Origin of the sequence: Planktotalea sp. (genome assembly GCF_050633725.1) — a bacterium.
In the GTDB taxonomy this organism is placed as follows: Bacteria; Pseudomonadota; Alphaproteobacteria; order Rhodobacterales; family Rhodobacteraceae; genus Planktotalea.
Window position 1 is genome coordinate 169,692 of sequence record NZ_JBOEHB010000004.1, and the last position, 56,149, is coordinate 225,840.

Here is a 56,149-nt window from a genome sequence, read left to right on the forward strand (position 1 = left end):
TTCGGAATTATCTCTGCGGCAAGTGCGCAATACACGCGAGGCCGATTTAGCGCCCTACGGCCTGCGCATGGATGTTTTCAAATTCGATGGCTCGTTCTTGTCGTTGGTTATCGACTTTCCACAAACAAGCGTCGACGGGTTGCGCCGCAAGCATCTTGTCCGTCTCGAACCAATCATCGAAATGGAAAAGCCACTCGAGATTTTCGCGCGTTTGAACATCAAGCACGGGCCGAACACTGAACAGGTTGTTCGTGAACTGCCGCTGAATGATAGCGTCCCCATGGTCGAATTTGATCTAGCCTACACCAAACTAAATGAAAAACGCGTCGATAGCATGTGGCTTGATCTGATCTTTGAGGGGCCGCAAATGAACCAGATCACCTTGCGTGATTTGACACTTAGCCGCCGTCCAAGGGCGGAATTCTAATCGATTGCCTAAGCGATCAAAACGAACAGATGGAAGAACCGTTTCATGAGTGCATTTGAGCTTAGCAAAACCCGCCTGTTTGAAGGCGTCTGGGAAGGGCTTTTGTCTGCGACGGACGAGACTGCAACCCAGCCTGACATTGGCGTCACGCATCTGGAAAAACCGCTCGGGGCCCTTGATCTAAAAGAAACCGGTGAGCCGAACCAATGGGCGCTCCGCGTCCCAATTCCAGTAGAGTTGATTGGCGATGGTGCGCAGACCTTCTTGATATTCGATAAGGACACTGGCGAAACGCTGGATAGCTTTACGATTATTGCTGGCGATGCCGTAACCGATGACATCCGCGCCGAAGTTGCCTTGCTACGCGCCGAACTGGATCTGCTAAAGCGCGCTTTCCGCCGTCATTGTGTCGAAACATCGGAAAACTAACCGACGCGCCTCCCGCCTGACCTTACTAGACGCTTACGTAAAGCAAGGTGACGCTGCGTTTAGCGTGACAGAGCGTCATGGCATGCGCACTCTGCCTCCAAATTTGGGAGATTTCGATGACACAATACCCGCATATGCTGGCCCCGCTTGATCTAGGTTTTACAACGCTGAAGAACCGCGTTCTGATGGGGTCGATGCATACCGGCCTTGAAGAAAGTAAAGACTGGAACCGCGTCGCTGAATTTTATGCAGAGCGCGCACGCGGCCAAGTGGCGCTGATTGTGACAGGCGGCATGGCCCCAAGCAAGGAAGGCGGCGTTTTCCCTGGTGCGGCGGGTCTTTTCAGCGATGAAGACATTGCCAACCATAAGATTGTCACAGATCGCGTACATGACGCTGGTGGCAAAATCGCGATGCAAATTCTGCACGCTGGGCGTTATGCCTATGGGCCTGAATGTGTATCAGCAAGTCCAGTGAAGTCCCCGATCTCTCCTTTTCCACCCAAGGAGCTGGATGAGGACGGGATTGAGAAGCAAATCAATGACTTTGTAGTAGCCTCAACCCGTGCACAAGAAGCGGGCTATGATGGCGTCGAAATCATGGGGTCAGAAGGCTATTTCATTAACCAGTTTCTAGCGCTTCACACGAACAAGCGCACCGATCGTTGGGGCGGCGCTTATGAAAATCGCATGCGCCTGCCTGTCGAGATCGTGCGCCGCGTGCGCGAAGCCGTGGGCGAAAACTTCATCATCATCTATCGCCTCTCGATGATAGATTTGGTTCCCAATGGATCGACATTTGACGAAGTTGAGCTGCTTGCAAAAGCAGTTGAAGAGGCTGGCGCGACAATCATCAATACTGGCATTGGCTGGCATGAGGCGCGAATCCCGACAATTGCAACTTCCGTTCCACGTGCGGCTTTTGCATGGGTGACCAAGAAATTGATGGGAAAAGTGGGCATTCCGATCATCACATCCAACCGCATCAATACACCAGAGGTTGCAGAAGAGGTGATCGCCGGCGGCTCGGCCGATATGGTATCGATGGCGCGTCCCTTCCTTGCTGACGCTGATTTTGTACAGAAATCAATGGATGGAAACGCCGCCCAGATTGCCCCTTGCATTGGATGCAATCAAGCCTGCCTCGATCATACGTTTGGCGGTAAGATGACGACCTGCCTTGTAAACCCACGCGCGTGCCATGAAACTGAGCTCACGATTGAAGTCGCGGCATCCGCCAAGAAAATTGCAGTTGTTGGCGCAGGTCCAGCAGGTTTGAGCAGCGCACTCACCGCAGCAGAGCGCGGACATGCGGTAACGCTGTTTGATCGCGCGCCCGAAGTGGGCGGGCAATTGAACATGGCCAAACAAGTCCCCGGCAAAGAAGAGTTCTGGGGTCTCGTCGATTGGTATCGCACCATGCTTGAGACCAGCGGCATCACTGTAAAGCTGAATACGGAAGTAAGCTCTGACGATCTAGCCGGGTTCGACGAGGTCATCATAGCGACAGGCGTTGTGCCGCGCGACCCCGCGATCGAAGGTCAAGACGCGCCCAATGTGCTCTCATATATAGATGTGCTGCGCGACAAAGCAGAGGTCGGCAAGCGCGTCGCCATTATTGGTGCGGGTGGTATTGGTTTTGATGTTGCAGAAGCGCTTGTTCATGAGGGCGTTAGCCCGACGGAAGATCTGGAGGCGTGGAAAGAGGAGTGGGGCGTCGGAGACCCATCAGAAACCGCAGGTGGCCTTGCCCCCAAAGGCCCGCAACCAGACGCCCCTGCGCGCGAGGTTACGCTCCTACAACGCAAATCCAGCAAGCATGGTAAAGGCCTTGGGAAGACGACAGGCTGGATTCATCGCGCGGCTTTGAAAATGAAGGACGTTCAGATGTTAGGCGGGCTTAACTACGAGCGTATCGAGGCTGACGGTATTTATGTTTCATTTGGAGAGACGCGGGAAAACCCTCAGTTGATCGAAGCCGACACAATTGTGATGTGTGCAGGCCAAGTCCCCGAACGCTCTCTCGCGGATGCCTTGGAAGCGAAAGGTGTTCCTTGCCATATCATTGGTGGGGCAGACGTCGCCGCAGAGCTCGACGCGAAACGTGCTATCAATCAAGGGACGCGCTTAGCGGCCTCTCTTTAAGAAGAAGGAGCGCGCCTAAGGGCGCGCACAGTATGTTTTGAGTGGGGGCGCTGCCCCCATTCCCCCGAGATATTTGTAGACCAAAGAAGTCCTTGGCTTTGTTTCCACGCCGCTAACGATCCGCGACAAAACCCTGCTATTGTCTAGCGAGCGCCCCAATCGCGCCCTGATTGAACTTCATACCTTGCGTCAGACATAGGAACGTAAAGGTAGACGAAATGGATCGCCTCACAGAAATGGAAGCCTTCGCCACGGTTGTGGATCAAGGTGGATTTACAGATGCAGCAAAGAAGATGGGGATTTCAAAATCCGCCGTTTCCAAGCACGTCTCTTCATTGGAGGCACGCCTCGGCGCGCGCCTTTTGAATCGCACAACGCGCCGGGTTAGCCCCACTGAAATCGGCCTAGCCTATTATGATCGCGCACGCCGTGTTCTGAACGATGCAGGCGAAGCAGACGCTTTGGTCACATCCATGCAATCGGCACCATCGGGATTGCTGCGCATTTCTGTGGCGACCGATTTCGGTGTTAACCACCTTAGTCCAGTACTAGGCGATTTCCTGTCCGAATTCCCTGACATCACGGTCAACATGGTTCTCAACAACCGCTATGTCGAGCTGATCTCAGAAGGCTTTGATATGGCCGTGCGCATCGGTGAGCTGGAAGACAGCACTTTGCGTGCACGCAAATTGACCGAGACCACAAAACGCATGATCGCTTCCCCCGCCTATTTTGAGAAATATGGCCGCCCCGAGAAGATCGATGACCTGAATGATCACAAGCTGTTGCATTACTCGAACCAATCGAGCGGAAACGTGTGGAAGGTGACTGCTCCATCAGGTGAAAAACGTCAAATCCGCACTGCTGGTTGGCTAAGCGTTAACGATGGTCAATCACTCCTCAACGCGGCGATCGCTGGCCTTGGCATCGCCTATTTGCCAAGCTTCTTATATTCCGAAGCAATGGAGCAAGGCTTGGTTGTGGATGCTATTCCCGAGCTTCCAACCGAGACCCAAGGCATCTACGCGGTTTACCCTCCCGGGCGCTTCACCCAGCCTAAAGTGCGCGCCTTTATAGACTTTCTTGTCCATTCTTTCGCGGCAAAGGGCCCGTCAGATTGGTAAGCGCCATCTAAGTTTCTATTGTCTCCCTCGACCAAACTGACCCCATGCGTCCCGCATTGGGGTCATTTTTTTCTGGCGTTGCTTGGCTAATGCGGCGGCTAGAGAGCAATCGACGGCGCGCGTCGCAAAAATGTAATGTTAGTCGCGCCAAACCCACGTGTTTCCAGCATTTCACATCCAGTTGGCAGTTTGATTTGAGCGCTTTCTTCCCAAAGGATTAACGCGTCATCGGCAATCCAGCCTTTTTCTAGTGCAGCGTTGAGCGCAGCTTCGCCAAGTGCCTTTCCATAAGGCGGATCAAGAAAAACCAGATCGAAAGGCGCACCAGAGTGCGCGCCCAATCTGGTCGCGTCGCGCCCAACCAGTTGCGCGCGATCGGCGCATTTACAAAGCGCAATGTTCTCACGGATCAAGCTTTGACCCTTTCGACCGCTTTCAACAAAGGTAACATCTGCTGCACCTCGTGACAGCGCCTCAAGCCCCAAGGCACCCGTTCCTGCGAACAGATCAAGCACCCGAGCCTGAGAGATCGGATCGCCGTATCGCCCCCCCATCAGAACATTAAACAGGCTTTCTCGGACACGATCTGTTGTTGGGCGCAGATGGGCCCCAGCATCGCCTTTGCCGACAGAGGCAAGAGCGCGACCGCGAAACTCTCCGCCGATAATCCTCACGCTTTCATCAGCGCTTTCATATCGGTTTGCGGATCCGCAATCGCGCTTGGCGCAGGGGATTTACCGCTTTCAATCAATCGCTTCCCGATCATGTAGTTTCTTGGGTCGTTCATTGCATCAACCGCCAAGAGTGTCTCACCTTTGTAATACCAGAAAGAGACAGCAGCCCCATTTGGATCACGCCGCGCAACGATGTTGTCATAACCGATATTCAAACCAGCGATCTGCAGTTTGACGTCATATTGATCAGACCAGAACCACGGTTTTGGCGTATACGTTTTACCTGCCCCCATCATGTTTTCCGCGACGGCCTCTGCCTGATCAATCGCGTTTTGTACGCTTTCCAATCGCCGGCGCGCGCCACGCATTTCAAACGATGCGCAATCGCCCGCAGACCAAATGTTTTCGTTGGATGTGCGCCCTTGTGCGTCTACTGCGATGCCATTGTCAATTTCTAAACCAGCCGCCTCGGCAAGCGCGATGCCTGGCGCAATGCCTACACCGACAATCACGAAATCGACCTCAAGCTCGGTCCCATCCACGAGTTTCGCGCCGCTCACGCGTGTCTCACCCGTCAAGCAATCCAGCCCGACGCCTTCGATGATATTCACTCCATGGCTTTGGTGCAGTGTGCGGAAGTAATCAGAGGTTTCAGGCGCGGCAACACGTTGTAAAATGCGGTCAGCCATTTCAACAAGAGTTACTTCAACGCCAAGCTTTCGCGCGACGGCTGCTGCTTCGAGACCGATGTAACCACCGCCGACAATAAGAGCGCGTTTGCCGCTTTTGAACTCCGCAGCCATCGCATCGACATCTGCCAAGCTGCGTACCGTATACACGCCCTGCAACGCGCCGCCAATTGAAGCAGGCAAAGTGCGCGCCGCAGATCCTGTGGTCAGCGCAAGCTGGTCATACTGGATAACTTCATTGTCCAAATGCACTTCGCGTTTAACCGGATCAATGCGGGTAACAGCAACCCCAGTCCGCAAATTGATATTCTGATCCGCATAAAAGCTTTCTGGGCGGAGAAACAAGCGCTCCAGCGCCATATCGCCAAGCAAATAAGCCTTCGACAAAGGTGGTCGCTGGTAAGGCGGCACAGCTTCGTCACCAATTAGGGTGATTTCACCATCAAAGCCAGAATTGCGCAACTTGGCTACGAGTGATGCACCTGCTTGGCCTGCTCCGATGACAACAAAATGCGCCATTTTTGCGATCCCTTCTTTTTATTGGTGGCTCTTGTCTTTGGAGACCCTATAACTTTGCAATACACAAACGCAATTCCAACAAAGGGTCCAGCAATGACAATTTCTATAGGCGATCGCCTACCTGCGTGCACATTGGTGCAACTCGGCGACAAGGGTCCAACCGCTGTTAGCTTGGCAGACAAGCTTGAGGGGCGAAAAGTTGTTTTGTTTGCGGTCCCTGGCGCATTTACACCAACGTGCCATTCCGCTCACGTCCCCAGCTTTATGCGTACAAAGGACCAGTTCGTAGCCAAGGGCGTGGACGAGATCATTTGCATTTCAGTGAACGATCCTTTTGTGATGAAAGCATGGGGTGATTCAACAGGCGCTGCGCAGGCAGGCATCACGATGCTATCCGATCCAGAAAGTGCTTTGACCAAGGCGATTGGAATGGATTTTGACGCCCCCCCAGCAGGTTTGCTCGCACGCTCCAAGCGTTACGCGATGGTGGTCGAGAACGGCGTGGTCACCCATCTCAACCTAGAAACAAGCCCAGGCGAATGTGAAATTTCAGCCGGTGAAGGTTTGCTCGACGTAATGTAAGGCCTTAGCTGACAGAAACGTGCGGCAAGCTAGAGACTATCAAACTTGCGTGCCAGTTTTACATCTAGCGCGCCTAGGCCATCCACGCTGTGGGTGGTCAAAACCACATGAACTTTGTTGTAAACGTTGAACCATTCAGGATGATGGTTCCACTTTTCCGACCAAATCGCCGCCCGTGTCATCCATCCAAAAGCATCCGCGAAATTTGCGAATTTGAAGTGTTTTTCAATTGCATCACGCCCATCAACCATAGACCAGCCATTGGCAAACAATGGCTCTAACAGCGGCGCGCGCGTCTCAACAGATAGCTTCTCGCTCATTCCTGCTCTTTCACTTGGCTTCGCTTAAATGGACCGTAGTCAGTGAGCACTTCGATGTCTTGTTCCACGGCTTCGCGCTCGGCCACCAAATAACGCGCTATGGCATCTGCAAACCCAGCGTCACCGACCCAGTGCAACGAATGCGTCGTCACCGGGAGATACCCACGCGCGAGTTTATGCTCGCCCTGAGCGCCAGCTTCGACGCGGCTGAGCCCGCGCCCAATTGCTTCATCAATTGCGCGATAATAACACAGCTCAAAATGCAGGCAGGGATGATCCTCTGTGCAGCCCCAATACCGCCCAAAAAGAGCATCGCGCCCAATGAAATTCAAAGCGCCTGCAACGGGGACACCATCGCGCTCGGCCAGATAAAGAACAACGTCATCTCGCATCGTGTCTTGCACGAGGTCGAAGAATTGACGCGTTAAGTAAGGCGTGCCCCATTTGCGCGCACCAGTGTCCTGATAGAATTGCCAAAACGCATCCCAATGTTCGGGTTTGATCTGCTCCCCTGTCAGACTTAGCACCTCACCACCAAACGAATTGGCTTTCTCGCGTTCCTTGCGAATGTTCTTTCGTTTGCGAGAAGAGAGCGACATCAGAAAATCGTCGAAACTTGTGTACCCTTTGTTGATCCAATGAAACTGCTGACTGGCGCGTGCCATCAATCCCATTTGGCTGCCTGCGCGCATTTCCTCTTCGGTGCAAAACGTGATGTGAAGAGAAGACAGCTCATTGTTCGCAGCCAGTTGCACAGCACCTTGGATCAAAGCGGCTTGGCCTGTTTCTTCAAAATCTGGCCGAACCAACAAACGCCGTCCTGTGACAGGGGTAAAGGGCACCGCGATTTGAAGCTTGGGATAATAACACCCACCCGCGTTTTCATAGGCATGCGCCCAATTGTGATCGAAAATATACTCGCCCTGAGAATTGGATTTCAGATAGAGCGGCGCAACCGCGATCAGAAGGCCATTTGCCTGAGCCAGTAGATACTGGGGTTGCCAACCTGTGCCCTGCCCGACCGATCCGCTGTTTTCTAGCGCAAGCAAAAAGCGATGCGTTGTAAATGGATCTATGGGTGCACCGCCCGCGCCCGTTTCGGGGCAAGCGCAGGCATCCCAGTCAGCGGCTTCTACTTCGTTGAGCGATCCAATGACCTTTATTTCGACTTCAACGTCGCTCATTGGTCTGGAAACTTGGCCAAATATTGCTCGAATGTAATGTTGTCGGCGACCTTGCGCGCTTCTTTTTCTTGCTGTTCGCTTTTGACCGTCCAACACAACACATCCACGCCTCGGCTCTTTAATTTGGCCACATGCTTGCTTGTGAGGTCAGCAATTCCATGTGAAATAAAGCTTGCGCCAATGTCATCGAAATCTGGGATTTTCCGCAGTCTTTTTCGCGTTTCTTTGGGTAAATAGAGCCATGACTTCGATCTAAAGTCACTCGTCACTATCCCGCGCGTTACGTCTGGCGCGTATTTGCCCATTAGCTTCACTGAATACGGGTTGAACGACATCACCGCGAGCGCACCTTTATAGCCAGCAATATCACGCGCAACAGCTTGCTCTAGCAAGCCAACATTCGGCCCCATAGCCCCGTCTTGGTCCTTAATTTCGATAAGCAACGGCACACGACCAGAAACCAGCGAAAGTATCTCAGGCAACCCCGGGATGCTTTCGTCATTGCCACGTAGACGGATTTTACCTAGCTCATCTGACGTGCGTTGACGAATTGGGCCTTTTGCTTCTGCAAGCCGCGCCAGATCATAATCATGAAAAACGATCGCCTTGTCATCCGAGGATAATTGCACATCAATTTCAACACCATAGCCAGCATCAATCGCGGCATTTATCGCCGCGCGGCTGTTCTCAGGACGCCCTTTGGACACATCGTGCAACGCGCGATGTGTCAGTGGCACCGTCAAAAACTGTGGATCTAAACGGTTCATTTGATTTGGAAAATGCCTTCGATTTCAACCGCAACACCGAATGGCAATGAGGCTGCAGACACGGCAGAGCGCGCGTGACGCCCAGCGTCGCCCAAGGCCTCAACCATAAAGTCGGATGCGCCATTGACCACTTTGGGCTGGTCACCGAAGTCCGCTGTGGAATTCACAAAGCCAACCAGCTTCACGACGCGGACGAGTCGATCCAGATCACCGCCGCATGCGGCTTTGGCTTGCGCCAACAATGAAATTGCGCAGGTACGAGCCGCCGCGGCACCTTCTTCCGCGCTCATCGTTTCGCCGAGCTTGCCTGTGATGAAACCGTCAGGACCGTTCGAGATTTGCCCCGAAACATGAACAAGATCACCGACTTGAACAAAAGGCACGTAGTTGGCGGCAGGTGCTGGCGCGTCAGGCAAAGTGACGCCCAGTTCTGCAAGTTTAGCTTCGAAGTTTCCGCTCATGGTGAGGCTCTCCTATCAGATGTTTAGCGCAGGCAATCATGCGCAGGGATAACGTGCAAGCCTCAAACAGCGCGCGCTTTGGCACGTTCGCGCAACAAGGCAAAAACGCCGGCTGAAACGATCAATGAAGCGCCAATGACAATGTTCGCGCGCAATTCTTCTGCGAAGATCACGAACCCAAGGGAGGAGGCCCAGACCAATTGAAGATAAGCAAAGGGTTGTACTGCGCTAGCCTCTGCGACCTCGTAGGTTTTGATCAGCAAAAAATGACCCCCTGCGCCTGTCATGCACAAAAGCGCCATCCAAAGCCAATCCGGCGGTGACAAAGGTTCCCAAAAAGCGAAACCTGCAAGCGTCATGAACACTGCGCCCGACGCCCCTGTCCAGAAAAAGCTGGTCGCGGCGCTGTCTTTACGCGCGACATAGCGCGTTAGAAGCCCATAAAGTGCAAACATCAATGCTGACATCAAGGGGATCAACGCCAGTGGTGAAAACACCCCTGTCCCCGGTTGCAGGATGATCAACATTCCAATGAACCCGACGCCAATTGCGCTCCAGCGGCGCCAGCCGACTTGCTCGCCAAGAACAACGCCTGACAACGCGGCGATGATCAAAGGATAAGAGGCAAAGATCGCATGGCTTTCGATTAGCCCGAGATAAACAAACCCCTGAACCGCTACACAAATTTCCGCGCAAAGCAATGCGCCCCTGAAAATCTGAAGCTTAGGTTGTTCGGTGCGCACAGCGTTGCGCAATCCCCCCTTTGCACGCGACGCAATGGCAATGACAAAGGCAGCGAAAAACCAATACCGGATCATCACGATCATCATAACGTTGTATTCGCGCGCCAGATGCTGCGAAATTCCGTCCTGCATCGCAAAGACAAAGGTCGTTGCGATCATTAGCCCGATGCCAAGGGGAGCATTGTTCTGGCTCATGGGCGTTTTCGTCCAACGCTCATGTGGCGTTTGCGGCCAAAACCAGAAATTCGCTCAACGTCAAAACCAGCGCTCTCTAATGAACGCCTTACATGACCCGCTGCAGTGTAGGTTGCGACGGTTCCTTGGGCGTTCGTATGTGCGCCAACGGCATTCAGCAGCTCAGCCCCCCAAAGCTCCGGATTTTTTGCAGGGGAAAACCCGTCCAGAAACCAAGCGTCTGCTTTTTCTTGCCAAAGAGGAAGCATATCGCGCGCATCCCCCGTGATAAGATCAAAATGAAGGTCGGCGAGCCGCGCGCCCGTCGACGTCAGGTTCTCCAAAAGCTCCGCAGATAGCGCTACAAGCGTTGGGAACGCCGCAAGAGCGGTCCGCATTTGATCAATTTCCAGAGGAAAGGCTTCGAAACTGGTGAACCGAAGCGGCCCTTCAATGCCGCTATCTCGCCAAGCCTGCCAGACCGTTAGCAAGTTCAATCCAGTGCCAAACCCAAGCTCGGCGATGCTAAATCCTGGCGCAAACCGCGCAGGCAGATCGTTGCCAGCTAAGAAAACATGACGCGTTTCAGCCAGCCCATCCTGCAATGAGAAATACGGATCATCAAAACGGGTAGAAATTGGAACACCTTCGTCCGTCCAATCCAAGCTGTCTATCTGGTCGTTCATAGTTTCATGCCTTACTAGCGTGTTTAACGCATTGGACATGAGGCAGAGCAAATGGCAATGGCAGATATCACCGTCTATGGCGCTGGCATTTTCGGGCTAGGTGTTGCTTGGGCTTGCGCTGTGCGCGGCGCTAAGGTGCAAGTGATTGATCCCTATGGTGTCGGCTCTGGCTCCAGCGGCGGCGTTGTCGGTGCCTTGGCCCCCCACACACCTGAAAATTGGAACGACAAAAAGCAGTTTCAGTTTGAAAGCCTGATGCTCGCCGAGCCCTTTTGGCGCGGCGTTGAAACTGCCGGCGGGCTTTCGACAGGGTATGCACGTTCGGGGCGGTTGCAGCCCTTGAATGACACCCGTGCATTGGAGTTTGCCGAGGCGCGCAGTGAGAATGCAAAAACGTTATGGCAGGGGCGCGCGAGGTTTGACATCGTTGCCGCTGACAGTTTTGGCGATTGGGCACCCAAAAGCGAAACAGGCCTACTTGCGTTCGATACGCTAAGCGGGCGAATGCATCCGCGAATGACCTGCGCGGCCCTTGTCGCAGCATTGCAGTCAAAGGGGTGTACTATCGCAACAGACGGTAAGCCCGAGGGCAAAGTTATCGAAGCGACAGGGTGGCGCGGACTACTGAGGCTCGCCGAGGAAATGGATCAACCCGTCGGAAACGGTGTCAAAGGGCAAGGCGCGGTTCTCGATTTCGCAGCAGGGCGAGATGCGCCGCAGCTTTTCGCAGACGCGCTGCATATTATCCCGCACTCAAATGGAACAATCGCTATCGGATCCACCACGGAGCGCGATTTTGATGATCCCGAAAGCACCGACGCGCAGCTTGAAAGCGTGATTGACCGTGCGCGCTTGGCCTTTCCCGTCTTAAAAGACGCCCCCGTGATAGAGCGTTGGGCAGGCGTGCGTCCGCGCGCCAAATCGCGCGCGCCGATGATTGGACATCATCCTACGCGCGAGGGTGCATTTATCGTAAATGGCGGGTTCAAGATCGGCTTTGGCATGGCACCGAAGCTAGCGGAAATCATGGCCGATCTTGTTCTTGATGGCATTGATCAAATCCCCGAAGGGTTCAAGCCTGAAGCGTCCATTCGCTAACGACGGGTCGCAATATCGCGTAGCGTTGCGACCACGCCATCAAGGTTTTCCTGATACCTTTCGCTTTTCAGCGTACCATCTTCATTAAATTCACCATGGGCTCCCGCAATCAGAACCGCTGGCGTTGCCAAGACCGCAGCGCCCAGCGGAGCAAGGCAATTGCGGGTCATGTAGTAAGAAGTCTCTCCGCCGGTGCGTCCTGCTGCGGCGCCAATGACCAAAGTTGGCTTGCCACGAAAAGCGTTACCTGGAACGCGGCTTACCCAATCCAGCGCATTTTTGAGAACGCCAGAAATACCTTTGTTATATTCAGGGTTCGCAATGATCACTGCATCAGCCTCGGCGATTTGCGACGCGAGCTTTGTAACCGCTTCAGGTATGCCTTTTGCTTCCAAGTCGCCATCAAACAAGGGCAGGTTCAGTTCTGCGATCTGCGCGTCTGCCTCGCCGTAAGACGTAATCGCCGCTTTGAGCAACATAGTATTGAACGAAGCGTCACGAAGCGAGCCGGACATACCGAGAATTTTGGGAATAGTCATAGAAGGTAACCTTTCAAAGCAATTTCAATGCTCAACGTGCCGTGCGCGTGGCCCAACATCAATCGCAAGTCGCGCAGAGCCAATGTGCAAAAAAGTAAAGCCCCGCTAGATAAGCGAGGCTTTTGTTCAAAATTGCCAAGGCGCGTTAGCTTGTTGGCAAAATCACGATTTCGACGCGGCGGTTCTGCGCCTTGCCTTCTTCGGTCAGGTTGCTTGCAACAGGTTGATCTTCGCCGCGGCCGATTGCCTGCAAACGTCCAGCAGGAACACCTGCACCTGACAGAACATTCGTTACAGCGTTTGCACGATCAACGGAAAGGCTTTGGTTATAGCCCGCTTCGCCAGAGCTATCTGTGTGGCCGATGACTTGAACTGTTGAATCTGGATAGGATTGAAGGTTGTTCGCAACCGCGACGAGGTCACTTTGCAACCCGCCTGTGAGCGTCGCACTGTCAGACGCAAACAGAATGTCCTGTGGCAGCGTGACGATCAAACGATCACCCGTGTTCGTGATGGTCACACGATCATTGCCAAGACTTTTTTGCAAATCAGCCGCTTGTCTGTCCAAAACATTGCCGATAGCCGCGCCGCCAGCTGCACCGATGACAGCGCCTTTAAGTGCGTTTTGCTTCTTTTCCTTGCCGTCATCGCCAGTCACCAAACCCGCCAAAACGCCAACGCCAGCACCAATAGCAGCGCCCGTTCCGGTTTTACGGAAGTCGTTGTTGTTAGACATTGTGTCTGGGTTTGAACAAGCTGTTAGGGCCAGCAAGGATGCGGCAGAAACCGCGAAAAGGGAGTTTACTCGTTTCATTTTATGCCTCGTATGCTCTCTCCGTTACTCGGAGCTGCCGCATACATAGCAGGTGCGAATCAGTTTCCCAATATAGGTTTTCGGGGAATTTCGGCGTTATTTCGCCAACGACCCCGCCAAAGTTTCGCGCTCAGCGCTCTCATAAGCCAGCATCGCGCGTTTGATCGGAGTGCCCCAGTGATACCCGCCCAGCTCTCCGGACTTACGCAGCGCGCGGTGGCACGGGATCAACCAACTGACCGGATTTTTGCCGACCGCAGTGCCGACCGCGCGTACCGCCTTGGGGCTCCCGACGGCGCGGGCGATGTCCGAGTAGGTGGTGACATGGCCGCTTGGAACTTGAAGCAAGGCTTCCCAAACTTTGATCTGGAACGGCGCGCCGATCAAATGCAAGCGCTGCTCGCCGCTCCCCCCAAAGGCCGCCTCAACCCAAGGCGTCAAAGCTGCCGCATCTTCATTGAACTCAGCCGCCGGCCAACGCGAGGCCATGTCTTGATAGCTTGTGCCTTCGCCAGTTTCTTCTGCAAAGGCCATGCCACACAATCCAATTTCAGTTCCCATAGCCAAAACGCGGCCAAAGGGACTGTCGAACCAACCTGTTTTGATAGTCAGGCCTGCGCCACCTTTGGCGTAATTTCCGGGACTCATCGCTTCCCAACGAAGAAACAGATCATGCAAACGACCGCCCCCAGAGAGCCCCGTTTCCACCGCCGTTTCCAAGGTGGAATGATGCGAGCGAAGCAGTGTTTTCGCGTGATCCAGCGCGAGGAACTGCTGATACCGTTTCGGCGACACGCCCACCCATTTGGAAAAAAGCCGCTGTAAATAGGCAGGGCTCAGGTGCATTTCTTCAGCAAGCGCTTCGAGCGAGACAGGCTCTTCGCTGTTGTCCAAGCGATCAATCGCGCGGCGCATAAGCTTGTAATGATAGCTGGCCTCTTGGCCATGAGATACATGTGTGTTCATTGGTGTAACATAGGCAAAAGGCACCTTTCGAGCGATCCGTTTTTTGCTCAAACACGCCCGTTATGCGATTTCCCAGCGCACCCCTTGCCGCACGCCGGTACAAAAGGCATACCCCTGCCCCATGACAAAACCTGCAAAACAGCTTTCTTACCACACGATCCGCGAGATATTTACGCGCTTTCAGGCCTCCGAACCCGAACCAAAGGGCGAGTTGGATCACGTGAACGCCTACACGTTGGTAGTGGCTGTGGCGCTATCTGCACAATCTACCGACGTAGGTGTAAACAAAGCGACAGCCGAGTTATTCAAAATAGCCGATACTCCGCAAAAGATGCTCGATCTTGGGTTGGATGGCGTGATCGAACATATCAAGACCATCGGCCTTTATCGCAACAAAGCCAAGAACGTCATTAAGCTGAGCCAAATTCTGGTCGATGACTACGGCGGCGAAGTGCCCAATAGCCGCGCTGCGCTGATCTCGCTACCCGGCGTGGGTCGCAAAACCGCCAACGTGGTTCTGAACATGTGGTGGCAATATCCGAGCCAAGCGGTCGACACCCATATCTTTCGCATCGGCAATCGCACGGGCATTTGTCCTGGCAAAGATGTTGATGCCGTTGAAAGAGCCATTGAGGATCACATTCCTGTCGATTTTCAACAGCATGCCCATCATTGGCTCATTTTGCATGGCCGCTACATCTGTAAAGCACGCAAACCCGTGTGCACAAACTGTATCATAAATGATCTCTGCCCATTCGAGGACAAAACAAAATGAAGACTTACAAAGTTGTTGGCATCGGTAACGCCGTTGTGGACGTTATCACCCAAAGCGATGACAGCTTTCTGGCCAATATGGGCATTGAAAAAGGCATTATGCAGCTGATCGAAAAGGATCGCGCAGAGGTGCTTTATGGCTCTATGTCGGATCGCACGCAGGCGGCGGGTGGCTCTGTTGCAAACACCGTCGCTGGCATTGGCTCGCTCGGGCTGCGCACGGCATTTGTTGGCCGCGTCAGCGATGACGCGCTTGGCAAGTTCTACGCCAAAGCGATGACCGATGAGGGAACCGATTTCGTAAACGCGCCTGTTGAGGGCGGCGAGCTGCCGACGTCGCGTTCGATGATCTTTGTTTCCCCTGATGGTGAGCGTTCGATGAACACCTACCTTGGAATTTCTGCGGAACTCGGTCCCGAAGATGTCTCCGAAGCGGTTGGTGCAGATGCGGAGATTGTTTTCCTTGAGGGGTATCTGTTCGACAAGGACAAGGGCAAAGAAGCCTTCATCAAACTAGCGCGCGCTTGCCGTGCTGCGGGTGGTAAAGCGGGCATTGCGATCTCTGACCCCTTCTGCGTCGAACGTCATCGCGCCGATTTCCTTAGCCTGATTGAGAATGAACTCGATTACGTGATCGGCAACGAGGAAGAGGTGAAATCGCTCTTTGAAACTGACGATCTGGAAGAAGCACTGAGCAAACTTGCCGCGATTTGCCCAATGGCGGTTTGCACACGCTCTGGCGACGGTGTTTCCATCCTGTCCGGCGAGCAACGCATCAACGTTCCTGTCGATAAGATCGTTCCAATTGACGCAACTGGTGCTGGCGATCAATTCGCGGCTGGATTCATTTTTGGTTTGGCAACTGGGCGCGATTTGGAAACCTGCGGTACCATGGGTTGCATTTGCGCGCGCGAAGTCATTGGCCATGTAGGACCGCGTCCCAAGGCAAATATTTCGGCATTGTTCCGCGAAGCGGGATTGCTTTCCTAAGCGCTTGAAATACTTATACAATTGGCCCTAGGCTGAAACACTGCGTTAGGTTAACCTTAACGCAGTTTTTTAGTTTTTTAGGACAATTAAATGGCAGATATTTTCGTAACGAGCGTATTGACCACTACGCAAACCCCATAGGTGAGCAACGATCTTGTTCAGGTGACCCGAAGCGGAAGCATTCTCGTCAGCGGAGACGACGGCATTTATTTCGATATTGGCCAAGTCCAAGTTGTGATCGATTCATATGTAACTGGCGACGACGGCATAGACATCGGAAGCAACGGCGACCAAAGTTCTGTGGTTATTAGCCAGTTCGGCGTCGTCACTGGTTCGGGTGCCGGCGGCTACGGGATTCGATCCTATGGCGACGACTTAAGCTTGACGAACAATGGTATCATCTCTGGTGCCGCAGGACTTCATTTACGCGGCGACAGCGCTCACGTTGTTAACAACGGCACGATCAGCGGTACGGAGTCGAATGGCGCCTATGGAATTGGAATTTTGTTCGACGATCCTTACAATTTCGTCGAAAATCACGGAACGATTTCTGGTTGGCGCTACGGTATCCAAACGAGTTCCTTTGGGGACATAGGTAATATCGTGAATTATGGCTCCATCGCTGGCGGATCCGTTGGGATCGACATTACCAGCGCTAGTTCAGATCAAAACGAGATCTATAACTACGGGAGTATTTCAGGCGGCAAACAGAATATCATCGGCCATTTTGGTATTAGCAACAATGGAAACAACACGGTCATCCATAACGAAGGCATAATCACACAAGGCATTGAATCTGACGGCAACGGTGCCATGATTAGAAACCTTGGCTCGATCTCCGATGGTATCAATGTGAATGGAGCCAACAGCACGCTAAACAATTCCGGCACTATAACTGGCGATGTCAGCATTACCGACATAGAAACGATTGTCCGCAATTCGGGTACGATTGATGGCGATTTAACCATAGATGCTTTTGGCACACTTTACCGTGGGCAAGGGGACGGCGTGGTCACAGGTGTTATTCAGGGCGGCACGGGCGAAGACAGTCTTTATGGCGCGTCAATGGACGACGAAATCAGCGGTGGCGATTCTGCAGACATTATCCATGGACGCCAGGGCAATGACAGTCTGTTCGGCGAAGAAGGTGACGATACGATAAAGGGCCATCTCGACGACGATACGATCGAGGGAAACAAAGGCGTTGATTTCCTTGTTGGTGGAAAAGGCGATGATACGTTGAGCGGCGGCAAGGGCGATGACACGATCATTGGCGGGCGCGATGATGACGTGCTGACTGGAGACGGCGGCGACGATGTCTTCGTGTTTAAAAACAATTCTGGCTATGATGAAATTACCGATTTCACCAACGGCACGGACAAGATCGATCTGAGCCGCTTCGCCGTGAACGTCACCGCGGACCTAACCGCTGCAAATGCCATTCTGGAAAACGGCGCAGGTTCAATGATTGACCTGTTTGCAATTGGCGGTAATGGCATCATTTACGTCGAAGACATGACAGTCGCGCAATGGAACAACGCTGACTTCATATTCTAAATGCAACGCTTCCGAGGCTAGGTAGATTCCTTCAGCATCACAAGAAAGCTATGCTCTTCTAGTATCTGAATATCATGCCCAGTCTCGGCGAGTTCTTCCGCCTTGCGATGTTTGGCGCTTTTCTTGCGCCCTAACGGCAAAACGAGATCATAGCCGCCAACGACAACAACGTCGGTTTTCCGCGAAACACTGGATTTCACCGCAAACCCGTGTGCAGCAGCGTTATCCGCAATATGTGGACGCGGTGTTTCCAATTGCCCAGTAAATACAACGGATTGCCCGAAAAACGCTCCGTTTTCGTCCCCTGTGCGGGTCTCGCTTTTGGGGTAGTTTTTAGGCGATGGCAGGCTCAATTCTTGAAAGCTTAATCCTGTGCGTTCTTCGGCAAGAAGCACAACTTCTGCGGCGGCGAGCGCATCTTCACCTGCGTCGTGGTGGTTGAAATTCAACCCAAGTTCGACTTTCAAATTGCCAAGCCCATGCCCACCGTTACCGCGAAATTCAGGCCAAGCGCGACGCGCAATTTTGACGCTATCGATCCAGTTTAGATCAGGCTCGGCCAGGCCATAAGCTGCGCAGGCAGCGCCAATCGCGCGTTTGTCGAAACTGCTATGTTGCACGATCGTGTGCCGCGCAAGCAGTGGGAGAACCGCCTCAAAAAACGTCGGAAAGATTGGCGCGCCCTGCACGCGCGCGGCATCGATCCCGTGCAGTTGAACATTAAACGCCGAAAAAGGCGCTTGAGGGTCAATATATTCGCATATGGTGACACTCGGCCCGGTCTCAGGGATACAGGCGATACCGATTTGGCAGATGCTGGAGCTATCCCCATTCGCCGTTTCCACGTCGAGCGCGACAAAGCGAAAATCGCGCTCGAGTATTTCGCCGACATCTTTCACGTGCGTTTAGTCACCCAGCTTGGCGTGGACCTCATCCAGATCAATTTCCGCAATTGGCATCTTGTTGCTTGGGTCGTTGAAATCATACTTGAACAGTTCGAAATCGCGTTTGTAGATTTCATAAACCAGATGCATCGACAGATCGTCGAAGTAATCCTCAACGGGATGCGCGCGTTTGGGGCCGTGCCCTTCGCTCTCGTTGAAACGTGGGATAGCCGTAAGATCGACCGAGTTGGGTACATTGATTTTATCGAGAACCTGTTGCATTCCATCGTTGAATTGCTCGGTCCAGAAAATCTTGTCATAGCGCCCACCGTTTACGATGAACGTTGAGATGTGACCCGACATAGCCGACCAGTGAATATCTGGGTCCATCGGGCGACGCCAACGGATGGTGTCGCGTGCGAACAAAAGGAAACGGCGAAAACTGGCGATCTGGTCAAACTCTTGTTTGCCATCTTCGCCGCCAACTTCGATTCCATATTTTTGCGTCAAAAGTGGAACAAGCTTGCCGCGATAGCGTTTGCCGTTGCGCTGGATGCCGCAGATCTTGTCAAAGAAGGACGACAGAATTCGTGTGTAAGGATTTCGCACGCAGGTAAATGCATATGACTGATGCGCTTGAACATTTGCAGTGATCACCGGTTGGCTTTCATCGAGCGCCCATTTGTGCATGCCGCCAGTCGCGTCATGGATGTCACCGTCGAAAAACTCGCCATGATCCGAGTAATACATAATCTGTCCGATGGTCGAGCAGGCGCATTTCGGAACAACGCGGTAGACGACGCTCTCACTCTCGGTCATCCAAGTGCCGGGAAAACCCATATTCTTTTGCCTCCGGCGGCAACTTGCCGCCAATTGATTACTTTATATTCACTTACCCCATGTAAAACAGAAAAAAGCCTGTTTATTCAAGGGACATTCCTCTTTAACACTGTAGTCAAGTTACAAACAGTCTGCACGTTTAAGGTATTCAGTTTCCAAAATGGCAAAAATCGCCTTCATCCTCCTGTGTCACAAAGATCCCAAAGCGATCATCGATCAAGCGGAACGATTGACCGCTGTCGGCGACTATATGGCGATCCACTTTGATGCGCGTGCCAAGCCCGAACACTTCGCCCAGATCAAAGCCGCGCTGAAAGATAACCCAAATGTCGTATTCTCGCGAAAGCGGATAAAATGCGGCTGGGGTGCTTGGTCTTTGGTTCAGGCCACGATCTATGCCGTTGAAGCAGCGGTAGACGCCTTTCCACGCGCGACCCATTTTTACATGCTGTCTGGCGATTGCATGGCGATTAAGTCGGCTGAATATGCTCACGCGTTTCTTGATGCCAATGACACCGACTACATCGAAAGTTTTGACTATTTCGAAAGCGATTGGATCAAAACAGGCTTCAAGGAAGAACGGTTGATTTATCGGCACTTCTTCAACGAACGCACACAAAAACGGCTGTTTTATACGTCATTCAACATCCAAAAGAAGCTCGGGATCACCCGCGAGATTCCCAAAGATTTGCAGATACAGATCGGATCTCAATGGTGGTGTTTGAGGCGTCGCACGATCGAATGGATATTGGAGTTCACCCGCAAGCGTAAGGACGTCATGCGGTTCTTCAAAACGACCTGGATTCCTGATGAAACGTTTTTCCAAACACTCGTCCGTCATCTTGTCCCCGAAAAGGAAATCGAAACTCGCACGCTGACGTTTTTGATGTTCTCCGATTACGGCATGCCAGTGACGTTCTATAATGATCACTATGATCTATTGCTAAGCCAGGACTTCCTCTTTGCGCGTAAAATCAGCCCGGAAGCAACGCAGCTTAAAGAACGCTTAGGCAACCTCTATGCGGCCGAAGACCAAGTATTCCAAATTTCGAACGAGGGTGCCGGACTGTTCAAATTCTTGACAGAACGGGGCCGCATTGGACGCCGTTTTGCGACGCGGTTTTGGGAGACCGAAGCAACACTTGGCCGTGACCGTGAACTGCTCATTGTGGTTTGCAAAAAGTGGCATGTCGCCAAACGTCTTGTCGAGAGCATAGCGCATGGCACCAACATTCCTGTCGTCGAGTATATTTTCAACGAAGAAGACACTCCCCTTCCTGACCTTGGCGGCATCCAACGCACATTGTCCAAACGCCACCGCCATCGACGCGCTTTGATGCGGATGCTGTTTGAGTACTTCGAAGCCAGCCGATTGATCGTTTGCATGGACCCCGGGAACTTTTACTTGCTTGAAGATTTCGGATCGGATCGTTCTGGCACGCGAATTCTCGAGATAGAATGCAATTACACCGATGAGTTTTTGATCGGTCACTCTAAACGCATTGGCCTTGCTGGCGAGCAAACCTCGGAAGACACGCTGCAACGATTGCTGCCGACGATCCGCAACGAAATTGCGTTCGAGAAAGACCGCCTGCACGACGCGAATTTCGATTCACTCTTCTCGATCCGGGAAAGCGACTCGGCTCAGGACAATGCGGGGCCTTTGGCGGATTTTCTTGGTATCAGCCAAGAAAAAGCGCAGCAAATCGCAGATACGCCCTATCTGTTCGCGGATTAACGGGCAGAGCCAACTCAGCGCGCGCGCGTGAGTTCCAAGAAAACGTCTTCGAGGTCAGCCTGCTCAGTTCGGACATCGCGGATTGTCACGCCAGCCAAACGCACGGCCTCAAGCACAGCATCGGCGCTGGTCTTACTGGCGCGATAGGTCAATCGAAGCGCGCCATTTGGATCTAGCGAGAGATCAATGCCGTCAGGTACTGCAAACGCAGAAACGGGCGAATCTGGCTCAATAATCATTGTCTTTTGATCAATGCTTCCTAACAAGTGCGCCGTACTATCACGCGCAACCACTTGACCGTGATTGATGATCGCAATCTCATCACACATTTCCTCAGCTTCTTCGAGATAATGCGTTGTTAACACAATCGTCATTCCTTGCTCATTGAGTCTGCGTACATTCGCCCAGAGCATTTGACGGAGTTCAATATCAACACCTGCGGTCGGCTCATCCAGAACAAGAATATGGGGATGATGCACCAGCGCTTTACCCAAAAGCAAACGGCGACGCATGCCGCCAGACAAGGTACGTGCATAAGCATTCGCCTTATCCGTCAAGCCGACAAGCTCCAGAATTTCATCAGAACGGCGTTCGGACTTTGGCACGCCATAAAGCCCTGCTTGCACATCAAGGGCTTCGCGCGGTGAGAAAAACGGATCGAGGTTCAACTCTTGCGGCATAACCCCAATTGAGGCGCGTGATTGGCGTGGGTTCACGTCCTGATCAAAGCCCCAGATGGATACCTTCCCCGCAGTTTTCAGAACTAACCCTGCAAGAATATTGATCAAGGTTGACTTGCCCGCTCCATTCGGACCGAGCAACCCAAAGATTGACCCGCTGGGAATAGCTAAATCCACTCCGCGCAACGCGTCTTTAGGTGCTGCACCCTTGCTGCCCGCATAGGTCTTTCGCAGACCTTCGATCTTGATTGCGTCTTGTGTCACGGGTTTCGTACTCGCTCTTGCCGATTATGCTCGCTTAGCTCATAACGCACTTAACGCGACGACCGAATAAAGGGAACACACCCTATGACAACGCCCGTACCAGAAACTAAAATTGTAGATAGCTATCGCATCGCCTGTGATGGCGGTGAAGGCGCCTTAGGTCACCCTCGTGTTTGGCTGCAAATTCCAGGTGAACATGGTTGGGTGGAGTGCCCCTACTGTGATGCCAAGTTCGTACACAAAGATTTCGAAGACAAAATCTAGATCACGCAACTCCTGCCATCGCTTCCGATTAAGACGCTCTCGACTCGCGATTTGACGTTGCAAAAAATCATGACGTCAGCGCCGAGCGCTTGCCACAACCCATTGTTGTGATTGCCTCATTTTGCCCCAATCGTTTCGCAATCAGACCCTTTAGGCCTGTTTTTGCCGAAGCGTTTCGCATTTCGAAACGATCTTAACGTTTTTCTTGTCGCCGCTTCGCAACGGCGCCATGATTTCGACACATTCGAGCAAAGACCGCTCAATTTGTCTGGGGGACAGTATGGTTATTCTTTCAATTCTTTTGCCAATATTACTTGGCTTCGCGCTTTTTGAAGTTTTCGACGGTGGAGGCGACTCCGATAGCTCTGACAATTCTTCGAGCTCAGGCGATGGGACTGGCGAAGGAACAAGCGGTGGAACCGATACGGATACCGACCCAGAACAACCATTGGGCTTGCTAGGCAATCTGCTCGACAATGAGATTTCAGGAACCTCCGGAGACGATTTCATTGTTGGCCGCGTTGGCGACGACTTGCTTGAAGGCCTGGGCGGCGATGACACCCTAAACGGTGGTCCCGATGACGATACACTTCTTGGCGGAGCCGGCGACGACTTGCTTGAAGGTCGCGATGGCAATGATAACGAAGACGGTGGCGCAGGGAATGATACGATCATCGGTAATTTTGGTGCCGACACCCTTATTGGCGGAGACGGCAACGACGTTATGAACGGTGCGCGAGGCACAGACCTCATCTTTGGCGATGCCGGGGATGATCTTTTGGAAGGCCAATCCAGCGACGACACCCTGCATGGTGGCGAGGGCAGCGACACGCTGCTGGGCGGCGCTGGACGTGATTTGATGAGTGGTGACGCGGGTGCGGATTCGCTTGATGGCGGCGAATGGAACGACATTATTGGCGGCGATGGCGGCGCGGACACACTTATTGGCTTAACCGGAAATGACCAAATTCTTGGCAATGGCGAAGCTGATACCATAAGTGGCGGCGATGGCGATGACCTATTGGTCGGTGGCGGCGATAGCGACAGCGTTGTCGGCGGCAACGGGGATGACACACTCATGGGCGGTGGCAGTAGTTTTGATCTGACCACATCAGGCGATGTTGATTGGACTGCGGAAATGCTTGATGCATATCGCGCTTTGGAAGTCTCAGACCCAGTCCTCGCAAGCACGGGAACTGCCGCAGATATATTCGCGGCCCCTGAATTTGCGGGCGTTGACACCTCTAGCACAAGCTCTGTCATCGACGACATGGCGCGCGATACGCTGATCGGTGGCGAGGGTGACGATATGCTTTTCCTTGAAAGCAGCGATATTGCACAGGGCGGCAACGGTTCTGATACATTCAACATTGATGGCGACGTTGCTCCTGCGAGCGAGATGCGTATCACCGATTACGTGCCTGCCGATGATGCGATTGTCGTACAATATGATCTAGCAGCCGCGCCAACCGTGACCGTCGCAGCCGACGGTCCTGACGCGCTGATCTCACTAGATGGCGATGTTTACGCGCGGGTGTCTGGCGCTGCGGCCACACTGGTTGCCGCTGACATCTCGCTGGTTCAAGTGGATCGCGCCATTCCATAATCGATCCACTCAATTGATCGGTAAAGCCCCGCGCAACTCGGTTTTGCACGGGGCTTTTCATTTTCCTAGCCCCACGCTCCAGTAAATGACTAGCCCCTCGCGCGCGCGCATGGCATGACTGCGCCTAAGCTTTTAGGGGAGATGGTTATGTCAGATGGGTTTGGAAAAGGATGCCACTTGCATCTCATTGATGGCTCTGCCTTCATTTTTCGCGCCTATCACGCGCTGCCGCCTTTGACCCGAAAATCAGACGGTCTGCCAATCGGAGCTGTCGCTGGGTTTTGCAACATGTTGCAACGCTATATCGAAGGCAATTCTGGCACTGACGTCACCCATGTTGCCGTGATTTTCGACAAGGGCAGCCATACGTTTCGCAACGACATGTATGACCTCTACAAGGCCAATCGCGATGCAATGCCGGAAGACTTGCGCCCTCAAATGCCCCTTACACGGGAAGCAACGAAAGCGTTTAACATCGCCTGCGAGGAAATCGAGGGCTATGAAGCTGATGACATCATAGCGACCCTTGCGGTTCAAGCACGCGAAGCTGGCGGGCGCTGCACGATTATTTCTTCTGACAAAGACCTGATGCAATTGGTTGGCGGCGGAGTTGAAATGCTCGACGCGATGAAAAACAAGCGCATTGATCGCGACGGGGTTCACGAAAAATTTGGTGTTTACCCTGACCGTGTCGTCGATGTTCAGGCCCTTGCTGGCGATAGTGTTGACAACGTGCCAGGTGCCCCTGGGATTGGAATAAAAACCGCCGCTTTGCTGATCAACGAATACGGCACCCTCGAAGAACTTTTGGATCGCGCCGAGGAAATAAAACAGCCTAAACGCCGCCAAACACTGATCGACAACCGCGAGCAGATCGAGCTGAGCAAACGTCTTGTTCAACTGGACTGCGCAACGCCGCTGGAATTTACACTCGACGATCTAGAGGTGCGCGAACCTATTGCTGATGAGTTGATAGATTTCCTCGCTCGCATGGAATTCCGCACCTTGACGAAACGGGTCTCCGAAACGCTCGGAGCAGAGATGCCTGTCATCGAAGATTCACCAAATCCGGTTGCCCTAGACACACCAGAAGCCGCACCTTTCGATGCAGAGAAATACGAATGCGTGCGCGATCTGGCCGCGCTTCAGCCGTGGATCGACCACGCCATTGCGCGGGGATATGTGGCGGTTGATACGGAAACCACAGGGCTCAACGACATGCGCGCTGATCTCGTTGGCATTTCGCTTTGCACCGAGGCAGGCAAGGCCTGCTACATTCCATTGACCCACAAAGATGCTGGCACGGATGATCTTTTTGGCTCTGACGATCTCGCCGAAGGACAAATCGGTGTTGAGGACGCGGTTGCAGCGCTGAAGCCGCTTCTTGAAGACGCCTCGGTGATGAAAATCGGCCAGAACATGAAGTATGACGCCAAGATCTTCGCGCGATATGGCATCGACATCGCCCCGATCGACGACACGATGCTGTTGTCCTACGCACAACACGCGGGCCTTCACAATCATGGTATGGACGCGCTTTCGGAACGTTATCTGAACCATACGCCAATTCCTATCAAACCTTTGCTCGGAACAGGCAAGTCGGCGATCACCTTTGACCGCGTTCCAATTGATCAAGCCACGGCCTATGCCGCTGAAGACGCCGACATCACCCTGCGCCTTTGGCAACACCTTAAACCTTCACTTCATTTGGCGAAAACCACCCGCGTTTACGAAACGATGGAGCGGCCTTTGGTTCCTGTTCTGGCCCAAATGGAGCGCAACGGCATCAAAGTTGATCGTGACACACTCTCGCGCATGTCCAATTCCTTCGCCCAGAAAATGGCAGGGCTAGAGGCAGAAATCCACGAAATCGCAGGACGCCCCTTTAACGTCGGTAGCCCCGCGCAAGTAGGCGAGGTTCTATTCGATGAAATGGGCCTTGAGGGCGGCAAAAAGGGTAAGACTGGCAAATATGCGACGGGCGCGGATGTGCTTGAAGACCTTGCAACCGAACATGAACTCCCCCGCCGTGTGCTGGATTGGCGTCAACTGTCCAAGCTAAAATCGACCTACACGGACGCGCTGCAAGATCATATCAACCCCGACACGGGACGTGTTCACACGTCCTATTCCATTGCGGGCGCGAGCACGGGTCGCCTCGCCTCGACCGATCCAAACCTGCAAAACATCCCGATCCGATCCGAGGAAGGCCGCCGCATTCGCGAGGCGTTTATTGCAGAGCCGGGCAAGACCCTTGTCGCGCTCGATTATTCGCAGATCGAGCTGCGCATCCTCGCGCATATCGCCGACATCGACAGCCTGAAACAAGCCTTCCGCGATGGCCATGACATCCACGCGATGACCGCCTCTGAGATGTTCGATGTACCGCTGGACGAGATGACACCAGACGTGCGCCGTCAGGCCAAAGCGATCAACTTTGGCGTCATCTACGGCATCTCTGGTTTCGGCCTTGCCCGTAATCTGCGCATTCCCCGCGCTGAAGCGCAGGGGTTCATCGACCGCTATTTCGAACGCTTCCCCGGCATCAAAGAATACATGGATGACACGGTGAAATTCGCCAAAGAACACGACCGCGTCGAAACGCTTTTTGGCCGCGTGATTCACACGCCGAACATCTCTGCAAAAGGTCCACACGCAGGTTTCGCCAAACGCGCCGCGATCAACGCGCCGATCCAAGGCACCGCCGCCGACATCATCCGCCGCGCGATGATCCGCATGCCGGATGCAATCGCAGATCAGCCCGCCAAGATGTTGCTACAAGTTCACGATGAACTCTTGTTCGAGGTCGAAGAGGGCGCGCAGAATCAGCTTATCGCGACGGCCAAAGAGGTCATGGAAGGCGCGGCAGAACCTGTGGTCAAACTCGACGTACCGCTGATTGTGGACGCGGGCCAAGGCGCGAATTGGGCCGAGGCGCATTAATGATAAACGACTGGCCCCAAATGAAAGCCTTCGCGCTCTCCTTGGGGCTACCGAAGGTCGAAGAAACCACAAGCTGGGGCAACGAAGTTCTCAAAGCGCACGAGAAACTCTGGGTCTGGTGGAGCCCCTATGTCGAAGCAGCGCTCTTCAAATGCGACAAGGAAGAGCGCGATATGCTGCGCGCGGCTGATCCAGAAACGTTCATTTACCACAAACACTACGAATCCCACAATCTGATCCTCGTGGCAGCAGGCCGCATCGATGAAGGCTGGGCCGAAGCGCGGCTGCGTTCCGTCTGGCGTGGGCAAGCGCCAAAACGTTTCCTAAAAGCGTGGGAAGATGGTAACTTTTAGGAAACCGAATTCAACTCCTCTCGAGGGACTTTCTTTCGAAGCGAAACCAAGGAGCGGATAGGGTGAAAAAACGACGTATTACTGAAGCCTTATGGAGTTTTGTCCACTATGTCGGACTGGTCGTCGTGCTGCTCGGGGTTGGCTATTTAGTTGGAATCATCAATTTGGAATCGGCCGTCGCAATATTGCTAGTGTCTGTTCCTTTTGTGATTATCGACATCCTAAAACTTCTTTTCGAAAAAAATTCGAGTGAGGATGAAATCTAGTTTTCCACGAATGGTGTAAGGAGAGTGATTTCACGCCCTCTACATTTCAAGTTCAACAGACGGAATGATCTGAAAGAACACGCCGTTCGACCACAGCCCGTACCAGCCATCATGATGCTCACCAATATCGACCAAACGATAGAAACTCTTGCGATCAATCAATGCCTCAAGCCCCGCGCGGACCATGACATAGGGCGAAGGCTCACCCGTTTCAGGATCGCGCACGACGCGGATCGGATGCTCTGGGCCTGCGGTTACAAAATCGCCAACATGGGTTTCAAACGTCAGATCATCGCCCGAAACTTCAAAGTCCACGGCCACAAAAGGTGCGTCTTCGACCTCGATTCCGACCTTTTCGACAGGCGTCACAAGGAAATACTTGCCGTCTTCCATCTTCAAAATGGATGAAAACAGCTTCACCAGCTCAAATCTGCCGATCGGCGTACCCATGTAGAACCATGTGCCATCGCGTTTGATCTGCATGTCCAGATCGCCGCAAAATGGCGGATTCCATAGGTGAACAGGGGGCAATCCCTTGCCCTTAGCGGCAGCTTTAGCAGATGCGGCGATGCCTGCGGCGTCTGGTGTCACGATATTTTGTCCAACCATGGTTTTGCTATTTGTCCTCCGCGCCCTAGTCTCATAGCATCACGGTTAGAGTTCAAGGGAGAGTTGTCATGTCCAGCGCAGAAGATCTAGTTAACGACATCGAATTGCTGGGCGAGCGTTTAGCCAGTGCTAAGGCGTCGATATCACGGCGCTTCATCGGGCAGGAGCGCGTTATTGATCTGACCCTCTCGGCGTTGCTTTGCGGCGGTCATGCTCTGCTGATCGGATTGCCAGGCCTTGGCAAAACCCGCCTTGTGGAAACGCTCTCCACTGTTATGGGCCTACAGGGCAACCGTGTACAATTTACGCCTGACTTGATGCCAGCGGATATTCTCGGTTCTGAAGTTCTGGAAACTGGCAATGACGGAAGCCGCGCGTTCAAGTTCATTGAGGGGCCAATTTTCTGTCAGCTTCTTATGGCGGACGAAATCAACCGTGCTTCACCCCGCACCCAATCCGCTCTGCTTCAAGCGATGCAGGAAAAGATTGTCACTGTCGCGGGTGAGGATCGCGCTCTTGCTGCGCCATTTCATGTTCTCGCAACGCAAAACCCGATTGAGCAAGAAGGCACCTACCCCTTGCCCGAAGCTCAACTCGATCGCTTTTTGGTCCAAATCGATGTCCCCTATCCGGACCGTGACACAGAGCGCGACATTTTGATCGCGACGACAGGTGTTAGCGAAGAGCAGGCCCATGCTGTCTTTACGACGGACGAGTTGCTCGCAGCGCAAACTCTCTTGCGCCGAATGCCTGTTGGCGAAAGCGTTGTTGAAATGATCCTTGATCTTGTGCGCGCATTTCGACCCGATGAGACCGATGCCAATGAGCGCGTCAAGGAAACAGTCGCTTGGGGGCCCGGTCCGCGTGCAGCGCAAGCCTTGATGTTAACAGTGCGCGCAAAGGCGCTTTTGGACGGTCGTCTAGCCCCCTCCCCCGAGGACGTGCTTGATATGGCAGAGCCTGTGCTAAGTCACCGCATGGCGCTAAACTTCGCAGCGCGTGCGCGCGGCGACAGTCTATCTGAACTCATTCAAAGCACTGCGCGTGAGTTGACAGGCACAAAGGTCGCTGCTGCGTGACCCAGCCTCGCGCTCTCCGTTTAGAGGCCGAACAAGAAGCCTCTCGCCTGCCGACGCTTTTAGCGCGCGCAGAGCAATTGGCGGGAACTATTTTGCTGGGTGAACATGGTCGACGACACGCTGGAATGGGGGATGATTTCTGGCAGTACCGCCCGGTGCAAGCGGGCGACAGCCGTCGAATGATTGATTGGCGTCGCTCGGCCCGATCAGATCAGCAATTCGTGCGCGAACGCGAATGGCAAGTCGCGCAAAGCGTTATGCTCTGGGTCGATGCGTCGGCCTCTATGCGCTTTTCCAGTGACAAGACGCTACCCAACAAATCAGACCGCGCGCGTTTGATTGCGCTTGCGAGTGCGATCCTGCTTATCCGAGGTGGCGAACGCGTCGGTATAACTGGTACGGATTTGCCGCCAAGACGCGGGCGCGCTCAGATCTTAAGATTGTCAGAGCACTTCGCCAAAGACCAAGCACCAGATTACGGAACCCCCGATGCGCGGGCAATGTTGCCCCATGCCCGGGCGCTATTTGTTTCGGATTTCATGGGCGATATGGACGGCATCACAGCGGCGTTGACCAAAGCGGCAGATCGCGGTGTGCGCGGAGCGTTGCTGCAAGTCCTTGACCCTGCTGAAGAGAGTTTTCCTTTTCAGGGCAGAACAATATTCGAGAGTGCAGGTAAAACGCTACGTTTCGAGACCCTAAAAGCGAGTGATCTTAAGGAAAAATATCTGGAAAAACTCGCCGCGCGTAAAGAAGAACTTCGCCATCTATGCGCAACGACTGGATGGCAATTCTCAACCCATCACACCGCTGCGCCAGCGCAATCCGCTTTGCTTTGGCTCTATAACGCGCTGGGACGAGCCGCATGATTGGTGCAATTGGGTTCACTTCACCTTGGTTGCTTTTGGCGCTGGCGGCTCTGCCCATTTTGTGGATCATTTTGCGGGCCGTTCCGCCTGCGCCGATCAAAAGAATATTTCCCGGAGTCTCGCTTTTACTTGGGCTCAAAGATGACGAGCAGGTGAGCGATCGGACGCCTTGGTGGCTTATGTTGTTACGCATGCTCGCCATGGCCGCGCTGATCATTGGCTTGGCTGGACCAGTGCTAAACCCACGCGATGAAGAGATAGGGAAAGGCCCTTTGCTGATCGCGATGGATTCCAGTTGGGCGAGTGCTTTGGATTGGCCCGAGCGCATGAATTTGCTGGATCGCATTTTGACCGACGCCGCGCGCGCGGAAAGGCCCACAGCAATCCTAAACCTAAGCGCGCCCCAACAAATTACGTTCCAATCAGCAAATGTCGTCAAGAGCACCCTCGCAGGTCTAAACCCCAGTCCTTGGGAGCCAAGTCAAACGGCGGCAGCGATTGAACCGCTCTTGCCTGAAACAAGCTTTGATACGCTTTGGCTTTCAGATGATCTAAAGCGCGGCGCGCGCGCTGATCTTGTCGCGCTGTTTGAAAGAAAGGGCGCGTTGCGGGTATTCACAAACCAAAGCGAAATCGTAGTGAGCGCCCCGGCTCGGTTCGAAAGCGGACTGACCATTTTGGAAGCGCGCCGCAACATCGCGGGCCCCGCACGCAACATTCAAGTCGAGGTCCATGGTAAAGATCCGCTGGGCGCGCCGCGAATTTTAGAATCCGCCGAAATTCGGTTTGAGAACGGCGCGAAGTCCGCGATTGCCGAGGTTTCTCTGCCTTCCGAGCTACGCGCACGCATAACCCACTTTACAATTGCAGGCGCGCGATCCGCTGGTGCCGTTTCGCTTTCCGATGACAGCCTACGTCACCGTGAAGTTGCCCTTATCGCGGGCCGCGAAGACCGCGAGGGTTTGGAGTTGCTTTCGCCGTTGCATTATCTGCGGCAAGCGCTGGAACCTAACGCAGAGTTGCTTGAAGGCAGCTTGCTAGATGTATTGCCCGCCTCGCCCGATGTCGTTGTGCTGGCCGATGTCGCCTCGCTTGCACCGAACGAAGAAGATGCTCTAACGCAATGGGTTGAGGATGGTGGATTGCTCGTGCGCTTTGCGGGCCCACGCCTTGCGGCCAGTGATATCAGCCGCTCTCAGGAAGATACATTGATGCCTGTGCGCTTGCGGGAAGGCGGACGCACGGTCGGTGGCGCGATGAGCTGGGGAACCCCCAAAGTACTTGCACCCTTTTCCGAAGATAGCCCCTTTTTCGGATTGCCGATTTATAGCGATGTGACCGTTAGCTCTCAGGTCATGGCGCAGCCTGATCCAACGCTTGCCGCACGCGTCATTGCGCGCCTGAGTGACGGCACACCTTTGGTCACGCGCAAGCCACTTGGCGAGGGTCAAATCGTTTTGTTCCACATCACGGCAAATGCCGAATGGTCAAGCCTGCCGTTGTCTGGTCTTTTTGTAGATATGTTGGACAGGCTCGCTGTTTCTTCGTTGGCGGGTAGCCCTGGCGCCAGTGACTTGGACGGCACTATTTGGCAACCCGTGCGGGTGATGGATGGGTTTGCGCGCATTTCTGATGCCGATGCCCTGACCGGCGTTGCAGGAGAGCAATTGCTTTCCGATCCGCTTGGCCCAAATCTGCGACCCGGTCTTTATGAAGGGAAAAAGCGACGTATCGCACGCAACGTGATAGGCTCAGAAACTGAACTTGCACAGGCGGAATGGCCCATTGGAACCGATATTCGATCAATGCAAACACAGCCAGAAACACCGCTAGCGGGTATCTTGCTTGGCTTAGCCTTGGCTCTTTTGATGATCGACATCGTCGTGTCGCTCGCCCTTTCGGGCCGCCTGCGCGGAGCAATGGCTGCGATTTGCGCGCTTGTAGCCTTAAGCGCACCAGTTGATGCTCAAGAGGATAGCTTTGCCCTGCGCGCATCCTCTGAACTGGTACTCGGGCATGTGATCACCCGAAACAGCGAGATTGATCGCGTCGCGAAAGCAGGGCTTCACGGGTTATCACAGACCCTCTTTTTTCGAACCTCGATCGAACCGACGGACCCGCTTGGCGTAGACCTTGAAACCGACGATCTTGCCTTTTTCCCGCTGCTCTATTGGCCCATCACGCCAGATCAGCCAACTCCGTCTGCGAACGCTTATTCCAAACTAAACACTTATTTGCGCTCTGGTGGGATGATCTTGTTTGACACACGAGACGCCGACATTGCCCGCTTTGGCGCATCAAGCCCGAACGGGCGCAAACTCCAAGCCCTCGCCGCACCATTGGACATCCCCCCGTTGGAGCCTTTGCCAGATGATCATGTTCTCACACGGACATTCTATTTGCTCCAAGATTTTCCAGGTCGCCACCAAGCTCGGGATATCTGGGTTGAAGCCGCGCCAAAGAATGCAGAACGTGTTGAAGGCATGCCCTTTCGCAACCTCAATGACGGCGTCAGCCCTGTCGTCATTGGTGGCAATGATTGGGCGTCCGCGTGGGCGATGGATCGACGGGGCAGCTCCCTATTCCCGATTGGGCGGGGTTTTGCAGGTGAACGTCAACGCGAACTGTCATACCGCTTTGGTGTAAACCTTGTGATGCATGTCCTGACTGGAAACTACAAATCTGATCAGGTCCATGTGCCTGCGTTGCTCGACAGGTTGGGCCAATGATACAAACAATTGTCTTTGACCCACTGGTTCCGATGCCTTTTCTGATTGCCGCAGCGGTGATTGTTGCTTCTGGCCTCATAATTGCGCTTTGGCGACGTCTTTCCGGCGCGTGGCTTCGCGGCTTTGCAGGCCTTATCATTCTCGCGGCTCTTGCAGGACCAAACCTTCAGAGAGAGGAACGCGGCGACCTAGATGATATTGTGGTTTTGATAAGCGATGAAAGCGCATCTCAGAACCTTGCAGAACGCGCTGAAGTAACAAGCGACGCAACCGAAACGCTAGAGGGTATTCTTAGCGCTCGCGACGGCATTCAAATTGTGCGCGCCAGCGTTCCTGATGGAGAAGGAGACGGCGGTACGCAGCTCATGAGCGTTTTGAGCGACACGCTCGCGGAACTTCCGCAATCGCGGATCGCTGGCGTTTTTCTTTTAAGTGACGGGCGCTTGCACGACCTTGAGCGTGCACCGAACATACCAGCGCCGTTACATTTGCTTTTAACAGGAAAAACAAACGATTGGGATCGACGTCTAAGCGTTAGCAATGCCCCCGCGTTTGCGATCTTGGGTGAGCCTGTCACATTGACGTTAAAGATCGAGGACATGGGAGCAGCGCCCAATAGCTCTGGCTTTGCCCCGCTGGACATTTCGATCGATGGCGCGACTCCTCAACGCTTTGAAGTGCCCATCGACGCAGAGATCAAACTGCCTATTACGCTGCCGCACGGCGGGCGCAATGTTCTGCAATTCTCTGTCCCAGAAGCTGATGGAGAACTAACCGCGCGCAACAACACTGCGTTAATCCAGATGAACGGTGTGCGCGACCGCCTGCGTGTTTTGCTGGTATCAGGTGAACCGCATCCCGGCGGCCGAACTTGGCGCAATCTTCTTAAGTCAGACAGCTCTGTTGATCTCGTCCATTTCACAATTTTGCGCCCACCAGAAAAGCAAGATGGCGTACCAGTCTCAGAGCTATCCTTAATCGCCTTTCCAACGCGAGAGTTGTTCTTGGAAAAGATTGAAGACTTTGATTTGATCATTTTCGATCGCTACAAAAGGCGAGGTATTTTGCCATCGCTCTATCTGGATAACGTCGCGCGGTATGTGGAAGGCGGGGGTGCGGTTCTCGTTGCTGCTGGTCCTGATTTTGCCTCTGCCGACAGCATTTTCCGCTCTCCCCTATCCCAAATTCTCCCTGCCACGCCTAGCGCACGCGTTTTGGAGCAAGGCTATCGCCCCAAAGTCAGCGAAACAGGGTCTCGTCACCCAGTAACCGCTGGTTTGCCCAATGCTGAAAACTGGGGACGCTGGATGCGCCAAATCGAAGTCGAGGCCGACTCTGGCGATGTGTTGATGACAGGCATTGATGAGCGTCCGTTGCTGATCTTGAACCGCGTTGGCGACGGCAGAGTTGCCATGCTTGCCTCAGATCATGCGTGGCTTTGGAACCGAGGTTTTGAAGGCGGCGGTCCGCAGCTTGAATTGCTGCGCCGCCTTGCGCATTGGATGATGGGCGAGCCAGAGCTTGAAGAGGATGCGCTCATGGCAGAAGCGACGGGTCAATCCATGCGGATCATTCGCCGCACTTTGAACGAGCAAGCTGCGCCTGTGATCGTTACTTCACCTGATGGTCAAGACGTTGAAATTGCTCTACAGCAGACGGCCCCCGGTCGATTTGAAGCGCAACACACGGGCGGGGAAATCGGGTTATACCGTTTGAAGGACGATCAACACGAGACCGTTATTGGACTTGGTCCAGCCGCACCTCGCGAATTTGAACAAACAATTGCAACCCCCGCACTTCTCGAAGCCGCTATCGATGCGACACGCGGAGGGGTTCACAGGCTACAGGGCGGAGTACCTGCAATAAGGAACGTTCGCGAAGGTCGTCCAGCAGCGGGGCGCGGCTGGCTTGGAATAACTCCGCGCAATGCCTATGAAACTCTACAGGTGCGCCAGACAGCGCTATTGCCAGCATGGCTCGTCTTGCTGTTGGCTGCTGGATTTATTCTCGCAGCGTGGCTGCGTGAAGGACGCCGTTAACGCTCTAGCGTTACTTTATATCCGCTGTCTTTCCAACCATCTGCCGAACACTTAACACGAAGGAATACTTCGCGTGTCCCATCAGGCACCATCACATGACGCAATGTGCGAGTGAAGGGTTGTTCCTCCACATGCGGGTGGTGCAAAATACGTGTGCCAAGAATTTCGCCATCGCCTGTTACGATTTCCCAACCGTCCGCGTAGTGGTCCCATCCTGTGTCAGGATGCTCTAGCGTCACGTCAAAGTTCCAACCCATTCCGGTGGAATGCGCGACAGCCTTAACCACCTTTGGAGGTTCAGCATATGCGGGAACTGCGAGGAATGCCGCGACGAATAGGATTGATAGTTTTCTCATGACTACCGTCTAAAGTGCAGCGCGCGATTCTGGCAATCACAAGCGCGTCAAGCACCGTGAGCGTCGCCAGAGAGCAACACGTTTCGTGACTGCGAAGCAAATTCACGGCGCCAAAGCACCAAACACGTCACCATTGTTGCCAAAGCGAGGGCAATCGGGCCAGCGAGCCAAGCAGCGGATGCAAGCCCGAAATAGACAGAGCGCAGACCTCGGTTAAAGCTTCTTGCAGCTGTCACATTGATTTCACCCGCCTGCATTGCCCGTGGCATGCACGCGGGATCATCTATTTCGTTAGGAACGGATGACATGACAACCGCGCAATATCCAAACAGCCGATTGGACCAAACAAACTTCAAGAACGCGTTGGTTACAAAAAACAGCGTCACCATTAGCTTTACTTCCCAAACAATGTTTGGATCGCGGCTTAGCGTGAGGTCATCTGCAATGCCTATAAGGCGCTCAGTATTGCCTACGAGGGCAAGAACCCCGCCAATTGAGATCATACTCGCCGACGCAAAAAACGCCGTGCCCTGTCTCAAGTTACCTAAGATCGTCGCGTCGAAAATTCGGGGATCGCGGGTGATCATCTGGCGCATCCATTCGCGTCGATACTCGGCCATCAAAACGCTTACTGACGCATGTTTCGCAGAAGGGTTTTCGATGCGCCAACCGATCAAAGCCCAAAGCGCGAACAGCACTCCAATTGCGATGTAGTCAAGTTCCGAGAACAGAGAAAGGCGGTCCAATAAATCCATGCTCTGTCATAGGCTTTCTAGAGTCAGCTTGCCAATTCTTTAAATTGGTTATATTTTATTACCAATACCTCGAAGGATGATCTTTATGGATATGCCCCGACCCGATCCACGCGTGTTATCACGCAAAGCAGAACTTGTATCGCGCTTGCGAGAGGTCCTGCCGGAAGACGCCGTGATCCAAGATGAGGTCGAAACACGCGCCTATGAGTGCGATGCATTGACCGCGTACAAATGCCCTCCCTTGTTGGCAGTCTTACCGCGCAACACACAAGAGGTCTCGGACGTTTTGCGCATCTGCCATGAGATGGATGTTCCCGTAGTTCCGCGCGGCGCAGGCACATCGCTTGCTGGCGGAGCTTTGCCCACGGCGGACAGCGTTATTCTAGGCGTCGCGCGAATGAATGACGTCCTTGAAACGGACTATCCAAACCGTGTGATCCGCGTTCAGACAGGGCGCACAAATCTGAGCGTTTCTGGCGCGGTTGAAGAAGAAGGCTTCTTTTACGCGCCTGATCCATCCAGCCAGCTTGCTTGCGCTATCGCAGGGAACATCGCAATGAATTCTGGCGGCGCACACTGTTTGAAGTACGGGGTGACAACAAACAATCTGCTTGGTGTCACAATGGTCATGATGGATGGGGAAGTGGTGGAGATTGGCGGCGCATTTTTGGATAGCGGTGGGCTTGATCTACTGGGAGTCGTTTGCGGATCCGAGGGCCAGCTTGGTGTTGTGACCGAAGCAACTTTGCGCATTTTGCACAAACCCGAAGGTGCGCGCCCTGTTCTCGTTGGGTTTGACAGCAACGAAGTCGCAGGGGCTTGTGTGTCGGACATAATCAAAGCAGGCGTTTTACCCGTTGCGATCGAATTCATGGACCGCCGCGTCATCGAAGTTGTCGAAGACTATGCAAAAGCTGGATACCCATTGTGCGAATCCTTACTGATCATCGAAGTCGAAGGTTCAGAACCGGAGATCAGCGCGCAATTGGCATTGATCCGCGAGATTGCGGATCAACATAATCCCGTTGAATTTCGAGAAGCACGTGACGCGGATGAGGCCACACGCATCTGGCTTGGCCGCAAAAGCGCCTTTGGAGCGATGGGCCAAATCAACGACTATATGTGCCTTGATGGCACAATTCCGGTCTCCTCCCTGCCGATGGTGTTGCGTCGCATTGGTGAATTATCCGAGGAATTCGGCCTTGATGTCGGCAACGTGTTTCATGCCGGTGATGGGAATATGCACCCACTTATTCTTTACAACGCAAACGAGGACGGCGAGCTGGAGAAATGCGAAGCGCTTGGTGCAGAGATTTTAAAGCTTTGCGTCGAAGCAGGTGGTTGCCTCACGGGTGAACATGGTGTGGGCATCGAAAAGCGCGACTTGATGGATCACCAATACGAACCCGCTGATCTTGAAGCACAAATGGCAGTGAAGGATGTGTTCGATCCGAAGTGGCTTTTGAATGCCGCGAAGGTCTTTCCACTTGCGGCATCAGAGACACGTCGCAACACCTTGCGAGCCGAAGGATAAGCGGGGCTCTGCCCCGTACCCCGAGATATTTAGGGACCAAAGAAGATGAAACCCACAAGTGAAGCCGAATTGGCCGAAATAATCTGCGACGCGCACGCGCCTATGGCTATTCGCGGTGGCGGCACGCGGTTGCGAGGCATCCAAGCCGTCGAGCAGCTGGAGACACATGGCATTACTGGCATCACACTGTATGATCCTAGCGCGCTGACGATGGTTGCGCGTGCGGGAACAACGCTCGACGAGATTGAAGCCGTGCTTGCGACTGAAAACCAACGTCTTGCTTTTGAGCCTGCCGATATGCGCGCAGCTTTGGGAACCACTGGATCAAGCACAATTGGTGGCGTTATGGCAAACAACGCGTCTGGACCGCGTCGCATTTCGGTTGGGGCTTGCCGCGACTTTATGTTGGGAGTTCGCTTTGTTGATGGCCAAGGACAGATCATTAAGAACGGTGGACGCGTTATGAAGAACGTTACCGGCTACGATCTCGTCAAACTGATGAGCGGCGCGCATGGCGTGTTGGGCGTATTGAGCGAAGTCTCGTTCAAGGTTTTGCCCAAAGTAGAAATGCAAGCTACCCTAGCGCTGCCCACGCAAGACATTAAGCAAGCGATACAGGCAATGTCAGCTGCATTTGCCTCGCCCTATGATGTGTCCGGAGCCACATACTCGGACGAAGGCCAAGTGCTGCTTCGCCTTGAAGGGTTTGAGCCCTCTGTGCGGTATCGCGGTGCGGAATTGATCAAGGTATTGAAACGATTTGGCGATGTCAGCTTCATCGACGATCAAGCGAAATGCACCACGCTTTGGAACAATATCCGCGACATTCGTGATCTAGCCAACCAAGATTACGATCTTTGGCGCATATCAGTAAGGCCAAGCGATGCACCGCAATTGGTGGCTGCCCTACAACCGCAAAGAAAATTGCTAGATTGGGGTGGCGGACTGATTTGGGCGCAGATGCCGCGCGGGTTTGATGTGCGGGCAAAGATGGATGTTGCAGGGCATGCGACGCTTGTTCGCGCTGATGCAAAAAGCTTTGAACAGCTTGGCCGATTTCACCCCGAGCCAGCCCCAGTCGCAAAAATCAGCGCAGGGCTACGCATGCGGTTTGATCCTAAAGGCCTCTTCAATCCCGGACTGATGGGAGCCATCGCATGAGAACCGAATTCACCGAAGCGCAGCTACAAGACCCGGCGATCCAACATTCGAACAAGATCCTGCGTTCCTGCGTGCATTGTGGGTTTTGCACGGCGACTTGCCCAACCTACCAAGTGTTGGGTGACGAATTAGATAGCCCGCGCGGCCGCATTTATCTGATCAAGGACATGCTTGAAACAGGCCGTATGCCAGACGCAAAAACCGTCGGACATATTGATCGCTGCCTGAGTTGCCTCGCTTGTATGAGCACCTGCCCATCTGGCGTTCACTACATGCATCTCGTGGATCATGCGCGAAATTACATTGAAGAAAACTACAAACGCCCAATCGGCGAACGCCTGTTGCGTTGGGTGCTTGCCCGAATTTTACCCTACCCGACTCGTTTTCGCCTTGCTCTGTTAGGTGCGAAAATCGCGCGTCCGTTTGTTAAACTAATCCCCGACAAGCGCTTGCGGGCAATGATTGAAATGGCCCCGAAACAAGTGCCCCCCGTCAGTAGAAACGATGATCCGCAGAGCTTTGGCCCATTGTCAGAGCGCAAAATGCGTGTTGCGCTTATGACGGGCTGTGCGCAGCGTGCGCTGGATACAGATATTAACGATGCAACAATTCGCTTGCTCACACGGCTTGGCTGCGAAGTTGTAATTCCTGACGGGCAAGGATGCTGCGGCGCGCTCACCCATCACATGGGTAAACAGAACGAAAGCCATGCAACGGCTGAACGAAACATAAAAGCCTGGTGCACTGAGATTGATGACGGAGGATTGGATGCAATTGTGATCAACACCTCTGGATGTGGCACGACGGTAAAAGACTATGGGCATATGTTTGCAGGGCACGCGCTAGAAGCCGATGCTAAACGCGTATCACGCATTGCAAAAGATGTAAGCGAAGTCCTCAAAGCGCTAGACCTACCGCAAGGCGGCGCACCAGAATTGGTTGTGGCCTATCATGCTGCTTGCTCGCTTCAGCATGGCCAACAGATCAAAAGCGCGCCAAAGGATTTACTAAGAACAGCAGGCTTTACTGTGGTTGAACCTAAGGACAGTCACTTATGCTGTGGTTCGGCTGGAACTTACAATCTGATGCAGCCGGAAATCTCCTCTGAATTAAAAGATCGCAAGGTTCAGACCTTAATGGAAAAACAGCCTGACGTCATCGCGGCGGGCAACATTGGATGCATGATGCAAATCGGATCAAGCGCGCCTGTGCCTGTCGTTCACACTGTTGAACTTTTGGACTGGGCCACAGGAGGTCCTCGCCCTGCGAAGATGGACTGCGCGCGAGAAAAGAGAGAAATCCCAATTTTGCGCTAAATGCCTTATTGTTGCCGCATCGGCTTTCTATTCGATGTGAAACATATTGGAGACGGCATGACGCGGATCACATTTTTGATCTTTTGGGCTTTGGCCTTGTCCGGCGGCGCAAACGCGCAATCTAGCGGACTAAAGCGTCTTAACACTGGCGATGACTCGCGAGGATGGGAAGCCGTTGGGCGCCTTGATGTTGCGGGCAAAGGCTTTTGCACAGGTGCTTTGATTGCCCCTGATCTCGTACTTACGGCAGCGCATTGCTTATTCGATCGCGCAACAGGTGCGCGCGTTGATCACAAAACAATCGAGTTTCGCGCAGGCTGGCGGGATGGGCGTGCTTCGGCTTATCGTCATGTGCGCCGCGCAGTTGTGCACCCTGACTATCTTTATGATGGCTCCGCCACCACAGAGCGCGTGCGCAACGATTTAGCTTTGATCGAGCTGGATCGACCAATCCGCAATACCGAAGTCATGCCATTTGAGACTGCCCAACGCCCGGCGAAGGGCGATGAGATTGGCGTCGTCTCTTACGCGCTTGATCGCTCTGAGGCACCATCACTGCAAAAACTCTGTCACGTAATGGCACGTCAAAAGGGCGTTCTTGTCATGTCCTGCGACGTAAATTTTGGCTCATCCGGTGCCCCGATTTTCAGCATCGAGAATGACGTCGCAAAAATTGTGTCCGTTGTGTCCGCGAAGGCTGAAGTAAAAGGGATTCCAGTGTCCCTTGGAACCGCCTTAGAGGGACCGTTAGCGCGATTGCGTGCAGAACTTGCCGCGGGCCGAGGACGGTTCAGCGTTGCGGGAAGCAACGAAAGCCGCAAAGCCGCGATAGCAGAGGGGCGCACGATTTCTGGCGCTAAGTTTGTTAAGCCATGAAACGGATATTGCTTTTAGCTTCGCTCCTCTTTGCGCCATTTTCGATTGATGCAGGGCAAAGCACCTCATTGACGTCGCTCAAGCAGCGGGATGATTTCTTGGGGCTAGAAGCTGTCGGTCGCTTGGACAATCCAAACGGGTTTTGTAGTGCAACCTTGATTGCACCTGACCTGATCCTTACCGCGGCGCATTGTGTTTTCAACCGGAACACCAACGAGCGCTACGACGCAAAGGATCTGATTTTCCTCGCTGCGCTCACTGATGATAAATCTCTTGCAAAGCGGCGTGGTTATCGGGTCGTGGTTGATCCAAACTATGAAAGCGAGGCGCGTTTTTCCCGCTCGAAAATTGTCTCGGACATCGCCCTAATTCTCTTGGATGATCCAGTCCCGACCTCCATAGCTGCCCCCTTTGCGATCCATTCTGGTGGCGTGGTTGACGGCCCTATCAGCGTCGTTTCCTACGGACGAGGGCGCACAGAACGTATGTCATGGCAACGGCAATGCAACATTCTCAATCGCAACAAGGGTTTGTTTGTGATGGATTGTGATGTGACTTTCGGCTCATCTGGGTCCGCAGTTTTCGTTCGCGAAGGGAGCAGGTATCGGATTCTGTCCATGACCTCTGCAATTGGCAAATGGAATGGCAAGCAAGTGGCCTACGGCATGGAGCTTGGGCCCCGTGTTGATGCACTTAAACGCACCATACGAAACAAGCCTGTACGGCGCTTGAGCGCTGAAAAGCGTTTGCGTGTGGGCAACAAGGATGATCGTCAGACATCGCAGGCACGTTTTGTGCGCGTTGGGGATTGATCCACTGCTAGGGTCTTGAAACCCCAGTTCCGCCTTCCCAAATCACTAACATCACAGCGCCAATGATGGGCTGTGTATCTTGGTCCGTCCCTGATGGGAGGGCCGTCAACATATTGTTATTGCTCAAGTGAGGATGACCCATGAGAACTTTTGACTTTGCACCTATGCACCGTACAACTATTGGTTTTGACCAAATTGCCGACATGATGGACCGCGTGATGTCCAAGGATGTCAATGCAAACACATATCCCCCTTACAACATCGAAAAGACCTCTGACGACGACTATCGCATTTCAATTGCTGTCGCAGGTTTCTCCGACGCTGATCTGTCCGTGGAAGTGAAAGAAGGCGCGCTATTTATCTCTGCCCGCAAAGCGGATGAAGAGGCTGAGCGCAACTATCTACATCGCGGTATCGCGACACGGGCTTTTGAGCGACGCTTCCATCTAGCCGACCATGTCCGCGTCGTCGGCGCGAGCCATGAGGATGGCATGCTGCACATTGATTTGACGCAAGAAGTGCCCGAAGCGCTGAAACCGCGCCAGATCGAAATTGCCCGCGCTGGAAGTGTGGAAAAGGACGTAGTTGACGCAAAAGCAGTTAACTAAAGTCTAAGAGAAAGGCCCGAGCTCCTCCCACTCGGGCCTTTTTTGTGTCTACTGATTGATCGACGCAGCGAGGCGCATCAGGCGGATCGCTTCTGCACGATAGCCGAAAACGTCCTCGCCACGGCCTGCTGTCGCGCTGGCTACTGCATCTTCATAAGACCAATCCCCTAGGCGCATACTACCGCGAAGCAATTCGCCAAAGCCTGCGATTGACGCCGCGAACTGCAATTCAGAATCCGCCTCCAAACCCGTCAAAATGGGTTGCTCAAGAAGCTGGCTTTCACTCTCGCCCGGCGATTTATAACGCAGCTTGAGATAGCCAAGCTCATCCGCGCTTCCACCCTCAACGGCTTCGCCATAACGCAACGCATCAATTTGCGTAGGGCTGCCAGCTGGCGTGATTTCATAAAGCGCCGTCACCTGATGCCCCGCGCCGATATCACCTGCATCGACCTTGTCATTGTTGAAATCTTCGCGCGCCAGCGTACGTGTTTCATAGCCGATCAAACGGTATTCAGAGACGGTCGCAGGATTGAATTCCATCTGCACTTTCACATCGCTCGCAATCGGGAACAGCGCGCCAGTGAGTTGATCCACGAGCACCTTCTGCGCCTCTGGCAGACTATCAATATAGCTCGCCTGACCATTCCCGTTCTGCGCCAGCGCCTGCATCGTTGCATCGTCCAGATTGCCGCGCCCAAAGCCGAGAACAGACAGGTACGTACCGCTCTCGCGCTTATCCGCGATGTAATCTTTCAGAGCCTCAGGATCGTTGAGGCCGACATTGAAGTCTCCGTCTGTGGCCAGCAACACACGGCTCACTTCGCCGTCTTCCTGCATGCTCTTCGCGAGCGCATAAGCCTGTTGCAAGCCCGCCTGACCGTTGGTGCCGCCACCTGCCGCAAGATTATCAAGCGCGCCGAGGATCGTGTCCCGCTCGCTTGCCGCGGTGGGTTTCAAAACCTGACCCGCGCTCCCTGCATAGGCGACAATCGCGACCTGATCTTCAGGGCGAAGCTGCCCGAGCATAAGGCGTAAGGATTGCTTAAGCAGCGGTAGTTTGTTCGGCTGGTTCATCGAGCCGGATGTATCAATCAAGAACACCAAATTAAGCGGCGGGCGCGCCTCGACCTCTGGCATTTCACCTTGAATCGCGATGCGCAGTAGCCGCGTATTTTCATTCCACGGCGTCTGCATCATCGCGAGCGATGTGGCAAAGGCCCCCGCATCAGGTGCCGCGTAATCATAGGGGAAATAGTTCACCATTTCTTCGACACGCACAGCCTGCTTGGGCGGCATGTGACCATTCATCAAAGAGGATCGCACGATCGAATAACTCGCCGTGTCCACATCGACGGAAAAGGTTGAAACAGGCTCTTCGGACGTGAGTTTCAGCGAATTCTCGGGTGCATTTGCGAATGCCTCCGTGTCTGCCTCCGCAATAATCATTGGCGCATCGGCAACCATTCCAGCGGCAGGGGCCATGCGCACGCGGCTTTCAGTTTTCGCCATCATCCGCGGCGCTGGCGATGGCATCGGCACCGCTTCTTGTACCAACGCGCCAACAGCAGAGTCTGCGGATTGCTCCACCGCGATTTCTTCGAGAACAACAGGTGCCTCCATCAGCACCGTGGGTTCGGGCGACATCATGTCAGGCAGCCCATCGCGCATCACGGGTGTCATCATCACGAGGCCAAAAGCTGCCAGCGCCGTTGTCGCGGTCAAGCCCGCTTTGGAAGTCAGAGCATCAAACATAGCATGTAGTCCTTTTGCAAAACCGCCCATTTTCGGGGCATCTACAATAGGACGTGGCTCATCGCGCGATCCTTGGAGGGTCGCGAAGTTTTCTTTGGCCAGCGCAATATTTTCTGCGCGCTTCTTAGCATCAGGCGCTGGAGTAACGGCACTAAAGGCGCGCTTGAGATCGTCCAGATCGTCGCTCATTGCTCGCTCTCCTTTATCGCCTTTAGGTGTTTTTTCACTTCGCTCATGCGCCAACTCACCGTGCCCTCTGATATGCCCAGAACCTCGCCGACCTCGCGGTGATTGAGGTCATCCATCACCAGCGCAATCGTGTCGCGCAAATCGTCGGGAAGGCCACCAATCGCCTGCATCAGCCAATCCAGCGCCTCGGCCTGTTCTTTGTTCACTTCAGTGCGGTTCATTTCCCAATCGCCCCAACCGCTCGCGGCCTTCGCGCGTGTCGCAGCGCGGCGGCGGCGATCATGGGCCGCATTCACCGCAACGCGGTAGAGCCATGTTGAAAAAGCAGCGCCCCCTTCAAACCGCGCGAGTTTTGCAGGCAGCGCCGCACAAATATCCTGGCAAAGGTCTTCCGCTTCGAATTGCGATCCCATCAAGCGAAAGCAAAGCCCAAACAGGCGATCGTAGGATCGCTCAAGCAGCAGCGCGAATGCCTCTGCATCCCCGCCCGCTGCGGCCAAAGCCAGCTCTGTTTCACTCGTGTTCATGCGCATTATGGTCTTTGGACGCGGGGGATAGGTCAATCCTTGGAAAAAACTTGAACTTAATCTGCGTCCCATTCAAATGCATCGCCCTTGGCGCGGATGCGCTCCAAAGAGGGCAAAGCGAAATGACTTCCGAGCACGCGCTGATTGCGCTCAGCAGCGTTTCCCAACAAGGCGCGGCGCGAGGCCTCGGCCTGATCCCCGTCCATGTCATATTTGAAATGCCATTCCGGATGCGCGAGTTGCGCGGTTGTGTGAATAGCATCGCCAGTTATTACCGCCTCTGCATCACCGCTTTTAATCAGCACAGACACATGCCCCGGCGTGTGGCCCGGCGTCGGGATAAGCGAGACATAATCGCCCAGCATATGCCCCGCGCTGACGCGCTCTGATTGCCCAGCCTCGACCACAGGCGACACGCTTTCAGAGTAGAGCACTTCGGCATGCTCACTAAAGAAATCGTCATCCGCTTCGGGCAACATGTATTTCGCATTTGGAAAGGTCGGCACCCAGCGCCCATCGACTAGCCGCGTGTTCCAACCCACGTGATCCGTGTGAAGATGCGTGCACAGCACATAGTCCACGTCAGCAACATCCGCGCCAGCCGCCGCGAGCGAGTCCATGAACCGCGTGCCTTTGCGTTGATGCCAATCAGGCGTGCTCGGCACGGTTTTGTCGTTCCCAACGCAAGCATCCACGAGGATCAAGTGATCGGGCGTCTTTAGCAGAAACCCCTGCACCGGCAAGATCAGCTTGCCCGACTGCGCGCAGCAAGCGCCCGAAACATGACGCTCAATAATATCGCGCACATCTGCGCCAGCGTTTGGAAAAAGCTCTTCTGGCGTTTTGAAAGGATCGTTGGATTCCAGAATGCGCCAAACTTCGACGTCTCCGATACGACACAACATGGGGCGATCCTTTCTGTCTAACTCAAGCGTGCTGGCAGCCTTGAAAACCCACGAAAGCGAATGCGGCCCGCACGTTTTGCGCCTTGGGTGATTTCATAATCTGGAAAGCGTTCAAGGAATTTTCCAACCGCGATCCGCCCTTCCATCCGCGCGAGCGTAAGGCCAACGCAGGTATGCGCGCCTCCCGCAAAGGCAAGATGTTTGTTAGGGCGACGATCCAGTTGCAGCGCATCAGGATTGGCGAACTGCGCCGCATCGCGATTGGCCGCGCCAATGCACATGTGCAGGTCCGTACCAGCAGGAATATGGGTGCCGTGCAGGGTCATATCCTCTGTGGTCAGACGGTTGCCAAATTGGTTCGGGCTTTCCATGCGCAGGAATTCATCGACGGCGGGCGTGATGAGCTTTGGCTCTGCAATCAAACGCGCACGCGCCTCGCGATCATCGTGCAAAAGCCAGAGCGCGTTGCCGATCAGATTTGTCGTCGTCTCATGCCCAGCGTTCAGAATAAAAATGCAGTTCTGATAGAGCTCAACAGGGCTAAGCTGGCCTTCTTCGCTTTCGATCAAACGGGTCAGAACGTCCGTCTGCGGATCGCCGGGGTTCTTACGTCTGTCCGCGACGATCTCCTTCAGGAATTCAACGAAATCGAGCACCGCTTTGTTCCCAATCGCTTCTTGCTCTGGCGTCAAAGCAGGTTCCAGCGCGCCGAGAATGGCAAGCGACCAATCTCGCAAGGGACCGCGTTCATTGCGCGGGATATTGAAGAGATTGCCGATGACCTCTATCGGGATCGCGCCTGCGAAGGCCTCGATCAGATCGACCTCTTGATGGTCTTGCATTTCGTCGAGCAAGCTATCGACCAGAGTTATCAGCCCAGGCTCCATCGAGGCCAAGGCACGCGGGTTCATGGCACCAACCATGATCTTGCGCACCCGCGTGTGCAGCGGTGGGTCGTTAAACACCAAGGACGTGGTGTGATGCTCATAAAGCGGTGCGTCGGTACCAAATTTCGGCGCGAAGACCTTCTTTTTGTCAGAGATAAATCGCTTCGTATCGCGGTAGATCATATCAAGATCAGCATAACGCGAGACAACAAATGTCCCGTCGGGTTGCGCGCAAACAGGGGCTTCGTCACGCAGCCAAGCGTAGTGTGGGTAGGGATCGTCGTGAAAGCCTGCGGGCAGGTCTATCAGCGTGAAACTCATGCCTTTTTGCTTGCGATTTGCGCGATGCCCAGCACGCTGAGAACCTTGGCTTCAATGTCCTCACTATTGAGCGCCGCGACCTTATACATATCGCGCGGGCTGGCTTGGTCGATAAAGATATCGGGCAAAACCATAGAGCGGAACTTGAGACCCGTGTCGAACACCCCCTCCTCCGCCAAGAGCTGGGCAACATGGCTGCCAAAACCGCCAACAGCGCCTTCTTCAATCGTGATCAGCGCCTCGTGATCTGCGGCGAGTTGCAGGATCAAATCGCGATCAAGCGGCTTGGCAAAACGTGCATCTGCGATCGTCGGCGTTATGCCTTTTGCCGCGAGCGCATCGCAGGCATCCTCGACCTCTTTCAGGCGCGTGCCGAACGATAGGATCGCAACGCCTTTGCCCTCGCGGATCATACGGCCCTTGCCAATTTCTAGCGGCACACCTTTTTCTGGCAGATCAACGCCAACCCCTTCGCCGCGTGGGAAACGGAAAGCGATTGGGCCAGCGTCATGCGCAACGGCAGTGGCAACCATATGGACCAGTTCGGCCTCATCCGCAGCGGCCATGACCGTAAAGCCCGGCAGATTGCTAAGGAAGGCGGTATCAAACGCGCCTGCGTGGGTCGCGCCATCCGCGCCAACGAGACCCGCGCGATCAATCGCGAAACGCACAGGCAAGCGCTGAATCGCGACGTCATGAACGACCTGATCGTAACCTCGTTGCAGGAAGGTCGAATACATGGTGCAGAACGGCTTCATCCCGCCAGCCGCAAGCGCGGCGGAAAAGGTCACGCCGTGCTGTTCGGCGATAGCCACATCAAAACAACGGCTCGGGTAGCGCTCTGCAAATAGGTTGAGGCCAGTTCCATCAGGCATCGCAGCCGTCACCGCGCAGATTTTGTCGTCCGCAGCGGCCTCTTTCAGCAGGCTTTGCGCGAAAACATTCGTGTAGCTTGGTGCGTTGGACGGCGCCTTTTTCTGCTCGCCCGTAACAACATCGAACTTGGCCGTCGCATGGCCCTTGTCGCGCGCACGCTCAGCAGGGGCATATCCCTTGCCCTTTTTGGTGAGCACATGGATCAGCACTGGCCCTGTCGCGCGCGCATGAACGGTGCGCAGCACAGGCAGCAGTTGGTCCATATCATGACCATCGATCGGGCCGAGATAAGAAAAACCAAGTTGCTCAAACAGCGTACCACCGACAGCCATGCCCTTGAGCATATCCTTGGCGCGTTTCGCGCCCTCGCGGAACGGTTCTGGCAGCAAACTCACCGCGCCTTTGGCGGCGGTTTTTAGATCCTGGAACGGCTCTTCCGCGTAAAGGCGGCTGAGGTAAGAGGACAGCGCGCCAACAGGGGGCGCGATGCTCATCTCATTATCATTGAGGATCACGAACATGCGTTTCTTAAGATGACCCGCGTTGTTCATCGCCTCAAACGCCATGCCAGCGCTGATGGAGCCATCTCCGATAACAGCAACCGCATCCCCAAGACCGCCAGCACATTCACCGCCCAGATCACGCGCAACGGCAAAGCCGAGCGCGGCAGAAATAGAGGTCGAGCTATGCGCCGCACCGAAGGGGTCATAGACGCTCTCGGAGCGTTTGGTGAACCCGCTGAGCCCGTCCTTCATCCGCAATGTACGAATGCGATCACGGCGCTCTGTCAGGATTTTATGGGGGTAACATTGGTGCCCCACGTCCCAGATAATCTTGTCCTTGGGCGTGCTGAAAATGGCGTGCAGCGCGACGGTCAGCTCAACAACGCCAAGCCCTGCACCCAAGTGACCACCTGTCTCTGAAACCGCAGAAATTGTCTCACTCCGCAATTCCTGCGCCAGATGCGTAAGCTCTGCATCGGAAAACTGCTTCAAATCGCTCGGTCGCTGGACGCGGTCCAAAAGCGGGGTCATCGGGCGTTCAGACATTTGAAATGCCCTTTCGGTAACTATTCACGAGCGACGCTCAATTACAAAACGCGCAGTTGCGCGCAGGTTGTCGGCGTCGGGTCCATATACAGATAATGCATCCAGCGCCGATTCCACCAGCGTTTCGGCGCGGCTCTTTGCCCCGTCTAGGCCCAGAAGCGACACAAATGTAGCTTTGCCAGCGTCGGCATCCTTTTGCGCGGCCTTGCCAAGTGTGGCTGCATCGCCCTCAACATCAAGAATGTCATCGGCAATCTGAAAGGCGAGGCCAAGCGCATCGCCGTAGGTTTTCAGAGCGCCCGTATCGGCCTTCGCAAAGATCGCGCCAGCGGTTGCAGACCAGGTAATCAGCGCGCCTGTCTTGCCGTTTTGCAACTCTGTAATTTCATCAAGGGTGAGCGGCGTCGCGGCGCTTTCAGCGGCGATGTCGAGCGCTTGACCATAGACCATCCCCGCCGCGCCACTTGCACGCGCGAGCGTCAAGGCAAGGGTGCTGCGAACGAATGGATCATCGTGGCAAGCGGGATCGCTGACCAATTCAAACGCCAGCGTTTGCAAAGCATCGCCACAAAGGACCGCCGTCGCATCATCCCACTTCTTGTGAACTGTGGGCTGGCCGCGCCGCAGATCATCATCATCCATACAAGGCAAATCATCATGCACAAGGCTATAGGCATGCAGCGCTTCAATCGCGCAAGCAGGGTGGATCGCGCGCAAGATATCTGCGCCGCACACACGCGCGCTTTCACGAACGAGAAAGGCGCGCAGGCGCTTGCCGCCCGTCGTCGCATAACGCATCGCTTGCACCACAGGCACATCGGCAAAGCCCGACAAAACCCGTGCAAAATGCTGATCAACCTCCGCTGACCAGCCGGTCATTTCTGATTTTAGTGTCACAGACCTTCGACAGGAGTCGTCCCTTTAGGCGCGCCATCACCGTCAAAGGTGATCGCGGCGACCTTTTCTTCGGCCTCTTTCAGCTTCGCTTCGCAACGCTTCTTCAGCTCTGCGCCACGCTCATAAAGGCTGATGCTTTGCTCCAAAGGCACATCGCCGCGCTCTAGCTGGCTGACCACTTGCTCAAGCTCACCCATGGCTTGCTCAAAGCTCATTTCGCTTACGTTAGTGTCGCCCATCCGCTGGCCTCCCTCAGTGCATCCACATGCGCGCTGACCGCATCGGCGAGCGCATCCAAGTCATAGCCCCCTTCGAGCGCAGAGACCACACGGCCCTCGCAAATTTCCGCTGCAATTTTGCACAACTCCTCTGTGAGCCATTTGAAATCAGCAGTGGACCAGTTGAGATTGGCGAGAGGATCATCTTGGTGGGCGTCGAAACCTGCGCTGATGAAGATCATCTCGGGCTTGAACTCGCGCAAGCGTGGGAAGACCTCGGCCTCGTAAAGCGCGCGCATTTGATCGCCTTTGCTTTCGGGCGCGATGGGTAAGTTAACCACGTTGTCAAAACCACCCTTATCGCTGCGTTCACCCGTACCGGGCCAAAGCGGCATTTGCTGGGAGGTAATCACCAAGGCGCGGGATTCATTCCAGAGCAAGTCTTGCGTGCCATTGCCGTGATGCACGTCGAAATCCACGACCGCGACACGTTTTAGCCCATGATGTTCCAGTGCATATTTCGCGCCAATTGCGACGTTACCAAACAAGCAAAAACCCATCGGCGTCGACGTCTCCGCATGATGCCCGGGCGGTCGGATCGCGGCAAAGGCATTGCCCGCCTCGCCGCCCATCACCATATCCACCGCCTTGGTCACTGCCCCGACTGCGCGGAATGCTGCGTCGAGCGAACCTGCGGACATATGTGTATCCGCATCCAACTGGCGATTACCAACCGTCGGCAAGGCGCTCCGCAGATCAGTGATGTGGCTCGCTGGGTGACAACGGGTGATATCATCTTCGCTACCAAGGGGTGCCTTGACCCGTTTGAGGTCTTTGTCTTTCAACGCATTTAGAATGTATTCAAGCCGTGCCACCTGTTCGGGATGACCAGAGGGCGTGACATGCTCAAGGCAAGCGGGATGGGTGATGAGGGCTGTTTTAGTCATTGATATTTCCTAAGACATACTTGCGATAACCATGCCAAGCGCAGCAGCATAAAGCCAGACCACAAAACCACGGCGCAATCGTTTGACACGATAGAAAACCTTGTCATCCGCGAGGGCCATCGGCGGGAATTGATCTATTTGAAAAAGACAGAAGTGCTGTAGCACAATGCAATCGTTCCACCAGTCAGGAAACATAGAGCGGCCCCAGTGCACCATTGGCTCTACATCTCGATTAATGTCAGCAAGTACGGTCGGATGATTTTTTAGGAGCCTGCGCCTAAGAAGAAAAGCGGACCAGAAATGCCAAATACCAACTAGATCAACGAGGATGATCATTTAGTCAGGTGCCAACATATACCCAGCGCCGCGCACGGTTTGCATATACCGCGGTTGCTTTGGATCGACTTCGATCTTACGGCGCAGTCGTGTGATCTGAACGTCCACCGCGCGCTCTTGGGCTTGGCCGCGATCTCGGCCTAATTCTTCGACCAGTTGCACACGGCTAACGGGTTCACCCACATGTTTGGAGAAGATACGCATCAATTGCGCCTCGGTCGCGGTGAGGCGCACGATATCATCGCCGTTCCACATTTCGCCGCGCTCTATGTCATAACGCACAGGGCCAAGATGCAGCACTTTGGGCGCTGTGTCTGCCGCTTCGGCCTCAGGCATACGGCGCAGGATCGCGTTGATGCGCAGCAGCAGTTCCTTGGGTTCAAACGGTTTTGGCAGATAGTCATCCGCGCCCGCCTCAAGGCCTTCAATCCTGTTTTCGGTTTCGCCCTTTGCGGTCAGCAACATGATCGGCGTTGTAGAGGTCTTGCGCAGATCGCGCGTTAGGGAAATCCCATCCTCGCCGGGCATCATCACATCCAGAACGATCAAATCGAAATCCAGACCCGACAGAATACGCCGCGCATGAGCGGCATCGCGCGCGGCGGTCACGAGAAACCCATGGCGCACCAAGAATTTCTGCAACAAACCGCGAATGCGCTCGTCGTCGTCTACGATCAAAAGATGGGCGTCGGGATCACTCATGTACTGCTTTCCTTAAGCGCGCGGGACTTGCGGCGTATCTCTGGGTCCATCATTGCCTCAAGTACGGCGCGAAAACCAGTCACAGCTTCGGCGCCAGCCTCGCGGTAGGCGGCGCGCATACGGGCGCGCTGCGCGTCAGAGAGCTTGCGCTCCAGCTCTTCGCCCGCTTCTGTTAGAAACAAATGACGTTCGCGTTTGTCTGCGCGTCCGACTCGGCTTTCGACCAACCCGTCCTCTATCAAAGTGCGCAAAACACGGTTCAAAGATTGCTTGGTCACGCCCAATATGCCGAGTAGATTGTTCACCGTCGTGCCCGGCGCACGATTGATGAAATGCACCGCGCGGTGGTGTGCACGTCCGTAAGCCATGCCAGCGAGAATACGGTCAGGATCGGCGGTAAAGCCTTGATAGGCAAAGAACATCGCTTCGATTCCCTGACGCAATTGTTCGTCTGTGAGGAACAAAAGCATATCACTATGTTGCGCTGCGTTTCGATCAGACATGGCACGCCTTTCTTGGACTTCGTGCAAATTATACGTCAGCTTTGTTGACTTTCCAATAACAGACTGCTAGCTAATGTCAGTTTTGACGCAATATTATTTCCGTATCGGACCTAAATTGCGCAATAAATGGAAAAATGAAAGGAGAGCACTATGTCTGACTCATACGCGGATCGCGACGGTAAAATCTGGATGGACGGCGAACTCGTCGATTGGCGCGATGCCAACGTGCATATTCTGACGCACGCTCTCCACTATGCGTCTTCTGTTTTTGAGGGCGAGCGTTGCTATGACGGTAAGGTTTTCAAATCGCGCGAACATTCAGAGCGTTTGATCAAATCAGGCGAGTTGATGGATATGGAAATCCCATACACCGTTGACGAAATCGAAGCGGCGAAAAAAGCGACGCTTGAGGCGAATGGATTGACCAACGCTTACTTGCGCGTTGTGGCCTTCCGCGGCGCTGGCGCTGACATGGGTGTCGCGGCTTCGCGCAACCCTGTGCGCATGGCTGTTACGGCTTGGAAGTGGGGCAACTACTATGGCGATGCCAAGATGAAGGGCGCAAAGCTCGACATCGCGAAATGGAAGCGTCCGTCCCCTGAGACGATCCCAGTGGCGGCCAAGGCGGCGGGTCTTTACATGATCTGCACGATGTCCAAACACGCGGCGGAGGCCAAGGGTTGCTCGGACGCGATGTTCCTAGATTATCGCGGCTATGTTGCCGAAGCGACAGGCGCGAACATCTTCTTCGTGAAAGACGGTGAAGTGCACACGCCGCTGGCGGATTCGATCCTCAATGGTCTCACACGTCAGACAATCATCGGTGTTTTGAAGGACCGTCAGATCAAGGTGCATGAGCGTCACATCCTTCCAGAAGAACTCGAAGGCTTTGAGCAGTGCTGGCTGACAGGTTCGGCGGCCGAAGTAACGCCTGTTGGCCAGATTGGCGATTACACGTTCGAGGTTGGCGAGTTGACGCGCGAAGTTGCGGAAGCTTACGAAAAGCTCGTTCGCGCGTGACTTTTGAGGGCTATAAAGCCTTCGTACAAGACTGGCAGGATGCGTGGAACGCACATGATCTTCCTCGCATCCTGAGCCACTATTCAGATGATATTACATTTAGATCCGCCAAAGCAGTTGCTTTGGTCGGCGACGGCGAAGTCGTCGGGAAAGCTGCCCTAGCAGCGTATTGGGCTGAAGCGCTATCGCACCAACCTGATTTACACTTTAAAGTTCTAGAGATTTTCAACGGCCACAATATGCTGGTCATTCTCTATGAAAACCACAAGCAGGTACGCGCGACAGAAACCTTGATGTTTGATGACAGCGGACTTGTGTTTCTCGCCTCCGCTTGTCACGCCTGATTAACCCGGGCTCATACCGCGCAAGCGCTCTGAACGACGGCGCAACAATTCTACGACAGTCAGCAGCGCAATTGAGATGATCACAAGGATCGTCGCAACCGATAAGATAGCTGGGCTGATCTGCTCGCGAATACCGTTCCACATTTGCCGAGGAATGGTTTGCTCATCCAGACCACCAACGAACAGCACCACGACAACCTCGTCAAAGCTGGTCACAAAGGCAAACAAAGCGCCCGAAATAACGCCAGGCAGGATGAGTGGCATCTGGATCTTAAAGAATGTTCGCGCCGGACCTGCGCCCATGTTAGCCGCAGCGCGCGTTAAGGAATGGTCGAAGCCCACCAAGGTCGCCGTCACTGTGATGATCACAAAGGGAATGCCCAACGTGGCATGCGCCAAGATCACGCCCAGATAGGGGATACCCCAATCTTGAATGCGGATTGATGAATAGAAAAAGAACAAGCCTGTTGCTGTAATAATGATCGGTACAATCATTGGCGAAATCAGGATTGCCATGATCGCACGTCGACCCGGCATTTCAGGGCGCGACAGACCAAGCGCAGCGACGGTTCCAAGACTTGTCGCGATCAGCGTTGAGAAGAAGCCGACTATGATCGAGTTCTTCGCCGCATTGATCCAATTTGAATTGGACCAAGCATCTGCCCACCAACTGCTGTCTCGGGTTGCGTCAGGTTCTAACATACCAAAGGTCAGCAGCAGATCGTACCAACGGGTAGAATAGCCGGTTGGATCAAGCTTCAGCATCTTTTCGGTGAACGTGAAATACGGCTCAGCGTTAAAGCTAAGCGGAATAACGATCAGAATTGGCGCAATGAGGAACAGAAAGATCAGCCCGCACAGAACCAGATAGGTGTAGTGCCAGACGCGCTCTAGCGTTGAAGCGTGTGTTGGTAGCGCCATTAATTCAACTCCACTTCGAGAAAGCTATTTGGGATCGCTCTGGACGGGTGTGCATTCGGGCCATTCGCACTTTCGCGGGTAGCATGGTCCGAGATCTTTGTGAGGTGCGTTTGCTTCATCGCTTAACCCAACTTCAAATTGTCGATGCCGATCAAACGATCGTAGAGCCAGTAAAGGATCACAACGCAACCAAGCAGGATCGCAGCAAGCGCCGCAGCAAGCGACCAGTTGAGCGATTTGCTCATATGGAAGGCGATCAGGTTCGAGATAAGCTGACCATCCGCGCCGCCGACCAAGGCGGGCGTGATGTAGTAGCCAACCGCGAGGATGAAGACCAACAAGGCACCCGCGCCGATGCCCGGAACGGTTTGCGGAAAGTAGATACGACGAAACGCGGTCCAGCTCGTTGCACCCATCGATCGCGCGGCGCGCACATAGGACGGGTTAATCAAACGCATCACGGAATAGAGCGGCAGGATCATGAAGGGCAACAAAATATGCACCATCGCAATGATCGTACCGGTCTGGTTGTACATCATCTGAATGCGGTTCTCGTCGCTCAGAATACCTGTGGCGACCATTGCATCGTTAAGCACACCCTGACTTTGCAGCAGGATCATCCAGCTGGTGGTTCGCACCAACAGAGACGTCCAAAACGGCAATAAAACAAGGATCATCAAAAGGTTCGAATAGCGCAGCGGTAACGTCGCTAACAAATGGGCAACCGGGAAGGCAAGAATGAAGCATAAGACTGTTATGACGACCGACAAGAAGAGTGTTCGTTTAAACAGGTTCACATAGACTTGACGGTTTTCGGGAACCATTTCCACAGCTCCATCTGGCCCGCGCTTGCGATCAACCGCAGCGAGATAGAAGTTCCACGTATAGGCATTGGATGCCCCGCGCATAGTTTGCCAAAGACCCGGATCGGCCCAGTCTTCATCCAAATCAATCATGGCTGCTTTGTAAGGCGGTTCAAGCTTTTTGGCCTTACGCGCTGCCTTGGTAAACATCGAACGCGATCCAGAGCGTTCGTAGTTGATGCGTGTACCTGCTTGGCCCGGTGCCTTGAGTTCACGCAAAACAACCAAATCGGCAACCAATGCCGCGTAAGCAGATTCATCAATCTCGGCAGGTGCAGGATTTTCGTCAAACCATTCGGACAGGTTTGTCATTATCGGCGTAGTGACACCAGTTCCAAAATTCGTAGATTCAACAAATCCTGTGTTATTAACGGATTTGTAAAGCATCTGACCAATCGGAAACAAAAAGCTGATCACGATGAATGCAAGCAAAGGAAAGACAAGTAAAAACGCGCGGCGCTTGGCCCGAGATTGCGCTTGTGCCAGTGCCGCCTTTAGCGGTTTGCCGTCAACGGTTGTAAGCATTTGTCGTCCCTGCAAATGGTGTTTTAAACCAGTCTATCGCTGGTCTTGGGAGGCTCGACCCCCACCTAGGGGATCGAGCCAATCATTAACTTACTTCGCCAACCAAGCGTTGAAACGCTCGT

General features: G+C 54.0%; 58 protein-coding genes (2 of these 58 only partly in view). 27 read left to right on the forward strand and 31 right to left on the reverse strand.

Annotated elements, in window-relative coordinates:
• From ACRBCU_RS05540 to ACRBCU_RS05555, 4 genes are all read left to right on the forward strand, one after another.
• Positions 1-427: the 3' portion of a DUF6478 family protein gene (locus ACRBCU_RS05540; RefSeq protein WP_431364378.1), read on the forward strand. It extends 347 nt beyond the left edge of the window; 427 of the gene's 774 nt are visible here — the last part of the coding sequence; its start codon lies beyond the left edge, outside the window; it ends in the stop codon at positions 425-427.
• Between the two features lie 45 nt (positions 428-472).
• Positions 473-856, forward strand: a complete 384-nt coding sequence (locus ACRBCU_RS05545; protein WP_431364379.1) for a hypothetical protein — start codon at positions 473-475, stop codon at positions 854-856.
• A 116-nt stretch (positions 857-972) separates the two neighbouring features.
• Positions 973-3,000, forward strand: a complete 2,028-nt coding sequence (locus ACRBCU_RS05550; protein ID WP_431364380.1) for an FAD-dependent oxidoreductase — start codon at positions 973-975, stop codon at positions 2,998-3,000.
• Positions 3,001-3,218: 218 nt separating this feature from the next.
• Positions 3,219-4,124, forward strand: a complete 906-nt coding sequence (locus ACRBCU_RS05555) for a LysR family transcriptional regulator (RefSeq protein WP_431364381.1) — start codon at positions 3,219-3,221, stop codon at positions 4,122-4,124.
• A gap of 98 nt (positions 4,125-4,222) precedes the next feature.
• On the opposite strand, the gene rsmD is transcribed toward ACRBCU_RS05555, so the two are convergent.
• Entirely contained in the window at positions 4,223-4,798 is a 576-nt protein-coding gene (gene rsmD / locus ACRBCU_RS05560; protein WP_431364382.1) for a 16S rRNA (guanine(966)-N(2))-methyltransferase RsmD, read from the reverse strand.
• Positions 4,795-6,006 (reverse strand): NAD(P)/FAD-dependent oxidoreductase, encoded by a 1,212-nt coding sequence (locus ACRBCU_RS05565; protein WP_431364383.1) that lies wholly within the window; start codon positions 6,004-6,006, stop codon positions 4,795-4,797. Before ACRBCU_RS05565 ends, rsmD begins: the two co-directional genes overlap by 4 nt.
• Positions 6,007-6,099: 93 nt before the next feature.
• On the opposite strand from ACRBCU_RS05565, the gene ACRBCU_RS05570 reads away from it, so the two are divergent.
• Positions 6,100-6,588: a peroxiredoxin gene (locus tag ACRBCU_RS05570; protein ID WP_431364384.1), complete on the forward strand. Its 489-nt coding sequence runs from the start codon at positions 6,100-6,102 to the stop codon at positions 6,586-6,588.
• A gap of 29 nt (positions 6,589-6,617) precedes the next feature.
• Here ACRBCU_RS05570 and ACRBCU_RS05575 read toward each other — a convergent pair whose 3' ends face one another.
• The 6 genes from ACRBCU_RS05575 to mnmD all read right to left on the reverse strand — a co-directional run bounded on the left by ACRBCU_RS05575 (position 6,618) and on the right by mnmD (position 10,923).
• Positions 6,618-6,908: a 4a-hydroxytetrahydrobiopterin dehydratase gene (locus ACRBCU_RS05575; RefSeq protein ID WP_431364385.1), complete on the reverse strand. Its 291-nt coding sequence runs from the start codon at positions 6,906-6,908 to the stop codon at positions 6,618-6,620.
• A complete protein-coding gene (locus ACRBCU_RS05580) occupies positions 6,905-8,092 on the reverse strand; it encodes a GNAT family N-acetyltransferase (RefSeq protein WP_431364386.1) in 1,188 nt (395 codons plus the stop codon). Before ACRBCU_RS05580 ends, ACRBCU_RS05575 begins: the two co-directional genes overlap by 4 nt.
• Positions 8,089-8,859 carry a glycerophosphodiester phosphodiesterase family protein gene (locus ACRBCU_RS05585; RefSeq protein ID WP_431364387.1) on the reverse strand — a complete coding sequence of 257 codons (771 nt, stop codon included), beginning with the start codon at positions 8,857-8,859 and terminating at the stop codon, positions 8,089-8,091. The genes ACRBCU_RS05580 and ACRBCU_RS05585 overlap by 4 nt, the downstream gene beginning before the upstream one ends.
• Positions 8,856-9,320 (reverse strand): RidA family protein, encoded by a 465-nt coding sequence (locus ACRBCU_RS05590; protein WP_431364388.1) that lies wholly within the window; start codon positions 9,318-9,320, stop codon positions 8,856-8,858. The genes ACRBCU_RS05585 and ACRBCU_RS05590 overlap by 4 nt, the downstream gene beginning before the upstream one ends.
• A gap of 62 nt (positions 9,321-9,382) precedes the next feature.
• The gene (locus tag ACRBCU_RS05595) at positions 9,383-10,258 is read right to left on the reverse strand and encodes a DMT family transporter (RefSeq protein WP_431364389.1); all 876 of its coding nucleotides are present in this window, start codon (positions 10,256-10,258) and stop codon (positions 9,383-9,385) included.
• On the reverse strand, positions 10,255-10,923 hold the full coding sequence (mnmD, locus tag ACRBCU_RS05600) for a tRNA (5-methylaminomethyl-2-thiouridine)(34)-methyltransferase MnmD (protein ID WP_431364390.1): 669 nt from the start codon (positions 10,921-10,923) through the stop codon (positions 10,255-10,257). The genes ACRBCU_RS05595 and mnmD overlap by 4 nt, the downstream gene beginning before the upstream one ends.
• Before the next feature lie 51 nt (positions 10,924-10,974).
• Between mnmD and ACRBCU_RS05605 the strand changes: the two genes are divergently transcribed.
• Positions 10,975-12,021, forward strand: coding sequence for an NAD(P)/FAD-dependent oxidoreductase (locus tag ACRBCU_RS05605; protein WP_431364391.1), 1,047 nt, complete (start codon positions 10,975-10,977; stop codon positions 12,019-12,021).
• On the opposite strand, the gene ACRBCU_RS05610 is transcribed toward ACRBCU_RS05605, so the two are convergent.
• The 3 genes from ACRBCU_RS05610 to ACRBCU_RS05620 all read right to left on the reverse strand — a co-directional run bounded on the left by ACRBCU_RS05610 (position 12,018) and on the right by ACRBCU_RS05620 (position 14,340).
• Positions 12,018-12,560, reverse strand: coding sequence for an NADPH-dependent FMN reductase (locus ACRBCU_RS05610; protein ID WP_431364392.1), 543 nt, complete (start codon positions 12,558-12,560; stop codon positions 12,018-12,020). The genes ACRBCU_RS05605 and ACRBCU_RS05610 overlap by 4 nt on opposite strands.
• 145 nt (positions 12,561-12,705) lie before the next feature.
• The gene (locus tag ACRBCU_RS05615) at positions 12,706-13,374 is read right to left on the reverse strand and encodes an OmpA family protein (protein ID WP_431364393.1); all 669 of its coding nucleotides are present in this window, start codon (positions 13,372-13,374) and stop codon (positions 12,706-12,708) included.
• Between the two features lie 96 nt (positions 13,375-13,470).
• The gene (locus tag ACRBCU_RS05620) at positions 13,471-14,340 is read right to left on the reverse strand and encodes a methylated-DNA--[protein]-cysteine S-methyltransferase (protein WP_431364394.1); all 870 of its coding nucleotides are present in this window, start codon (positions 14,338-14,340) and stop codon (positions 13,471-13,473) included.
• Positions 14,341-14,461: 121 nt separating this feature from the next.
• Here ACRBCU_RS05620 and nth point away from each other — a divergent pair, with 121 nt between their 5' ends.
• The 3 genes from nth (at position 14,462) to ACRBCU_RS05635 (ending at position 17,661) form a co-directional block, all read left to right on the forward strand.
• Entirely contained in the window at positions 14,462-15,115 is a 654-nt protein-coding gene (gene nth / locus ACRBCU_RS05625) for an endonuclease III (protein ID WP_431364395.1), read from the forward strand.
• Positions 15,112-16,104 (forward strand): adenosine kinase, encoded by a 993-nt coding sequence (locus ACRBCU_RS05630; protein ID WP_431364396.1) that lies wholly within the window; start codon positions 15,112-15,114, stop codon positions 16,102-16,104. The genes nth and ACRBCU_RS05630 overlap by 4 nt, the downstream gene beginning before the upstream one ends.
• Before the next feature lie 141 nt (positions 16,105-16,245).
• Positions 16,246-17,661 (forward strand): calcium-binding protein, encoded by a 1,416-nt coding sequence (locus ACRBCU_RS05635; RefSeq protein WP_431364397.1) that lies wholly within the window; start codon positions 16,246-16,248, stop codon positions 17,659-17,661.
• Positions 17,662-17,678: 17 nt separating this feature from the next.
• Here ACRBCU_RS05635 and ACRBCU_RS05640 read toward each other — a convergent pair whose 3' ends face one another.
• Positions 17,679-18,560 (reverse strand): exonuclease domain-containing protein, encoded by an 882-nt coding sequence (locus ACRBCU_RS05640; RefSeq protein WP_431364398.1) that lies wholly within the window; start codon positions 18,558-18,560, stop codon positions 17,679-17,681.
• 6 nt (positions 18,561-18,566) lie between these two features.
• Positions 18,567-19,385 carry a sulfotransferase family protein gene (locus ACRBCU_RS05645; protein ID WP_431364399.1) on the reverse strand — a complete coding sequence of 273 codons (819 nt, stop codon included), beginning with the start codon at positions 19,383-19,385 and terminating at the stop codon, positions 18,567-18,569.
• Between the two features lie 160 nt (positions 19,386-19,545).
• On the opposite strand from ACRBCU_RS05645, the gene ACRBCU_RS05650 reads away from it, so the two are divergent.
• The gene (locus tag ACRBCU_RS05650; RefSeq protein ID WP_431364400.1) at positions 19,546-21,123 is read left to right on the forward strand and encodes a DUF5928 domain-containing protein; all 1,578 of its coding nucleotides are present in this window, start codon (positions 19,546-19,548) and stop codon (positions 21,121-21,123) included.
• A gap of 14 nt (positions 21,124-21,137) precedes the next feature.
• Here ACRBCU_RS05650 and ACRBCU_RS05655 read toward each other — a convergent pair whose 3' ends face one another.
• Positions 21,138-22,067 carry an ABC transporter ATP-binding protein gene (locus ACRBCU_RS05655; RefSeq protein WP_431364401.1) on the reverse strand — a complete coding sequence of 310 codons (930 nt, stop codon included), beginning with the start codon at positions 22,065-22,067 and terminating at the stop codon, positions 21,138-21,140.
• Positions 22,068-22,151: 84 nt separating this feature from the next.
• Here ACRBCU_RS05655 and ACRBCU_RS05660 point away from each other — a divergent pair, with 84 nt between their 5' ends.
• The 5 genes from ACRBCU_RS05660 to ACRBCU_RS05680 all read left to right on the forward strand — a co-directional run bounded on the left by ACRBCU_RS05660 (position 22,152) and on the right by ACRBCU_RS05680 (position 27,499).
• On the forward strand, positions 22,152-22,331 hold the full coding sequence (locus tag ACRBCU_RS05660; protein ID WP_431364402.1) for a zinc-finger domain-containing protein: 180 nt from the start codon (positions 22,152-22,154) through the stop codon (positions 22,329-22,331).
• Between the two features lie 280 nt (positions 22,332-22,611).
• The gene (locus ACRBCU_RS05665; protein WP_431364403.1) at positions 22,612-23,937 is read left to right on the forward strand and encodes a calcium-binding protein; all 1,326 of its coding nucleotides are present in this window, start codon (positions 22,612-22,614) and stop codon (positions 23,935-23,937) included.
• Positions 23,938-24,084: 147 nt separating this feature from the next.
• Positions 24,085-26,880: a DNA polymerase I gene (gene polA, locus ACRBCU_RS05670; protein ID WP_431364404.1), complete on the forward strand. Its 2,796-nt coding sequence runs from the start codon at positions 24,085-24,087 to the stop codon at positions 26,878-26,880.
• The gene (locus ACRBCU_RS05675; protein WP_431364405.1) at positions 26,880-27,233 is read left to right on the forward strand and encodes an MmcQ/YjbR family DNA-binding protein; all 354 of its coding nucleotides are present in this window, start codon (positions 26,880-26,882) and stop codon (positions 27,231-27,233) included. The genes polA and ACRBCU_RS05675 overlap by 1 nt, the downstream gene beginning before the upstream one ends.
• Positions 27,234-27,295: 62 nt before the next feature.
• Positions 27,296-27,499, forward strand: a complete 204-nt coding sequence (locus ACRBCU_RS05680) for a hypothetical protein (protein ID WP_431364406.1) — start codon at positions 27,296-27,298, stop codon at positions 27,497-27,499.
• A gap of 39 nt (positions 27,500-27,538) precedes the next feature.
• Here the strand turns inward: ACRBCU_RS05680 and ACRBCU_RS05685 are convergent, their stop codons facing one another.
• Positions 27,539-28,108 (reverse strand): DUF1285 domain-containing protein, encoded by a 570-nt coding sequence (locus tag ACRBCU_RS05685; protein ID WP_431364407.1) that lies wholly within the window; start codon positions 28,106-28,108, stop codon positions 27,539-27,541.
• 68 nt (positions 28,109-28,176) lie between these two features.
• Here ACRBCU_RS05685 and ACRBCU_RS05690 point away from each other — a divergent pair, with 68 nt between their 5' ends.
• From ACRBCU_RS05690 to ACRBCU_RS05705, 4 genes are read left to right on the forward strand one after another with little or no spacing between them, the layout of a single operon-like run.
• Positions 28,177-29,187, forward strand: coding sequence for an AAA family ATPase (locus ACRBCU_RS05690; protein ID WP_431364408.1), 1,011 nt, complete (start codon positions 28,177-28,179; stop codon positions 29,185-29,187).
• Positions 29,184-30,056 (forward strand): DUF58 domain-containing protein, encoded by an 873-nt coding sequence (locus ACRBCU_RS05695; protein ID WP_431364409.1) that lies wholly within the window; start codon positions 29,184-29,186, stop codon positions 30,054-30,056. The genes ACRBCU_RS05690 and ACRBCU_RS05695 overlap by 4 nt, the downstream gene beginning before the upstream one ends.
• Positions 30,053-32,785 carry a DUF4159 domain-containing protein gene (locus ACRBCU_RS05700; protein ID WP_431364410.1) on the forward strand — a complete coding sequence of 911 codons (2,733 nt, stop codon included), beginning with the start codon at positions 30,053-30,055 and terminating at the stop codon, positions 32,783-32,785. The genes ACRBCU_RS05695 and ACRBCU_RS05700 overlap by 4 nt, the downstream gene beginning before the upstream one ends.
• A complete protein-coding gene (locus ACRBCU_RS05705) occupies positions 32,782-34,824 on the forward strand; it encodes a hypothetical protein (protein WP_431364411.1) in 2,043 nt (680 codons plus the stop codon). Before ACRBCU_RS05700 ends, ACRBCU_RS05705 begins: the two co-directional genes overlap by 4 nt.
• On the opposite strand, the gene ACRBCU_RS05710 is transcribed toward ACRBCU_RS05705, so the two are convergent.
• Positions 34,821-35,180 carry a hypothetical protein gene (locus tag ACRBCU_RS05710; RefSeq protein WP_431364412.1) on the reverse strand — a complete coding sequence of 120 codons (360 nt, stop codon included), beginning with the start codon at positions 35,178-35,180 and terminating at the stop codon, positions 34,821-34,823. The genes ACRBCU_RS05705 and ACRBCU_RS05710 overlap by 4 nt on opposite strands.
• A gap of 47 nt (positions 35,181-35,227) precedes the next feature.
• Positions 35,228-35,935, reverse strand: a complete 708-nt coding sequence (locus ACRBCU_RS05715; RefSeq protein ID WP_431364413.1) for a DUF599 domain-containing protein — start codon at positions 35,933-35,935, stop codon at positions 35,228-35,230.
• Between the two features lie 85 nt (positions 35,936-36,020).
• Here ACRBCU_RS05715 and ACRBCU_RS05720 point away from each other — a divergent pair, with 85 nt between their 5' ends.
• The 6 genes from ACRBCU_RS05720 to ACRBCU_RS05745 all read left to right on the forward strand — a co-directional run bounded on the left by ACRBCU_RS05720 (position 36,021) and on the right by ACRBCU_RS05745 (position 42,242).
• Positions 36,021-37,469, forward strand: coding sequence for an FAD-linked oxidase C-terminal domain-containing protein (locus ACRBCU_RS05720; RefSeq protein ID WP_431364414.1), 1,449 nt, complete (start codon positions 36,021-36,023; stop codon positions 37,467-37,469).
• A gap of 45 nt (positions 37,470-37,514) precedes the next feature.
• Positions 37,515-38,630 carry an FAD-binding protein gene (locus ACRBCU_RS05725; RefSeq protein WP_431364415.1) on the forward strand — a complete coding sequence of 372 codons (1,116 nt, stop codon included), beginning with the start codon at positions 37,515-37,517 and terminating at the stop codon, positions 38,628-38,630.
• Positions 38,627-39,946, forward strand: coding sequence for a glycolate oxidase subunit GlcF (gene glcF / locus ACRBCU_RS05730; protein WP_431364416.1), 1,320 nt, complete (start codon positions 38,627-38,629; stop codon positions 39,944-39,946). The genes ACRBCU_RS05725 and glcF overlap by 4 nt, the downstream gene beginning before the upstream one ends.
• 57 nt (positions 39,947-40,003) lie before the next feature.
• A complete protein-coding gene (locus tag ACRBCU_RS05735; protein ID WP_431364417.1) occupies positions 40,004-40,822 on the forward strand; it encodes a trypsin-like serine peptidase in 819 nt (272 codons plus the stop codon).
• Complete coding sequence (locus tag ACRBCU_RS05740; protein ID WP_431364418.1) at positions 40,819-41,634, forward strand: trypsin-like serine peptidase; 816 nt, start codon at positions 40,819-40,821, stop codon at positions 41,632-41,634. Before ACRBCU_RS05735 ends, ACRBCU_RS05740 begins: the two co-directional genes overlap by 4 nt.
• A gap of 140 nt (positions 41,635-41,774) precedes the next feature.
• Positions 41,775-42,242 (forward strand): Hsp20 family protein, encoded by a 468-nt coding sequence (locus ACRBCU_RS05745; RefSeq protein WP_431364419.1) that lies wholly within the window; start codon positions 41,775-41,777, stop codon positions 42,240-42,242.
• 48 nt (positions 42,243-42,290) lie between these two features.
• On the opposite strand, the gene ACRBCU_RS05750 is transcribed toward ACRBCU_RS05745, so the two are convergent.
• The 11 genes from ACRBCU_RS05750 to ACRBCU_RS05800 form a co-directional block, all read right to left on the reverse strand.
• Positions 42,291-44,186 (reverse strand): vWA domain-containing protein, encoded by a 1,896-nt coding sequence (locus ACRBCU_RS05750; RefSeq protein WP_431364420.1) that lies wholly within the window; start codon positions 44,184-44,186, stop codon positions 42,291-42,293.
• Complete coding sequence (locus ACRBCU_RS05755; RefSeq protein ID WP_431364421.1) at positions 44,183-44,713, reverse strand: RNA polymerase sigma factor; 531 nt, start codon at positions 44,711-44,713, stop codon at positions 44,183-44,185. Before ACRBCU_RS05755 ends, ACRBCU_RS05750 begins: the two co-directional genes overlap by 4 nt.
• Before the next feature lie 56 nt (positions 44,714-44,769).
• A complete protein-coding gene (locus tag ACRBCU_RS05760; protein ID WP_431364422.1) occupies positions 44,770-45,618 on the reverse strand; it encodes an MBL fold metallo-hydrolase in 849 nt (282 codons plus the stop codon).
• A 17-nt stretch (positions 45,619-45,635) separates the two neighbouring features.
• Positions 45,636-46,826, reverse strand: coding sequence for a cytochrome P450 (locus ACRBCU_RS05765; protein WP_431364423.1), 1,191 nt, complete (start codon positions 46,824-46,826; stop codon positions 45,636-45,638).
• Positions 46,823-48,751 (reverse strand): 1-deoxy-D-xylulose-5-phosphate synthase, encoded by a 1,929-nt coding sequence (dxs, locus tag ACRBCU_RS05770; RefSeq protein ID WP_431364424.1) that lies wholly within the window; start codon positions 48,749-48,751, stop codon positions 46,823-46,825. Before dxs ends, ACRBCU_RS05765 begins: the two co-directional genes overlap by 4 nt.
• Before the next feature lie 24 nt (positions 48,752-48,775).
• Entirely contained in the window at positions 48,776-49,630 is an 855-nt protein-coding gene (locus tag ACRBCU_RS05775) for a polyprenyl synthetase family protein (protein ID WP_431364425.1), read from the reverse strand.
• 14 nt (positions 49,631-49,644) lie between these two features.
• A complete protein-coding gene (locus ACRBCU_RS05780) occupies positions 49,645-49,887 on the reverse strand; it encodes an exodeoxyribonuclease VII small subunit (protein ID WP_431364426.1) in 243 nt (80 codons plus the stop codon).
• Complete coding sequence (locus ACRBCU_RS05785; protein ID WP_431364427.1) at positions 49,869-50,813, reverse strand: histone deacetylase family protein; 945 nt, start codon at positions 50,811-50,813, stop codon at positions 49,869-49,871. The genes ACRBCU_RS05780 and ACRBCU_RS05785 overlap by 19 nt, the downstream gene beginning before the upstream one ends.
• A gap of 9 nt (positions 50,814-50,822) precedes the next feature.
• Positions 50,823-51,008, reverse strand: a complete 186-nt coding sequence (locus tag ACRBCU_RS05790) for a hypothetical protein (protein WP_431364428.1) — start codon at positions 51,006-51,008, stop codon at positions 50,823-50,825.
• A 141-nt stretch (positions 51,009-51,149) separates the two neighbouring features.
• Entirely contained in the window at positions 51,150-51,851 is a 702-nt protein-coding gene (locus ACRBCU_RS05795; RefSeq protein ID WP_431364429.1) for a response regulator, read from the reverse strand.
• Positions 51,848-52,354: a MarR family winged helix-turn-helix transcriptional regulator gene (locus ACRBCU_RS05800; RefSeq protein ID WP_431364430.1), complete on the reverse strand. Its 507-nt coding sequence runs from the start codon at positions 52,352-52,354 to the stop codon at positions 51,848-51,850. Before ACRBCU_RS05800 ends, ACRBCU_RS05795 begins: the two co-directional genes overlap by 4 nt.
• Positions 52,355-52,504: 150 nt before the next feature.
• Between ACRBCU_RS05800 and ACRBCU_RS05805 the strand changes: the two genes are divergently transcribed.
• Entirely contained in the window at positions 52,505-53,374 is an 870-nt protein-coding gene (locus ACRBCU_RS05805; protein ID WP_431364431.1) for a branched-chain amino acid aminotransferase, read from the forward strand.
• On the forward strand, positions 53,371-53,718 hold the full coding sequence (locus ACRBCU_RS05810) for a nuclear transport factor 2 family protein (RefSeq protein ID WP_431364432.1): 348 nt from the start codon (positions 53,371-53,373) through the stop codon (positions 53,716-53,718). The genes ACRBCU_RS05805 and ACRBCU_RS05810 overlap by 4 nt, the downstream gene beginning before the upstream one ends.
• On the opposite strand, the gene ACRBCU_RS05815 is transcribed toward ACRBCU_RS05810, so the two are convergent.
• The 3 genes from ACRBCU_RS05815 to ACRBCU_RS05825 form a co-directional block, all read right to left on the reverse strand.
• The gene (locus ACRBCU_RS05815; RefSeq protein ID WP_431364433.1) at positions 53,719-54,639 is read right to left on the reverse strand and encodes an ABC transporter permease; all 921 of its coding nucleotides are present in this window, start codon (positions 54,637-54,639) and stop codon (positions 53,719-53,721) included.
• A 122-nt stretch (positions 54,640-54,761) separates the two neighbouring features.
• Positions 54,762-56,027: an ABC transporter permease gene (locus tag ACRBCU_RS05820; RefSeq protein WP_431364434.1), complete on the reverse strand. Its 1,266-nt coding sequence runs from the start codon at positions 56,025-56,027 to the stop codon at positions 54,762-54,764.
• Positions 56,028-56,117: 90 nt separating this feature from the next.
• A protein-coding gene (locus tag ACRBCU_RS05825; RefSeq protein WP_431364435.1) for an ABC transporter substrate-binding protein crosses the window boundary here: on the reverse strand, positions 56,118-56,149 show its 3' end. 1,042 nt of this gene lie beyond the right edge of the window; the window shows 32 of its 1,074 coding nt (coding positions 1,043-1,074); its start codon lies off the right edge, out of view; its stop codon occupies positions 56,118-56,120.

Excerpts from the sequence above, each read along its gene's own strand:
- ACRBCU_RS05545 (WP_431364379.1), top strand. The coding sequence starts at position 473 with ATGAGTGCATTTGAGCTTAGCAAAACCCGCCTGTTTGAAGGCGTCTGG.
- ACRBCU_RS05550 (WP_431364380.1), top strand. The coding sequence starts at position 973 with ATGACACAATACCCGCATATGCTGGCCCCGCTTGATCTAGGTTTTACA.
- ACRBCU_RS05555 (WP_431364381.1), top strand. The coding sequence starts at position 3,219 with ATGGATCGCCTCACAGAAATGGAAGCCTTCGCCACGGTTGTGGATCAA.
- ACRBCU_RS05565 (WP_431364383.1), bottom strand. The coding sequence starts at position 6,006 with ATGGCGCATTTTGTTGTCATCGGAGCAGGCCAAGCAGGTGCATCACTC.
- ACRBCU_RS05570 (WP_431364384.1), top strand. The coding sequence starts at position 6,100 with ATGACAATTTCTATAGGCGATCGCCTACCTGCGTGCACATTGGTGCAA.
- ACRBCU_RS05575 (WP_431364385.1), bottom strand. The coding sequence starts at position 6,908 with ATGAGCGAGAAGCTATCTGTTGAGACGCGCGCGCCGCTGTTAGAGCCA.
- ACRBCU_RS05580 (WP_431364386.1), bottom strand. The coding sequence starts at position 8,092 with ATGAGCGACGTTGAAGTCGAAATAAAGGTCATTGGATCGCTCAACGAA.
- ACRBCU_RS05585 (WP_431364387.1), bottom strand. The coding sequence starts at position 8,859 with ATGAACCGTTTAGATCCACAGTTTTTGACGGTGCCACTGACACATCGC.
- ACRBCU_RS05590 (WP_431364388.1), bottom strand. The coding sequence starts at position 9,320 with ATGAGCGGAAACTTCGAAGCTAAACTTGCAGAACTGGGCGTCACTTTG.
- ACRBCU_RS05595 (WP_431364389.1), bottom strand. The coding sequence starts at position 10,258 with ATGAGCCAGAACAATGCTCCCCTTGGCATCGGGCTAATGATCGCAACG.
- mnmD (WP_431364390.1), bottom strand. The coding sequence starts at position 10,923 with ATGAACGACCAGATAGACAGCTTGGATTGGACGGACGAAGGTGTTCCA.
- ACRBCU_RS05605 (WP_431364391.1), top strand. The coding sequence starts at position 10,975 with ATGGCAATGGCAGATATCACCGTCTATGGCGCTGGCATTTTCGGGCTA.
- ACRBCU_RS05610 (WP_431364392.1), bottom strand. The coding sequence starts at position 12,560 with ATGACTATTCCCAAAATTCTCGGTATGTCCGGCTCGCTTCGTGACGCT.
- ACRBCU_RS05615 (WP_431364393.1), bottom strand. The coding sequence starts at position 13,374 with ATGAAACGAGTAAACTCCCTTTTCGCGGTTTCTGCCGCATCCTTGCTG.
- ACRBCU_RS05620 (WP_431364394.1), bottom strand. The coding sequence starts at position 14,340 with ATGAACACACATGTATCTCATGGCCAAGAGGCCAGCTATCATTACAAG.
- nth (WP_431364395.1), top strand. The coding sequence starts at position 14,462 with ATGACAAAACCTGCAAAACAGCTTTCTTACCACACGATCCGCGAGATA.
- ACRBCU_RS05630 (WP_431364396.1), top strand. The coding sequence starts at position 15,112 with ATGAAGACTTACAAAGTTGTTGGCATCGGTAACGCCGTTGTGGACGTT.
- ACRBCU_RS05645 (WP_431364399.1), bottom strand. The coding sequence starts at position 19,385 with ATGGGTTTTCCCGGCACTTGGATGACCGAGAGTGAGAGCGTCGTCTAC.
- ACRBCU_RS05650 (WP_431364400.1), top strand. The coding sequence starts at position 19,546 with ATGGCAAAAATCGCCTTCATCCTCCTGTGTCACAAAGATCCCAAAGCG.
- ACRBCU_RS05660 (WP_431364402.1), top strand. The coding sequence starts at position 22,152 with ATGACAACGCCCGTACCAGAAACTAAAATTGTAGATAGCTATCGCATC.
- ACRBCU_RS05665 (WP_431364403.1), top strand. The coding sequence starts at position 22,612 with ATGGTTATTCTTTCAATTCTTTTGCCAATATTACTTGGCTTCGCGCTT.
- polA (WP_431364404.1), top strand. The coding sequence starts at position 24,085 with ATGTCAGATGGGTTTGGAAAAGGATGCCACTTGCATCTCATTGATGGC.
- ACRBCU_RS05675 (WP_431364405.1), top strand. The coding sequence starts at position 26,880 with ATGATAAACGACTGGCCCCAAATGAAAGCCTTCGCGCTCTCCTTGGGG.
- ACRBCU_RS05685 (WP_431364407.1), bottom strand. The coding sequence starts at position 28,108 with ATGGTTGGACAAAATATCGTGACACCAGACGCCGCAGGCATCGCCGCA.
- ACRBCU_RS05690 (WP_431364408.1), top strand. The coding sequence starts at position 28,177 with ATGTCCAGCGCAGAAGATCTAGTTAACGACATCGAATTGCTGGGCGAG.
- ACRBCU_RS05700 (WP_431364410.1), top strand. The coding sequence starts at position 30,053 with ATGATTGGTGCAATTGGGTTCACTTCACCTTGGTTGCTTTTGGCGCTG.
- ACRBCU_RS05705 (WP_431364411.1), top strand. The coding sequence starts at position 32,782 with ATGATACAAACAATTGTCTTTGACCCACTGGTTCCGATGCCTTTTCTG.
- ACRBCU_RS05710 (WP_431364412.1), bottom strand. The coding sequence starts at position 35,180 with ATGAGAAAACTATCAATCCTATTCGTCGCGGCATTCCTCGCAGTTCCC.
- ACRBCU_RS05715 (WP_431364413.1), bottom strand. The coding sequence starts at position 35,935 with ATGGATTTATTGGACCGCCTTTCTCTGTTCTCGGAACTTGACTACATC.
- ACRBCU_RS05720 (WP_431364414.1), top strand. The coding sequence starts at position 36,021 with ATGGATATGCCCCGACCCGATCCACGCGTGTTATCACGCAAAGCAGAA.
- ACRBCU_RS05725 (WP_431364415.1), top strand. The coding sequence starts at position 37,515 with ATGAAACCCACAAGTGAAGCCGAATTGGCCGAAATAATCTGCGACGCG.
- glcF (WP_431364416.1), top strand. The coding sequence starts at position 38,627 with ATGAGAACCGAATTCACCGAAGCGCAGCTACAAGACCCGGCGATCCAA.
- ACRBCU_RS05735 (WP_431364417.1), top strand. The coding sequence starts at position 40,004 with ATGACGCGGATCACATTTTTGATCTTTTGGGCTTTGGCCTTGTCCGGC.
- ACRBCU_RS05740 (WP_431364418.1), top strand. The coding sequence starts at position 40,819 with ATGAAACGGATATTGCTTTTAGCTTCGCTCCTCTTTGCGCCATTTTCG.
- ACRBCU_RS05745 (WP_431364419.1), top strand. The coding sequence starts at position 41,775 with ATGAGAACTTTTGACTTTGCACCTATGCACCGTACAACTATTGGTTTT.
- ACRBCU_RS05750 (WP_431364420.1), bottom strand. The coding sequence starts at position 44,186 with ATGAGCGACGATCTGGACGATCTCAAGCGCGCCTTTAGTGCCGTTACT.
- ACRBCU_RS05755 (WP_431364421.1), bottom strand. The coding sequence starts at position 44,713 with ATGAACACGAGTGAAACAGAGCTGGCTTTGGCCGCAGCGGGCGGGGAT.
- ACRBCU_RS05760 (WP_431364422.1), bottom strand. The coding sequence starts at position 45,618 with ATGTTGTGTCGTATCGGAGACGTCGAAGTTTGGCGCATTCTGGAATCC.
- ACRBCU_RS05765 (WP_431364423.1), bottom strand. The coding sequence starts at position 46,826 with ATGAGTTTCACGCTGATAGACCTGCCCGCAGGCTTTCACGACGATCCC.
- dxs (WP_431364424.1), bottom strand. The coding sequence starts at position 48,751 with ATGTCTGAACGCCCGATGACCCCGCTTTTGGACCGCGTCCAGCGACCG.
- ACRBCU_RS05775 (WP_431364425.1), bottom strand. The coding sequence starts at position 49,630 with ATGACCGGCTGGTCAGCGGAGGTTGATCAGCATTTTGCACGGGTTTTG.
- ACRBCU_RS05780 (WP_431364426.1), bottom strand. The coding sequence starts at position 49,887 with ATGGGCGACACTAACGTAAGCGAAATGAGCTTTGAGCAAGCCATGGGT.
- ACRBCU_RS05785 (WP_431364427.1), bottom strand. The coding sequence starts at position 50,813 with ATGACTAAAACAGCCCTCATCACCCATCCCGCTTGCCTTGAGCATGTC.
- ACRBCU_RS05790 (WP_431364428.1), bottom strand. The coding sequence starts at position 51,008 with ATGTTTCCTGACTGGTGGAACGATTGCATTGTGCTACAGCACTTCTGT.
- ACRBCU_RS05795 (WP_431364429.1), bottom strand. The coding sequence starts at position 51,851 with ATGAGTGATCCCGACGCCCATCTTTTGATCGTAGACGACGACGAGCGC.
- ACRBCU_RS05800 (WP_431364430.1), bottom strand. The coding sequence starts at position 52,354 with ATGTCTGATCGAAACGCAGCGCAACATAGTGATATGCTTTTGTTCCTC.
- ACRBCU_RS05805 (WP_431364431.1), top strand. The coding sequence starts at position 52,505 with ATGTCTGACTCATACGCGGATCGCGACGGTAAAATCTGGATGGACGGC.
- ACRBCU_RS05815 (WP_431364433.1), bottom strand. The coding sequence starts at position 54,639 with ATGGCGCTACCAACACACGCTTCAACGCTAGAGCGCGTCTGGCACTAC.
- ACRBCU_RS05820 (WP_431364434.1), bottom strand. The coding sequence starts at position 56,027 with ATGCTTACAACCGTTGACGGCAAACCGCTAAAGGCGGCACTGGCACAA.